The sequence below is a fragment of the Streptomyces sp. NPDC017676 genome, assembly GCF_044329325.1.
Lineage (GTDB): Bacteria > Actinomycetota > Actinomycetes > Streptomycetales > Streptomycetaceae > Streptomyces.
Genome location: NZ_JBIRJA010000017.1, coordinates 57,672 through 113,573 on the forward strand (window position 1 = coordinate 57,672; position 55,902 = coordinate 113,573).

General features: G+C 71.2%; 55 protein-coding genes and 1 pseudogene (1 of these 56 cut by a window edge). 26 read left to right on the plus strand and 30 right to left on the minus strand.

The annotated features are described in order from the left end of the window. From ACH4LD_RS31875 to ACH4LD_RS31900, 6 genes and pseudogenes are all read left to right on the plus strand, one after another. A protein-coding gene (locus ACH4LD_RS31875; RefSeq protein WP_398057704.1) for an FAD-binding oxidoreductase crosses the window boundary here: on the plus strand, positions 1-480 show its end. It extends 906 nt beyond the left edge of the window; the window shows 480 of its 1,386 coding nt (coding positions 907-1,386); the start codon falls outside the window, past its left edge; it ends in the stop codon at positions 478-480. Between the two features lie 63 nt (positions 481-543). Beyond that, on the plus strand, positions 544-1,914 hold the full coding sequence (locus ACH4LD_RS31880) for an MFS transporter (protein ID WP_398057703.1): 1,371 nt from the start codon (positions 544-546) through the stop codon (positions 1,912-1,914). Positions 1,915-2,144: 230 nt separating this feature from the next. Further along, positions 2,145-3,011 (plus strand): dimethylargininase, encoded by an 867-nt coding sequence (gene ddaH / locus ACH4LD_RS31885; RefSeq protein ID WP_398057702.1) that lies wholly within the window; start codon positions 2,145-2,147, stop codon positions 3,009-3,011. Between the two features lie 32 nt (positions 3,012-3,043). Further along, positions 3,044-3,547 (plus strand): YbaK/EbsC family protein, encoded by a 504-nt coding sequence (locus ACH4LD_RS31890; RefSeq protein WP_398057701.1) that lies wholly within the window; start codon positions 3,044-3,046, stop codon positions 3,545-3,547. Positions 3,548-3,629: 82 nt separating this feature from the next. Next, complete coding sequence (dnaN, locus tag ACH4LD_RS31895; RefSeq protein WP_398057750.1) at positions 3,630-4,763, plus strand: DNA polymerase III subunit beta; 1,134 nt, start codon at positions 3,630-3,632, stop codon at positions 4,761-4,763. A gap of 182 nt (positions 4,764-4,945) precedes the next feature. Then, positions 4,946-5,188: pseudogene (locus tag ACH4LD_RS31900) on the plus strand (Uma2 family endonuclease); the annotation flags it as partial. Positions 5,189-5,299: 111 nt separating this feature from the next. Here the strand turns inward: ACH4LD_RS31900 and ychF are convergent. Continuing rightward, positions 5,300-6,388: a redox-regulated ATPase YchF gene (gene ychF, locus ACH4LD_RS31905; RefSeq protein ID WP_398057700.1), complete on the minus strand. Its 1,089-nt coding sequence runs from the start codon at positions 6,386-6,388 to the stop codon at positions 5,300-5,302. A 184-nt stretch (positions 6,389-6,572) separates the two neighbouring features. Between ychF and ACH4LD_RS31910 the strand changes: the two genes are divergently transcribed. Continuing rightward, entirely contained in the window at positions 6,573-7,205 is a 633-nt protein-coding gene (locus tag ACH4LD_RS31910; protein WP_398057699.1) for a DUF6542 domain-containing protein, read from the plus strand. Between the two features lie 96 nt (positions 7,206-7,301). On the opposite strand, the gene ppgK is transcribed toward ACH4LD_RS31910, so the two are convergent. Beyond that, on the minus strand, positions 7,302-8,048 hold the full coding sequence (ppgK, locus tag ACH4LD_RS31915) for a polyphosphate--glucose phosphotransferase (protein ID WP_132790588.1): 747 nt from the start codon (positions 8,046-8,048) through the stop codon (positions 7,302-7,304). 29 nt (positions 8,049-8,077) lie between these two features. After that, the gene (locus ACH4LD_RS31920) at positions 8,078-9,094 is read right to left on the minus strand and encodes a 4-hydroxy-3-methylbut-2-enyl diphosphate reductase (protein WP_398057698.1); all 1,017 of its coding nucleotides are present in this window, start codon (positions 9,092-9,094) and stop codon (positions 8,078-8,080) included. Between the two features lie 65 nt (positions 9,095-9,159). Here ACH4LD_RS31920 and ACH4LD_RS31925 point away from each other — a divergent pair, with 65 nt between their 5' ends. The 4 genes from ACH4LD_RS31925 to ACH4LD_RS31940 all read left to right on the plus strand — a co-directional run bounded on the left by ACH4LD_RS31925 (position 9,160) and on the right by ACH4LD_RS31940 (position 12,868). After that, on the plus strand, positions 9,160-10,527 hold the full coding sequence (locus ACH4LD_RS31925; RefSeq protein ID WP_398057697.1) for an APC family permease: 1,368 nt from the start codon (positions 9,160-9,162) through the stop codon (positions 10,525-10,527). A gap of 178 nt (positions 10,528-10,705) precedes the next feature. Then, positions 10,706-11,914, plus strand: coding sequence for an exodeoxyribonuclease VII large subunit (xseA, locus tag ACH4LD_RS31930; RefSeq protein WP_132790582.1), 1,209 nt, complete (start codon positions 10,706-10,708; stop codon positions 11,912-11,914). Further along, positions 11,911-12,144, plus strand: a complete 234-nt coding sequence (locus tag ACH4LD_RS31935; RefSeq protein WP_132790580.1) for an exodeoxyribonuclease VII small subunit — start codon at positions 11,911-11,913, stop codon at positions 12,142-12,144. The genes xseA and ACH4LD_RS31935 overlap by 4 nt, the downstream gene beginning before the upstream one ends. Positions 12,145-12,277: 133 nt before the next feature. Further along, positions 12,278-12,868 carry a malonic semialdehyde reductase gene (locus ACH4LD_RS31940; RefSeq protein WP_398057696.1) on the plus strand — a complete coding sequence of 197 codons (591 nt, stop codon included), beginning with the start codon at positions 12,278-12,280 and terminating at the stop codon, positions 12,866-12,868. 139 nt (positions 12,869-13,007) lie between these two features. Here ACH4LD_RS31940 and ACH4LD_RS31945 read toward each other — a convergent pair whose 3' ends face one another. Then, positions 13,008-13,535 (minus strand): DUF4245 domain-containing protein, encoded by a 528-nt coding sequence (locus tag ACH4LD_RS31945; protein WP_398057695.1) that lies wholly within the window; start codon positions 13,533-13,535, stop codon positions 13,008-13,010. A gap of 127 nt (positions 13,536-13,662) precedes the next feature. Between ACH4LD_RS31945 and glpX the strand changes: the two genes are divergently transcribed. Further along, on the plus strand, positions 13,663-14,697 hold the full coding sequence (gene glpX / locus ACH4LD_RS31950) for a class II fructose-bisphosphatase (RefSeq protein ID WP_103815792.1): 1,035 nt from the start codon (positions 13,663-13,665) through the stop codon (positions 14,695-14,697). A gap of 163 nt (positions 14,698-14,860) precedes the next feature. Here glpX and ACH4LD_RS31955 read toward each other — a convergent pair whose 3' ends face one another. Then, entirely contained in the window at positions 14,861-15,235 is a 375-nt protein-coding gene (locus ACH4LD_RS31955; RefSeq protein WP_103815793.1) for a WhiB family transcriptional regulator, read from the minus strand. 124 nt (positions 15,236-15,359) lie between these two features. After that, the gene (locus ACH4LD_RS31960; RefSeq protein ID WP_398057694.1) at positions 15,360-16,049 is read right to left on the minus strand and encodes a DUF1707 domain-containing protein; all 690 of its coding nucleotides are present in this window, start codon (positions 16,047-16,049) and stop codon (positions 15,360-15,362) included. 144 nt (positions 16,050-16,193) lie between these two features. Between ACH4LD_RS31960 and ACH4LD_RS31965 the strand changes: the two genes are divergently transcribed. Then, a complete protein-coding gene (locus tag ACH4LD_RS31965; protein ID WP_398057693.1) occupies positions 16,194-17,894 on the plus strand; it encodes a fumarate hydratase in 1,701 nt (566 codons plus the stop codon). Between the two features lie 90 nt (positions 17,895-17,984). Here the strand turns inward: ACH4LD_RS31965 and ACH4LD_RS31970 are convergent, their stop codons facing one another. Then, entirely contained in the window at positions 17,985-18,830 is an 846-nt protein-coding gene (locus ACH4LD_RS31970) for a DUF5707 domain-containing protein (RefSeq protein ID WP_398057692.1), read from the minus strand. Between the two features lie 276 nt (positions 18,831-19,106). On the opposite strand from ACH4LD_RS31970, the gene ACH4LD_RS31975 reads away from it, so the two are divergent. The 3 genes from ACH4LD_RS31975 to ACH4LD_RS31985 all read left to right on the plus strand — a co-directional run bounded on the left by ACH4LD_RS31975 (position 19,107) and on the right by ACH4LD_RS31985 (position 23,736). Then, positions 19,107-20,513, plus strand: coding sequence for a class II fumarate hydratase (locus ACH4LD_RS31975; protein ID WP_398057691.1), 1,407 nt, complete (start codon positions 19,107-19,109; stop codon positions 20,511-20,513). A gap of 84 nt (positions 20,514-20,597) precedes the next feature. Next, complete coding sequence (locus ACH4LD_RS31980) at positions 20,598-21,287, plus strand: DUF402 domain-containing protein (RefSeq protein ID WP_398057690.1); 690 nt, start codon at positions 20,598-20,600, stop codon at positions 21,285-21,287. A gap of 325 nt (positions 21,288-21,612) precedes the next feature. Further along, the gene (locus ACH4LD_RS31985) at positions 21,613-23,736 is read left to right on the plus strand and encodes a SpoIIE family protein phosphatase (protein ID WP_398057689.1); all 2,124 of its coding nucleotides are present in this window, start codon (positions 21,613-21,615) and stop codon (positions 23,734-23,736) included. Positions 23,737-23,811: 75 nt separating this feature from the next. Here the strand turns inward: ACH4LD_RS31985 and ACH4LD_RS31990 are convergent, their stop codons facing one another. Further along, positions 23,812-26,169 (minus strand): transglycosylase domain-containing protein, encoded by a 2,358-nt coding sequence (locus ACH4LD_RS31990; protein ID WP_398057688.1) that lies wholly within the window; start codon positions 26,167-26,169, stop codon positions 23,812-23,814. A gap of 229 nt (positions 26,170-26,398) precedes the next feature. Between ACH4LD_RS31990 and ACH4LD_RS31995 the strand changes: the two genes are divergently transcribed. From ACH4LD_RS31995 to ACH4LD_RS32015, 5 genes are all read left to right on the plus strand, one after another. Then, a complete protein-coding gene (locus ACH4LD_RS31995; protein ID WP_398057687.1) occupies positions 26,399-27,334 on the plus strand; it encodes an SPFH domain-containing protein in 936 nt (311 codons plus the stop codon). Beyond that, a complete protein-coding gene (locus ACH4LD_RS32000; protein ID WP_132790565.1) occupies positions 27,331-27,576 on the plus strand; it encodes a hypothetical protein in 246 nt (81 codons plus the stop codon). Before ACH4LD_RS31995 ends, ACH4LD_RS32000 begins: the two co-directional genes overlap by 4 nt. 93 nt (positions 27,577-27,669) lie before the next feature. Next, positions 27,670-28,197, plus strand: coding sequence for a PadR family transcriptional regulator (locus ACH4LD_RS32005; protein ID WP_103815803.1), 528 nt, complete (start codon positions 27,670-27,672; stop codon positions 28,195-28,197). Next, entirely contained in the window at positions 28,194-28,883 is a 690-nt protein-coding gene (locus tag ACH4LD_RS32010; RefSeq protein ID WP_132790563.1) for an ABC transporter ATP-binding protein, read from the plus strand. The genes ACH4LD_RS32005 and ACH4LD_RS32010 overlap by 4 nt, the downstream gene beginning before the upstream one ends. Next, on the plus strand, positions 28,880-31,213 hold the full coding sequence (locus tag ACH4LD_RS32015) for an ABC transporter permease (protein ID WP_398057686.1): 2,334 nt from the start codon (positions 28,880-28,882) through the stop codon (positions 31,211-31,213). Before ACH4LD_RS32010 ends, ACH4LD_RS32015 begins: the two co-directional genes overlap by 4 nt. 68 nt (positions 31,214-31,281) lie before the next feature. Here the strand turns inward: ACH4LD_RS32015 and ACH4LD_RS32020 are convergent, their stop codons facing one another. After that, positions 31,282-32,229, minus strand: a complete 948-nt coding sequence (locus tag ACH4LD_RS32020; RefSeq protein ID WP_398057685.1) for a LysR substrate-binding domain-containing protein — start codon at positions 32,227-32,229, stop codon at positions 31,282-31,284. 132 nt (positions 32,230-32,361) lie between these two features. On the opposite strand from ACH4LD_RS32020, the gene ACH4LD_RS32025 reads away from it, so the two are divergent. Next, the gene (locus ACH4LD_RS32025; RefSeq protein ID WP_103815807.1) at positions 32,362-32,916 is read left to right on the plus strand and encodes a peroxiredoxin; all 555 of its coding nucleotides are present in this window, start codon (positions 32,362-32,364) and stop codon (positions 32,914-32,916) included. A 3-nt stretch (positions 32,917-32,919) separates the two neighbouring features. Next, on the plus strand, positions 32,920-33,453 hold the full coding sequence (locus tag ACH4LD_RS32030; protein ID WP_103815808.1) for an alkyl hydroperoxide reductase: 534 nt from the start codon (positions 32,920-32,922) through the stop codon (positions 33,451-33,453). A 22-nt stretch (positions 33,454-33,475) separates the two neighbouring features. Here the strand turns inward: ACH4LD_RS32030 and ACH4LD_RS32035 are convergent, their stop codons facing one another. The 7 genes from ACH4LD_RS32035 to ACH4LD_RS32065 form a co-directional block, all read right to left on the minus strand. After that, positions 33,476-34,807 carry an AI-2E family transporter gene (locus ACH4LD_RS32035; RefSeq protein ID WP_398057684.1) on the minus strand — a complete coding sequence of 444 codons (1,332 nt, stop codon included), beginning with the start codon at positions 34,805-34,807 and terminating at the stop codon, positions 33,476-33,478. Between the two features lie 161 nt (positions 34,808-34,968). Beyond that, positions 34,969-35,685: a transglycosylase SLT domain-containing protein gene (locus tag ACH4LD_RS32040; protein WP_181140626.1), complete on the minus strand. Its 717-nt coding sequence runs from the start codon at positions 35,683-35,685 to the stop codon at positions 34,969-34,971. 390 nt (positions 35,686-36,075) lie between these two features. Beyond that, entirely contained in the window at positions 36,076-37,401 is a 1,326-nt protein-coding gene (locus tag ACH4LD_RS32045; protein WP_014674686.1) for a PhoH family protein, read from the minus strand. A 348-nt stretch (positions 37,402-37,749) separates the two neighbouring features. Then, on the minus strand, positions 37,750-38,523 hold the full coding sequence (locus ACH4LD_RS32050; protein WP_103815811.1) for an isoprenyl transferase: 774 nt from the start codon (positions 38,521-38,523) through the stop codon (positions 37,750-37,752). A gap of 654 nt (positions 38,524-39,177) precedes the next feature. Beyond that, on the minus strand, positions 39,178-39,969 hold the full coding sequence (locus tag ACH4LD_RS32055) for a class I SAM-dependent methyltransferase (protein ID WP_398057683.1): 792 nt from the start codon (positions 39,967-39,969) through the stop codon (positions 39,178-39,180). Positions 39,970-40,036: 67 nt separating this feature from the next. Beyond that, positions 40,037-40,540, minus strand: coding sequence for a GNAT family N-acetyltransferase (locus ACH4LD_RS32060; protein ID WP_398057749.1), 504 nt, complete (start codon positions 40,538-40,540; stop codon positions 40,037-40,039). 95 nt (positions 40,541-40,635) lie between these two features. Continuing rightward, a complete protein-coding gene (locus tag ACH4LD_RS32065; RefSeq protein ID WP_398057682.1) occupies positions 40,636-41,508 on the minus strand; it encodes an LLM class flavin-dependent oxidoreductase in 873 nt (290 codons plus the stop codon). A gap of 95 nt (positions 41,509-41,603) precedes the next feature. On the opposite strand from ACH4LD_RS32065, the gene ACH4LD_RS32070 reads away from it, so the two are divergent. Next, positions 41,604-42,011 (plus strand): DUF192 domain-containing protein, encoded by a 408-nt coding sequence (locus ACH4LD_RS32070; RefSeq protein ID WP_398057681.1) that lies wholly within the window; start codon positions 41,604-41,606, stop codon positions 42,009-42,011. Positions 42,012-42,023: 12 nt separating this feature from the next. Here ACH4LD_RS32070 and ACH4LD_RS32075 read toward each other — a convergent pair whose 3' ends face one another. The 6 genes from ACH4LD_RS32075 to ACH4LD_RS32100 all read right to left on the minus strand — a co-directional run bounded on the left by ACH4LD_RS32075 (position 42,024) and on the right by ACH4LD_RS32100 (position 46,328). Then, positions 42,024-42,647, minus strand: coding sequence for an OmpA family protein (locus ACH4LD_RS32075; protein ID WP_398057680.1), 624 nt, complete (start codon positions 42,645-42,647; stop codon positions 42,024-42,026). Between the two features lie 7 nt (positions 42,648-42,654). Beyond that, positions 42,655-43,236, minus strand: a complete 582-nt coding sequence (locus ACH4LD_RS32080) for a hypothetical protein (protein WP_398057679.1) — start codon at positions 43,234-43,236, stop codon at positions 42,655-42,657. A 15-nt stretch (positions 43,237-43,251) separates the two neighbouring features. Continuing rightward, positions 43,252-43,863 carry a flp pilus-assembly TadE/G-like family protein gene (locus tag ACH4LD_RS32085; protein ID WP_398057678.1) on the minus strand — a complete coding sequence of 204 codons (612 nt, stop codon included), beginning with the start codon at positions 43,861-43,863 and terminating at the stop codon, positions 43,252-43,254. Then, positions 43,860-44,045 carry a hypothetical protein gene (locus ACH4LD_RS32090; RefSeq protein ID WP_398057677.1) on the minus strand — a complete coding sequence of 62 codons (186 nt, stop codon included), beginning with the start codon at positions 44,043-44,045 and terminating at the stop codon, positions 43,860-43,862. The genes ACH4LD_RS32085 and ACH4LD_RS32090 overlap by 4 nt, the downstream gene beginning before the upstream one ends. Before the next feature lie 125 nt (positions 44,046-44,170). Further along, a complete protein-coding gene (locus ACH4LD_RS32095; protein ID WP_398057676.1) occupies positions 44,171-44,929 on the minus strand; it encodes a response regulator in 759 nt (252 codons plus the stop codon). A 10-nt stretch (positions 44,930-44,939) separates the two neighbouring features. Further along, positions 44,940-46,328 (minus strand): sensor histidine kinase, encoded by a 1,389-nt coding sequence (locus tag ACH4LD_RS32100; protein WP_398057748.1) that lies wholly within the window; start codon positions 46,326-46,328, stop codon positions 44,940-44,942. On the opposite strand from ACH4LD_RS32100, the gene ACH4LD_RS32105 reads away from it, so the two are divergent. Next, a complete protein-coding gene (locus ACH4LD_RS32105; RefSeq protein ID WP_398057751.1) occupies positions 46,237-46,602 on the plus strand; it encodes a hypothetical protein in 366 nt (121 codons plus the stop codon). The genes ACH4LD_RS32100 and ACH4LD_RS32105 overlap by 92 nt on opposite strands. Here the strand turns inward: ACH4LD_RS32105 and ACH4LD_RS32110 are convergent. From ACH4LD_RS32110 to ACH4LD_RS32145, 8 genes are read right to left on the minus strand one after another with little or no spacing between them, the layout of a single operon-like run. Then, a complete protein-coding gene (locus ACH4LD_RS32110) occupies positions 46,589-47,476 on the minus strand; it encodes a DUF5936 domain-containing protein (protein ID WP_398057675.1) in 888 nt (295 codons plus the stop codon). The genes ACH4LD_RS32105 and ACH4LD_RS32110 overlap by 14 nt on opposite strands. A gap of 13 nt (positions 47,477-47,489) precedes the next feature. Further along, positions 47,490-48,434, minus strand: a complete 945-nt coding sequence (locus ACH4LD_RS32115) for a type II secretion system F family protein (RefSeq protein ID WP_103815821.1) — start codon at positions 48,432-48,434, stop codon at positions 47,490-47,492. 12 nt (positions 48,435-48,446) lie between these two features. Further along, positions 48,447-49,784 carry a CpaF family protein gene (locus ACH4LD_RS32120; RefSeq protein WP_398057674.1) on the minus strand — a complete coding sequence of 446 codons (1,338 nt, stop codon included), beginning with the start codon at positions 49,782-49,784 and terminating at the stop codon, positions 48,447-48,449. A gap of 18 nt (positions 49,785-49,802) precedes the next feature. Further along, positions 49,803-50,150 (minus strand): TadE/TadG family type IV pilus assembly protein, encoded by a 348-nt coding sequence (locus ACH4LD_RS32125; protein ID WP_103815823.1) that lies wholly within the window; start codon positions 50,148-50,150, stop codon positions 49,803-49,805. A gap of 1 nt (position 50,151) precedes the next feature. After that, positions 50,152-50,532, minus strand: coding sequence for a TadE family protein (locus tag ACH4LD_RS32130; protein ID WP_132790533.1), 381 nt, complete (start codon positions 50,530-50,532; stop codon positions 50,152-50,154). A 7-nt stretch (positions 50,533-50,539) separates the two neighbouring features. After that, positions 50,540-51,775, minus strand: coding sequence for a CpaE family protein (locus ACH4LD_RS32135; RefSeq protein ID WP_398057673.1), 1,236 nt, complete (start codon positions 51,773-51,775; stop codon positions 50,540-50,542). Between the two features lie 9 nt (positions 51,776-51,784). After that, positions 51,785-52,489, minus strand: a complete 705-nt coding sequence (cpaB, locus tag ACH4LD_RS32140) for a Flp pilus assembly protein CpaB (protein WP_014674668.1) — start codon at positions 52,487-52,489, stop codon at positions 51,785-51,787. 58 nt (positions 52,490-52,547) lie between these two features. Beyond that, positions 52,548-53,423, minus strand: coding sequence for a hypothetical protein (locus ACH4LD_RS32145; protein ID WP_398057672.1), 876 nt, complete (start codon positions 53,421-53,423; stop codon positions 52,548-52,550). A 285-nt stretch (positions 53,424-53,708) separates the two neighbouring features. Between ACH4LD_RS32145 and ACH4LD_RS32150 the strand changes: the two genes are divergently transcribed. After that, complete coding sequence (locus tag ACH4LD_RS32150; protein ID WP_398057671.1) at positions 53,709-55,427, plus strand: chitinase; 1,719 nt, start codon at positions 53,709-53,711, stop codon at positions 55,425-55,427. The last annotated feature ends 475 nt before the right edge of the window (positions 55,428-55,902 follow it).

Consider the following 55,902-nt stretch of genomic DNA (forward strand, 5'->3'; position numbering starts at 1 on the left):
AAGTACATGGTCCACGCCACCTCCGGGGACCAGTTCGCGCTCCGCTCCAACTACATCCGCGAGCCGCTGTCCGCCGACGGCGTCGGGACCATGCTGTCCTGGGTCGAGCGCTGGCCCGGCAGCCACAACGCCGACGGCGGCGGGGTCGGCCTGTTCTCCTGGGGCGGCGCCATCAACCGGGTGGCCCCGGACGCCACCGCCTTCGTCCACCGGGACACCCTGTTCCTGGTCTCCATGGACACCTCCTGGACGGACGACGACGGCCCCGACCGGATCGCCGCCAACCTCGACTGGCTGGACGGCCTGCACGCCGCCATGGCCCCGCACGTCACCGGGTCCGCCTACCAGAACTTCGTCGACCCCCAGCTCACGAACTGGCGCGAGGCCTACTACGGCGCCAACTACGGGCGCCTGGTCCAGGTGAAGCAGAAGTACGACCCCGACGGGGTCTTCTCCTTCGACCAGGCCGTCGGCTCCTGACCCGGCCCGCTCCGGGCTGCCGAAGGCCCGGGAGGGTCCCTCTCCCTCTACGAAGGTGAAGCGATGAGTGTGTCCAAGTCCAAGGAGAACGCCTCGCCCGGTGTCCTCGACGCCCTGCGGGCCACGCCCCGCTCGGTCCGCTACCTCCTCGGCGGTGTGCTGCTCAACCAGCTCGGCGCCTTCGTGCAGACCTTCCTGGTGCTGTACCTGACGCACCGCGGGTACGGCGTCGACAAGGCGGGCTTCCTGCTCGGCGCCTACGGCGTGGGCGCGGTGCTGGGCACCGTCCTCGGCGGCGAACTGACCTCCCGGCTCGGCAGCCGCAACACCATCACCACGGCCATGAGCTGCTCGGCCGTGCTGGTCTTCCTCATCCCCTGGCTGGCCGACCCCGGCGACTACCCCGTCCTGCTCGGTGTGGTCGTCGTCCTCGGCCTGATGACGCAGTCGTACCGCCCGGCCGCCTCCGCGCTGCTGAGCGACCTGATGCCGGACGAGTTCCGCGTCATGGGCTTCTCCATGCTGCGCATCGCCATGAACATCGGCGCCGCCGCCGGCCCGCTGCTCGCCGCGGGCCTCATCCAGATCGACTGGAACCTGCTGTTCTGGGTGGACGGTTCGACCGCGCTGGCCTACGCCCTGCTCGCCGCGTCCCTGCTGCCCCGCCCGGCACCGGCCACCGGTGAGCAGGACCCCGGCGCCGCGCAGGAGGCCCACCGTTCGGCGTACGGAACCATGGTGCGCGACCACCGCTTCCTGCTCTACCTGACCTCCATGCTGCTCAGCGCCCTGGTGTACGCCCAGTTCTTCGCGGTGCTGCCGGTCGACCTCGACGAAGCGGGTCACTCCACCGCCCTGTACAGCGGTGTGCTGACCCTGTCCTCGGCGCTGCTGATCAGCTTCGAACTCGCGGTCACCGCACGGATCAGCCGCTGGCGTGCGAGCACGGCCGCGACGGTGGGCACGTTCGTCTACTGCCTCGGCATCGCCGGCTACGGCCTGCCCGGCAGCGTGCCCGCGCTGGTCCTGCTGACCACCGCCGTCAGCGTGGGCGGTCTCATGGTCAGCGGACCGACCCTGTGGGCGCACCCGGCGAAGGCCGACGAGAAGGTCCGCGGCCGCTACATCGCCGCGTCCCAGACCGTGTTCGGCCTCGGCTCGGCGGTCGGCCCGGCCCTAGGCATGCTGATGTGGACCCACTACGGCGACGGTGTCTGGGCGACCTGCGCGGTCCTCGGCACGGTGGCGGCGGCCCTGGCCTTCGCCGGCCTGCGCTCGTCGGACGAACCACGGAACGCGGCCGAGGAGACGGACCCGGCCGAGCGGACGCTGACGGCCGAGGAGTCCGTCGGGGCGGAGGACACCGACGGGGCGAACGTGACCGTCGCAGCCGAGGAGGCCCCCGGCGAGACCGCGATCCCCAGCGGACGCTGAACGACCGACACCCCCGCGCCCACGCCGGCCCGCCCCTCCACCGCGAGCGGGCCGGACACCCACAGCACCGCGTGCGGGCCGGGCACCCGCACGACCGCATGCGGGCCGGAACCCACACCACCGACGAACCCGCGGCCCCCTCACCACCCGTGAGACCCGTCCGTACCTCACCACCCCTGAGACCCGCCCGTACCTCATCACCCATGAGAAGAGCCGAAGGAGCAACAACCGTGCCGGTCACCGACACCATCGCACCCAGCGTCTCGACGCACCCGGCGGAGCAGCCCGCCCGCACCGCCACCCGCCGCAGGCTGCTGATGTGCCGGCCCCGGCACTACGACGTGACGTACTCGATCAACCCCTGGATGAACCCCGGCCGCAACACCGACACCATGCTCGCGGTGCGCCAGTGGGAGCAGTTGCGCGACCTCTACCTCGAACTGGGCCACACCATCGAGGAGATCAAGCCGGTCGAGGGGCTGCCCGACATGGTGTTCGCGGCCAACGGCGCCACCGTCGTCGACGGCAGGGTCTTCGGCGCCCGCTTCCGGCACGCCGAGCGCACCGCCGAGGGGCCCGCCTACCTGCGCTGGTTCGAGGAGCACGGCTACCAGGACGTGCTGTGGCCCGAACACATCAACGAGGGCGAGGGTGATCTCCTCACCGTCGGCCGCCGGATACTGGCCGGGACCGGCTTCCGCACCGACATCCGCGCCCACGCCGAGGCGCAGGAGTTCTTCGGGCTGCCGGTCACCTCGCTGACGCTGGTCAACCCGAGGCACTACCACCTGGACACCGCCCTCGCGGTCCTGTCCGACGACGAGATCATGTACTACCCCGACGCCTTCACACCCGGCAGCCAGGCCGTACTGCGGGCCCTGTTCCCGCACGCGGTGATCGCCACGGCGGAGGACGCCGCCGTCTTCGGGCTCAACGCCTTCTCCGACGGACGCCATGTGCTGCTGCCGACCGCGGCGAAGGGACTCCAGGCCCAGTTGCGTGCCCGTGGGTTCGAGCCGATCGGGGTCGAGCTCACCGAACTGCTCAAGGCGGGCGGCAGCGTCAAGTGCTGCACGCTGGAGCTGCGCGACCGCTGAGCCGCCGCCACCTCTCCCAGAAAAGGATCGCCATGTCCTCCGCGCTCGCGACTGCGGACAGCCGTACCCGCCTGCTCGACCTGCTCGCCAGGGGCGGCGCCCGCTACCGCCTGCTGAACCACGCGCCGCAGGGACGCACCGACCTGGCCAGCGCACTGCGCGGCCACCGCCTGGACCAGGCCGCGAAGAGCCTGGTCATCAGGGTGGCGCTGAGCAGCAAGCGGCGCCGGTACGTGATCGCGGTGGTGCCCGGGGACCGCAGGGTCGACCTGCCCGCGCTCACCGCGCTGTACGCGGGCCGGGAGGCGTCCTTCGCGGCGCGGGAGGTCGCCGAGCGGCTGACGGGCTGCGTCAGCGGCTGCATCATGCCGTTGAGCTTCGACCCGGAACTGGAGGTGGTCGCCGACCCGGCCCTCCTCACGCACGAGGAGATCTTCTTCAACGCGGGGCGCCTCGACGAGTCGGTGGCGCTGCGCACGGCCTGCTACCGCACGCTGGTCGCGCCCCGCGTGGCCGCGATAACGAGCGCCCCCTGAAGGGCCGTTGGTCCGCGGGCGTTGTCAGTGGCGACCTGTAGCGTGCGCGGATCAACGGCTTCGACGTGTGGGGGACGTGCTGATGGAGTTCCGGATCGAGCGGGGTGCTCTCGCGGACGCCGTGGGGTGGGCAGCCAAGTCGCTGCCCACCCGTTCGCCCGTGCCCGTGCTGGGCGGGTTGATGCTGGACGCCCGGGAGGGGCGGCTGCGCATCTCCGGTTTCGACTACGAGGCTTCCGCCGACATCGAGGTGCCGGCGAAGACCCCGGTACCCGGTCAGGTGCTCGTGCCCGGGCGCCGGCTGCTCGACATCTGCCGGGTGCTGCCCGACGCGATGGTGCGGTGCGCGCTGGAGGGTGCGCGCTTCACGATGGACGGGGGCGGTACGCGCTTCGGGCTGTCGACGCTGCCCGCGCAGGAGTACCCGGCGCTGCCCGCGCTTCCGGCCTGTCGCGGAGTGGTGGACGCGGCCGAGCTCGCCGCCGCCGTCGGACAGGTCGTGATCGCGGCCGGCCGCGACGACACGCTCCCGGTGCTCACGGGGATCCAGGTGCGGCTGGACGGCGAGTCGATGACGCTGGCCGCCTCGGACCGGTACCGCTACGCCGTGCGCACGCTGTCCTGGCAACCCGGGGAGGCCGCCTCCGAGGCCGTGGAGGTGGTGGTACCCGGCCGCAGGCTGACCGAGATCTCCCGTTCGCTGGCGAAGTCCGGACCGATCCGTGTCGGACTGAACGGCTCGGGTGGCGGCCTGATCTCGTTCGAGGGAGCCGGGATGCGTACGACGCTGCGGCTGCTGGAAGGACGGCTGCCGCGCTACGACAAGCTGTTCACGCTGGACAGCCCGGCAGTCGCGGTCGCACGGCGTGAGCCGCTCGCCGACGCGGTCCGCCGTGTCGCGGTCGTCGCCGAGCCCGACAGCCCCATCCGGCTCGACTTCTCCGCCCAGGGCACCACCGTCCTGCTGCAGGCGGGGTACGAGGACGACATCGCTTCCCAGCGGCTCGCGGCCACGCTGCAGGGCGCCGACGACATGACGGTCGCCTTCAACCCGGCGTACCTGCTGGAAGCCCTCGCTTCCTTCAACGCCCCACAGATCCGCTTCGAGCTCCTGGGCCCCGGCCAGCGGGCAATGCTGAGCGGCGTGCCGGACACGGACCACGCGGCACAGGAGGACCACCGCCATCTGCTGATGTCGGTGCGCCAGTTGAGCTGACGCAAGAGGCTCGATGGTCATCCAGCGCCTGATCGGCGAAGGGGCCGGGCTCCGCAGGGCCCGGCCCCTTCAGACCGCACCCTCGATCAGCCATCCGACGCGCGGCCTGTCACGGAGGAGCCGCCCCACGCCGTACACGGGTACCCGGCCCACCGCCCCCACGGGCGCTACCGTGAAGCCTCGTGATGTCGCCCCGGCGGTCCTGGCACGGCCGTCTCGTCACTGGCCTGACCACCACGCTGATGGCGCAGGCGCCGGTCGGCGTAGAGGTCGAGCGGGAGATGACGATCGGCCTCGATGCGCGCAACCGTCCCGAGCCGGACCTCCTGCTGACGGACCTGCCGTACGACCCCGACCGTACCTGGTACGCCCCCGAACACGTGAGCCTCGTCGTCGAGATCGTCTCCCCCGAGTCGGCCCACCGTGTCGACCTCGACAAGCTCACACCTCCCCGGAGCGGCTGAACCCGCGGTGCGGACACGCAAAGGCCGCCCGACCCGCTCCCCGGCAGGTCGGACGGCCCCTCACCGCACGTGTCAGACGTTGAACCTGAACTCCACCACGTCCCCGTCCTGCATCACATAGTCCTTGCCCTCCATGCGGGCCTTGCCCTTGGCACGGGCCTCGGCTACCGAGCCGGTCTCGACCAGGTCGTCGAAGGAGATGACCTCGGCCTTGATGAAGCCCTTCTGGAAGTCGGTGTGGATGACACCGGCCGCCTCGGGGGCCGTCGCGCCCTTCTTGATGGTCCAGGCGCGGGACTCCTTGGGGCCGGCCGTCAGGTAGGTCTGGAGGCCGAGGGTGTCGAAGCCGACCCGGGCGAGGGTGGCGAGGCCGGGCTCGTCCTGGCCGACGGACTGGAGGAGCTCCAGGGCCTCCTCCTCGTCCAGCTCGGCGAGGTCGGCCTCCAGCTTGGCGTTGAGGAAGATCGCCTCGGCGGGGGCGACCAGGGCGCGCTGCTCGTTCTTGAACTCCTCGTCCACCAGCTCGTCCTCGTCCACGTTGAAGACGTAGAGGAAGGGCTTGGTGGTGAGCAGGTGCAGGTCATGCAGGAGCTCGGCCCGCTCGCTGCCCTGGACGATGCCGTGCGCGAAGAGCGTGTCACCCTTCTCCAGGATCTCCTTGGCCTCCTCGACGGCCTTGACCTTGGGCGCCATGTCCTTCTTGATCCGCGACTCCTTCTGCAGGCGCGGCAGGACCTTCTCGATGGTCTGGAGGTCGGCGAGGATCAGCTCGGTGTTGATCGTCTCGATGTCGTCCTTCGGCGAGACCTTGCCGTCGACGTGGACGACGTTCTCGTCCTTGAAGGCGCGGATGACCTGGCAGATCGCGTCGGACTCGCGGATGTTCGCGAGGAACTTGTTGCCCAGACCCTCGCCCTCGGAGGCACCGCGCACGATGCCGGCGATGTCGACGAAGTCGACCGTGGCCGGAAGGATGCGCTCCGACTTGAAGATCGAGGCGAGCTTGGCGAGGCGGCCGTCGGGCACGCCGACGACGCCGACGTTCGGCTCGATCGTGGCGAACGGGTAGTTGGCCGCCAGCACGTCGTTCTTGGTCAGGGCGTTGAACAGGGTCGACTTGCCGACATTGGGCAGGCCGACGATTCCGATCGTGAGCGACACGTTGCGACTTCCCGTAGTGAGTGGGCCAGGGGCTGCCAGGGGCCAGAGACCGACACTGGCCGATCCACCAGTTTACGGCGTCCCGCGCGCCCGCCTCACGACAGCGGTGATCGCCCGGCCAAGCTCTGGCCATCGGCGTGTCTCGCGGCCGATTCGGCACATAAACAGACCTAGGTTGGTCCCTGTGGAGCAATACGGATCGCGACCCCCGAACGACGGACCGCGACGTGGCACGCCCCCGTCGGCCCCGCTGCCGGCGCAGGGACGGCGCCGTGTGGACGGCGAGCGCGGACCCGGCGAGCGCGGACCCGACGGCGTCCGGCGTGGACCCGGCGGCGTCCGGCGTGGGCCCGGCGCTGTGCGTCGGCCCGCTGCCGGTGGCGGCCGGACCGCGCGGCCGGTGCCGGAAGCGCGGCCCGCTGCGGCCGGCGGACCGCTGCCCAACCCGCGGCTGACCGGGCTCGGCAGCGGCCTGTTCTGCCTCGCGGCCATGTTCCTGCTCGGCTGGCTGGACCAGCTGCTGTTCGGCGCCTCCCCGACGGCCTACGGCGTGCTGTTCCTGCCGGTGTGCGTGCTGACCGCGCTGTGGGTGCGCGAGGGGGACGTGCTGACCGCGCCCGTCGTCGTACCGATCGCGTTCGCCGTCGGGCTGCTGCCGGTCGCCGAGGACGGCGGGGGGCTGCTCGGCCGCCTGATGGGGCTGGTCACCGGGCTCGCCACCCAGGCGGGCTGGCTGTACGCGGGGACGCTCGCCGCCGGGGTGATCGTGCTCGTCCGCCGGGTGCGGTGGGTACGACGGCGCCGGCGCCGGAGCTGACGCCGGCACCGCCCCCGACGGCCAGGGCCTCTCGTTCGGATCATGCCGGGCTCGCGGGCCCTGCCACCTGATCCGGCCTGATCCAAAGGAAAGACCCTAGGCGCGCTGGGCCGCTCTCATCGCCGCGCCCACGATCCCCGCGTTGTTCTCCAGCTGGGCGGGGACGATCTCGGCCTTGACGCCCTCGATGAGGTGCAGGAACTTGTTCGCCTTGCGGCTGACCCCGCCGCCGATGATGAACAGCTCCGGCGAGAACAGCATCTCCACGTGGGCCAGGTACTTCTGGACGCGGTGCGCCCACTGCTCCCAGCTGAGGTCGTGGTCCTCCTTGGCCTTGCTGGAGGCGCGCTTCTCGGCGTCGTGGCCGTCCAGCTCCAGGTGGCCCAGCTCGGTGTTGGGGAGCAGGGCGCCGTCCACGAAGACGGCGCTGCCGATGCCCGTGCCGAAGGTGAGCAGGACGACCGTGCCCTTGCGGCCCCGGCCGGCGCCGAACTCCATCTCGGCGACGCCCGCCGCGTCCGCGTCGTTGACCACGGTCACCGGCAGGCCGCCGAGCCGGCCGCTGAACAACGCGCGCGCGTCCGTGTCGATCCAGCTCTTGTCGACGTTCGCCGCCGTACGGACCGTGGCGCCGCCGGTGACCACGCCGGGGAAGGTCAGGCCGACCGGGCCCGTCCATCCGAAGTGGTCCACCACCTGTTTCACCCCGTCCGCCACGCCCTCGGGCGTCGCCGGGTGCGGGGTGAGCACCTTGCAGCGCTCCTGGGCCAGGTCGCCCCGGTCCAGATCCACTGGGGCGCCCTTGATGCCGGATCCGCCGATGTCCACGCCGAAGATCTGCATGGCACCACGTTACGACGGACCACCGACGGTCACGCCACGGAGGTGCCGCTTCCGCCACGCTCGGCGACCAGGGCCGCAGCCTCCTCGCGCAGGTCGCGGCGGAGTTCCTTGGGCAGCGAGAAGGTGATCGACTCCTCGGCGGCCTTGACGATCTCCACGTCGCCGTAACCGCGCTCGGCGAGCCACTGGAGGACCTGCTCGACCAGCACGTCGGGCACGGAGGCGCCGGAGGTGACGCCGACGGTCGTCACGCCCTCCAGCCAGGCCTCGTCGATCTCGTCGGCGAAGTCCACCAGGTAGGCCTCGCGGGCGCCGGCGAGCTTGGCGACCTCGACCAGCCGCTTGGAGTTGGAGGAGTTGCGCGAGCCGACGACGATGACCAGCTCGGCCTCGGCGCCCATCTGCTTCACGGCGAGCTGGCGGTTCTGCGTGGCGTAGCAGATGTCGTCGCTGGGCGGGGAGACGAGACCGGGGAACTTCGTCTTCAGGGCGTCGACGGTCTCCATGGTCTCGTCCACGGAGAGGGTGGTCTGGGAGAGCCAGACGACCTTGGACGGGTCGCGGACCTCGACCTTGGCGACGTCCTCGGGGCCGTCGACGAGCTGGATGTGGTCGGGGGCCTCGCCGAAGGTGCCGATGACCTCCTCGTGGCCCTCGTGGCCGATCAGGAGGATGTCGTAGTCCTCCTTGGCGTACCGGACGGCTTCCTTGTGGACCTTGGTGACCAGGGGGCAGGTGGCGTCGATGGTGGCGAGCCGGCCCTGGCGGGCCTCCTCGTGCACCACGGGGGCGACGCCGTGCGCGGAGAACATGACGATGTTGCCGGGCGGCACCTCCTCCGTCCGCTCGACGAAGATCGCGCCCTTCTTCTCCAGGGTCTGCACGACGTACTTGTTGTGGACGATCTCGTGCCGGACGTAGATCGGGGCCCCGTACTGTTCCAGGGCCTTCTCGACGGCGATCACGGCGCGGTCCACGCCGGCGCAGTAGCCCCGGGGGGCGGCGAGCAGGACACGGCGGCCAGAGGAAGCGGTCATGGGTCCCATCGTAAGGCCGGGTCCGGGGGCGCCGGGATCGCGTGCCGACGGTCGCGCGGGGAAGACTTGGGCGTATGTCCGACACCGGAACGACAACCTCCACCGCTGACGCGCACCAGCGGTTGCGGCGCAGCCTCGGCCTGCGGGACCTCGTGGTCTACGGGCTGCTGTTCATCGCGCCGATGGCACCGGTCGGGGTGTTCGGCACGCTCGACGCGAAGTCGCACGGCGCGGTGGCGCTGGTGTACGTGGTGGCCACGGTCGCCATGGCGTTCACCGCTTTCAGCTACGCGCAGATGGTGCGGGTCGTACCGCAGGCCGGGTCGGTCTTCGCGTACGCGCGCGCGGGACTCGGGAACGGGGCCGGGTTCGTCGCGGGCTGGATGGCGATGCTCGACTATGTGCTCATCCCGGCGGTGGCCTACCTCTTCTCCGGCATCGCGATGAACGCGCTGGTCCCCGAGGTGTCCCGGTGGGTGTGGACGGCGCTGGCCGTGGTCGTCACCACGCTCCTCAACCTGTGGGGCGTACGGGCCGCCGCGCGCGTGGGCTTCCTCGTGCTGGTTCTGGAGATCGTGGTCCTGCTGGTGTTCGTGGTGTCGGCGGTCGTGGTGCTGGCACGGGACGGGGCGCAGCGGGGGGTGCTGTCGCCGCTGACCGGGGACGGCTCGCAGGGCGCGTTCGCGCTGTCGGCGGTGATCGGCGCGGTGTCCGTCGCGGTCCTGTCCTACCTGGGGTTCGACGCGATCGCCGCGTTCGCCGAGGAGGTCACCGGGGGCTCGGCGAAGGTGGCGCGGGCGCTGCTGTTCTGCCTGGCGCTGGCCGGGGTGCTGTTCGTCGCGCAGACCTACCTGGTCGCGCTGCTGGAGCCGACGACGTCCGCGCAGCTCGCGGACGATCCCGGGAGGCAGGGTTCGGCCTTCTACGACGCGGTGGACTCCGCCGTCGGGACGTGGCTGCACGATCTGGTGGCCGCGAGCAAGGCGATCGGGGCGGCGTTCGCGGCGCTGGCGGGGCAGGCGGCGGCCGGGCGGCTGCTGTTCGCGATGGGCCGCGACCGGAGGCTGCCGCGGGCCCTGTCCCGGACGGACGGCGGTGTGCCGCGGGTGGCCCTGCTGTGCGCGGCGGTGATCACGCTGGTCGCGGCCGGGTGGGCGGCGCGGCGGGACGACGGCCTGGACAAGCTGGTGTCGGTGGTGGACATCGGGGCCCTGTCCGCGTTCACGCTGCTGCACGCGAGCGTGGTGGGGTATTTCGTGGTGCGGCACGGGCCGTGGAGCTGGTGGCGGCACGTGCTGGTCCCGGTGCTCGGCGCGGCGATCACGGTGGCGGTGATCGTGGAGGCGGCGGGGGTCGCGCAGGTGGTGGGCACGGTGTGGCTGGTGACCGGCTTGCTGGTGCTGGTGGGCCAGCGGGGCCGTCGGGAAGCGTCGGCCGGCTGACCGGCGCCCGGAGGGGCGCGGGGAACCGCGCGGTCAGCCGCGCCGCGGACGGAAGGGTCAGCCGGGACGGCGCCGGCGGACGGGAACGGTCAGCCGCTACGGCGCCGGCGGACGGAAACGGTCCGCGGTCCTACGGTCCGTAGCCGGGCTGTCGGTGGTGACCACTACGCTCGGCGCCATGGCTGTGAACACGTCTCCCGAGACCCCGCTCCCCGTGGGCGAGGTCTCACGGCTGATCGGCGGCTGGATCGACCGGCTCGGCGCGGTGTGGGTCGAGGGGCAGATCACGCAGCTGTCCCGCCGCCCCGGCGCCGGCGTCGTGTTCCTGACGCTGCGCGACCCGTCGTACGACATCTCCGTGAGTGTCACCTGCTACCGCCAGGTCTTCGACGCGGTCGCGGACGTCGTCGGGGAGGGCGCCCGTGTCGTCGTCCTGGCGAAGCCCGAGTGGTACGCCCCCCGTGGCCAGCTGTCCCTGCGCGCCGCCGAGATGAGGCCGGTCGGCGTCGGCGAGCTGCTGGCCCGGCTGGAGCAGCTGAAGAAGGCCCTCGCCGCCGAGGGCCTGTTCGCGCCGGAGCGGAAGAAGCCGCTGCCGTTCCTGCCGCAGCTCATCGGGCTGGTGTGCGGCCGGGCCTCCGCCGCGGAGCGGGACGTGCTGGAGAACGCCCGGCACCGCTGGCCCGCCGTCCGGTTCGAGGTGCGCAACGTCCCGGTGCAGGGGGTGCACGCGGTGCCACAGGTCGTGCAGGCGGTGAAGGAGCTCGACGCCGTCGACGAGGTGGACGTGATCATCGTCGCGCGCGGCGGCGGCAGCGTGGAGGACCTGCTGCCCTTCTCCGACGAACAGCTGGTGCGGGCCGTGGCCGAGTGCCGTACGCCCGTGGTGTCCGCGATCGGGCACGAGCCGGACAATCCGCTGCTGGACCACGTCGCCGACCTGCGGGCCTCCACGCCGACCGACGCGGCGAAGAAGGTCGTCCCGGACGTCGGTGAGGAGCTGGAGCGGGTGCGGATGCTGCGGGACCGGGCGCGGCGCTGCGTGAACGCGTATGTGGAGCGGGAGGAGCGGGGGCTGGCGCATGCGCTGGCGCGGCCCTCGATAGAGGATCCGCACCGGATGATCGACGAGCGGGCCGACCATGTGGCCGCGCTCCTCGACCGGGGGCGGCGGACCCTGGGGCATCTGCTGGACCGCGCGGAATCGGAGCTGACGCACACGCACGCCCGGGTGGTGGCCCTCTCCCCCGCGGCGACGCTCCAGCGCGGTTACGCGGTGCTGCAACGGGCGGACGGGCACGTGGTGCGCGATCCGGCCGAGGTGACGGCGGGCGAGGCGCTGCGCGCCCGTGTCGCCGAGGGTGATTTCACAGTGAAGGTGAGCGAATGACGAGCAAGGTGGACGAGGCGCTGTCGTACGAGCAGGCGCGCGACGAGCTGATCGAGGTCGTACGGCGGCTGGAGGCGGGCGGTACGTCGCTGGAGGAGTCGCTGGCGCTGTGGGAGCGCGGCGAGGAGCTGGCCAAGGTGTGCCGGCGCTGGCTGGAGGGCGCCCGGGCCCGGCTGGACGCGGCGCTGGCCGAGGAGGAGGAAGGGGAGGCGGGGGAGGACGGCGAGTAGGGGCCGGCGCCGGGTTGTGAAGCGAGTCACCGCACCCCCGATTTAGTTGAAGATTAAACCTCACCTGTCGTAGGGTCGGTGACGTCAGCCGGTCCGGCACCCCGGGCCGGACGCGCCCCTGAGGAAAGTCACCATGTCTCTCGTTCTTGACCCCGCCGCCCAGGACCTGCTGTTCCGCGAGGCCCGTACCGCGAACACCTTCACCGACGAGCCGGTGACCGAGGAGCAGGTGCAGGCGATCTACGACCTGGTCAAGTACGGCCCCACCGCCTTCAACCAGACCCCGCTGCGCATCACCCTGGTCCGCTCGGCCGAGGCCCGTGAGCGCCTGGTGCAGCACATGGCCGAGGGCAACCGGGCCAAGACCGCCAGCGCGCCGCTGGTCGCGATCCTCTCCGCGGACAACGAGTTCCACGAGGAGCTGCCGGCCCTGTTCCCGGCCTTCCCGCAGGCCAAGGACGTCTTCTTCGCCGAGCGCGCGGCCCGTGAGGGCTCCGCCACGCTGAACGCCGCGCTCCAGGCCGCCTACTTCATCGTCGGCGTCCGCGCCGCCGGCCTCGCCGCCGGCCCGATGACCGGCTTCGACCACGAGGGCGTCCGCAAGGAGTTCCTGGACGACGACCACACCCCGCTGATGGTCGTCAACATCGGCAAGCCGGGCCCCGACGCCTGGTACCCGCGCTCCCCGCGCCTGGCCTACGAGGACGTCGTCACGACCGTCTGAGCCACACGGGCACGGACAAGAGCCCCGCGCGCACGCGAAGAGGCCCCCAGCACCGCCGGGGGCCTCTTCGCGTGTCCTCGTACGCGCGGGGAGTACGCGGGGGGAGTACGCGCGGGGAGTACGCGCGGGAACCGGGCGGTCACCCCATCTTCAGCGCCGCCGCCATCGTCCTCAGCTCCTCGGCGGAGCCGGTGCCGGCCACCACCGTCGTGGAGCCGGGGGTGTCCATGAGCACCAGGGCGTCGTACCGGCCGCCGCTGTAGCGGGTCCAGGTACGGCCGTCGATCTCCTCGGTCCGCTCGGTCGCCGACGCGCCCTGGCTGGCCTGGTCGATGAAGTCGGCGGGCTTCTGCGTGGACTGCTCGACCTGGACGTACTGGCCGTCCGGGGTCTGGAAGCCCAGGTGCCAGCGGTCGGACTTCTCGCCCTGGAAGCGTACGGAGGTCGCCTTCCAGGTACTCGGCAGACCCTCGGGCGCGGCCACCGGGTAGCTCGCCGCCCGGCGGGCCGTGACCAGTTCGACCCGGTAGTCGACCCGCTTGAGGTCGGGAGCGTGATCGTCGTGCGGGATGGCGATGAAGTAGACGACCAATCCCACGATGCTGATCACGACCAGGGAGAGAATCATGTCCCGGGCCGTCTTCTGCCTGCCGTTCGAACCTGCCACGCCCCCTATCGTCGCAGGTGCCGCAAGCGCTCATCCGTGGGGTCCCCTGCTCATTTTGTCTGCCTAACGATAGAGTCGGGTCGAAGACCCTCACCCGGCCGTCGTCGTATCAGAAAGGTGCGCTCCGATGACCGAAAGCCACCACCTGCCGTCCGAGCTGGACGTCCCTTCCGAGGCTCCCGACCGCAACCTCGCCCTGGAACTCGTCCGGGTGACCGAAGCCGCCGCGATGGCCGCGGGCCGCTGGGTCGGGCGCGGTGACAAGAACGGCGCCGACGGTGCCGCGGTGCGCGCCATGCGGACCCTGGTCTCCACCGTGTCGATGAACGGCGTGGTCGTCATCGGCGAGGGCGAGAAGGACGAGGCCCCGATGCTCTTCAACGGGGAGCACGTGGGCGACGGCACCGGTCCGGAGGTCGACATCGCCGTCGACCCGATCGACGGCACCACGCTGACGGCCAAGGGCATGCCGAACGCGATCGCCGTCCTCGCCGCCGCCGAGCGCGGCGCGATGTTCGACCCGTCCGCCGTGTTCTACATGGACAAGCTGGTCACCGGCCCCGACGCGGCGGACTTCGTCGACATCAACGCGCCCGTGGCGGTGAACATCCGGCGGATCGCCAAGGCCAAGCGCTCCTCGCCGGAGGACGTGACCGTCGTCATCCTGGACCGGCCGCGGCACGAGGGCCTGATCCGCGAGGTCCGTGACGCCGGCGCGCGCATCAAGCTCATCTCCGACGGCGACGTGGCCGGCTCGGTGTACGCGCTGCGCGAGGGCACCGGCGTCGACCTGCTGCTCGGCATCGGCGGCACCCCGGAGGGCATCATCTCGGCCTGTGCCGTGAAGTGCCTGGGCGGGACCATCCAGGGCAAGCTGTGGCCGAAGGACGACGAGGAGCGGCAGCGGGCGATCGACGCGGGGCACGATCTGGACCGGGTGCTCACGACGGACGACCTGGTGTCCGGGGAGAACGTGTTCTTCGTCGCCACCGGGATCACCGACGGGGAGCTGCTGCGGGGGGTGCGGTACCGGTCGGAGACCGCGCTGACCGAGTCGATCGTGATGCGGTCGAAGTCGGGGACGGTGCGGAGGATCTTCTCCGAGCACCGGCTGAGCAAGCTGCGGGCCTACAGCGCGATCGACTTCGACCGGGCGAAGTAAGGGCGCCTGCTCGCGGGGGGCGCGTGGAGCGCCGACGGCCGCGGGTCGCCCGTGGTCGCTCGCGCGGTTCCCCGCGCCCTTGGTGGGAAGCGCCCCCGGTGGGGAAGCTCCCTCGGTGGGGAAGCGCCCTCGGTGCGGAGAGGGCGCTCCTCACCTGTGTGTTTCAGCCCGCCATACGGTCGGCCGCCGCCCGCGCCGTCTTCTTCAGTTCCAGTTCCCTGCGACGGCGCCTCGCCAGGACCACCCGGCGTTCGGCCGCCGTGAGGCCGCCCCAGACGCCGTAGGGCTCGGGCTGGAGGAGTGCGTGTTCGCGGCACTCGACCATGACCGGGCAGCGGGAGCAGACCCGCTTGGCCGCCTCTTCGCGGGACAGCCGGGCGGCGGTCGGTTCCTTCGACGGGGCGAAGAACAGGCCGGCCTCGTCGCGCCGGCACACCGCCTCGGTGTGCCAGGGGGCGTCTTGGTCCCTGTCCCGCGTCGGCACCCGCTGGGCCGGAACGGCAGCGACCTGCAGGGACGAATGCGGCGGTTGCAGCACGGTCTACTCCTGACGACGGCTTCGCGAGCGAGAGACGATGCAGCAAGGCCTACCCGCTGTGCGCGCGCCTATGCACAGCGTTCCCGTCCGTCGGCGCGCGCTGCGGCCGTACACGCCCCCGGGGTCAGTGCCCCAGGTGTCTGCGCAGCTTGCGGTCCACCTTGTCCTGGACGCGTTCGAGGATGTCCGCCACGCGCCTGCCCCGCTTGGGCCGCGCCTCGACGTTGCCGAGGACGGCCCAGCCGTCGACGTAGACCACCGGCGCGTCGGAGTCGACCGAGTCCAGCGGGCTCACCTCGAAGTTGCCGAGCACGCCACCGCCGGTGCCGCGCAGCGAGATGTTCTCCGGGACGCGGATCTGGACGTCGCCGAAGACGGAGACCGCCTTGATGACCACCTGCTGGTACTCGAAGATCGCCTCGCTGAGGTCGATCTCGACGCTGCCGAAGACCGCGTACGCGTGCAGCCGGCGCCCGGCCCGCCAGCGGCCCCGGCGCATGGCGCTGCTGAACACCGCCACCACGTTCGCGTCGGCCTCCACCGGGATCGCGCCCGGGGTGGGCCGGGGCGGCACCGGCGTGTACGCGGGGGCGGCGGGGCGCTGGTGGGCGGCCGGCAGGTCCCGGATGAAGACCTCCAGCTCACCCACCGTCTTGGCGTGCAGCACCCCGTCCACGCGCTCGGCGTGCTCGTCGGCGGTCAGCCGGCCCTCGGCCAGGGCCTCGCGGAGGATGTCGGCGACCCGGTCGCGATCCGCGTCGGAGGCGCGCAGCTCGGTGGCGGGTGTGGGTGCGGTCTGCTTCTGAAGGTCCACGACGGCAGCGTACCCAAACACGATAGATCGCGACACCCCTGACTGAGCCTTACCTCACAGGTTCGCCGTCGGCGGCAGGTTCTACCCTGGACAGGCTCGCCAGCGTCGGCGGGCGCCGTCCGTCAGAGTGAGGAATGGGCTGAGATGCCGCGCACTTCCCCCCCGCCCCGCCCAGCGTTCGAGTACACCGATCTGCTCCCCCAGGGAGAGGACACCACGCCGTACCGCCTGGTGACGTCCGAGGGCGTCTCCACGGTCGAGGGGCCCGACGGGCGGACGTTCCTCAAGGTGGAGCCGGAGGCGCTGCGCAAGCTGGCCGAGGAGGCCATCCACGACATCCAGCACTACCTGCGCCCGGCCCACCTCGCCCAGCTCCGCCGGATCATCGACGACCCGGAGGCGTCGGCCAACGACAAGTTCGTCGCCCTGGACCTGCTGAGGAACGCGAACATCGCGGCGGCCGGCGTGCTCCCGATGTGCCAGGACACCGGCACCGCGATCGTCATGGGCAAGCGCGGCCAGAACGTGCTGACGGCCGGCGAGGACGAGAAGCACCTGTCCCACGGCATCCACGACGCCTACACCAGGCTGAACCTGCGCTACTCGCAGATGGCTCCGCTCACCATGTGGGAGGAGAGGAACACCGGCTCCAACCTGCCGGCCCAGATCGAGCTGTACGCCACCGACGGCGGCGCCTACAAGTTCCTGTTCATGGCGAAGGGCGGCGGCAGCGCCAACAAGTCCTTCCTGTACCAGGAGACCAAGGCCGTCCTGAACGAGTCCTCCATGATGAAGTTCCTGGAGGAGAAGATCCGCTCGCTGGGTACGGCCGCCTGCCCGCCGTACCACCTGGCGATCGTCGTCGGCGGCACCAGCGCCGAGTACGCGCTGAAGACCGCGAAGTACGCCTCCGCCCACTACCTGGACAACCTGCCCGCCGAGGGCTCGCCGCTCGGCCACGGCTTCCGGGACAAGGAGCTGGAGGAGAAGGTCTTCGAGCTGACCCAGAAGATCGGCATCGGCGCGCAGTTCGGCGGCAAGTACTTCTGCCACGACGTCCGCGTGGTCCGTCTGCCCCGGCACGGCGCGTCCTGCCCGGTCGCGATCGCCGTCTCCTGCTCCGCCGACCGCCAGGCGGTCGCGAAGATCACCGCCGAGGGCGTCTTCCTGGAGCAGCTGGAGACCGACCCGGCGCGCTTCCTGCCGGACACCACGGACGAGCACCTCGACGAGTCCTCCGACGTGGTGAAGATCGACCTCAACCAGCCGATGGACACGATCCTCGCCGAGCTGACCAAGTACCCGGTGAAGACCCGCCTGTCGCTGACCGGCCCGCTGGTCGTGGCCCGCGACATCGCGCACGTCAAGATCAAGGAGCGGCTGGACGCGGGCGAGGAGATGCCGCAGTACCTGAAGGACCACCCCGTGTACTACGCCGGCCCGGCGAAGACGCCCGAGGGCTACGCCTCCGGTTCCTTCGGCCCGACCACGGCCGGCCGCATGGACTCCTACGTGGAGCAGTTCCAGGCGGCGGGCGGCTCGAAGGTGATGCTCGCCAAGGGCAACCGCAGCAAGCAGGTCACCGACGCGTGCGCCGCCCACGGCGGTTTCTATCTCGGCTCCATCGGCGGCCCGGCCGCCCGTCTCGCCCAGGACTGCATCAAGAAGGTGGAGGTCCTGGAGTACGAGGAGCTGGGCATGGAGGCGGTCTGGAAGATCGAGGTCGAGGACTTCCCGGCGTTCATCGTGGTGGACGACAAGGGGAACGACTTCTTCACCGACCCGGCCCCGCAGCCGACGTTCACGTCGATCCCGGTCCGGGGGCCGGGCCTGTCCCTGGACTGAGCCACGACGAGGCCTGAACCCGCGTGAAGGGGCCCCGGATCTCCTCCGGGGCCCCCTTCACGTCAACGTGGGTCAGCTGGTGTACCTGCGTCAGCGGACGTCGACGTAGTCGTAGGCGTCCGCGACGGACGAGGTGCTGTTGCCCGCGTAGTGGAAGCGCCAGGTGCCGTCCGCGGAGGCGGTCACGGTGGTCTTCAGGTAGCCGCTGGACGAGCTGGTGATCGTCTTGACGGTGCTGTAGGTGCTGCTGCCGGCCTTCTTGAACTGGAGCTGGACGGCCTGGCTCCCGTAGCCGTAGTACTTCCCGTAGCTCCAGCTCGCGCGCTTCAGAGTGCCGGTGACCGTGATGGCCTTGCCCTTCGCGACGGGCTCCGGACCGGCGTTGAAGCCGCTGAAGCTGGCGGCCCGCTTCACCCAGTGGTTCTTGTAGGTGTCCTTCTGGATGTAGTCGGCGTCATTGCCGACCGCCCAGGCGGCGACGTTCCACTTGCCGTTGAGGGCGCTGTCGTAGAGGTCGTCCGACGTGGCGGTGATGGTGATCTTGCAGGTGGCGGAGGTGGCGCTCCAGTTGTCGCAGGTGGCGTCCGCGTCCGTGTAGAGCAGCCCGTCCGCGTCGGGGTTGTCCGGGTCGAGGCTGGTGCCGTGCCACAGGAAGGCGCCGGCGGAGTAGATGCCGGACGGGTCGGTGGCGGTCACGTAGATGTTGAAGGACTTCTGACCGGTGCCGACGACGACGTCCTTGTTGCCGTTGACGGTGACCTTGGTGATCGTGGTGTCACCCTCGGTGTCGTCCGCCGGCGCCTTGGCCGAGAAGGGCGTCATCTTCGCGGCGGTACCCGCCGGGTCGTCCGCCGCCTGTGCCGCCGGTGCGACGAGGGCGGTGAGCGCCACGGCCCCGGAGATGGTCGCGGCGGTCAAACTGGCACGAATGCGCATGTGTCTTCCCCATATGAAGAGCCACGGCAGTGGTGGGGGCACTGCCGGGCCCGTGAGAGTCCGAGGAGTCTGTTGACTCTCCCGTGAGGACTCGCGACTTCCGGGAACGGTTGTACGGATGAGGAAAAAGTTTTTGAACGGGTCATGACCTCGGTGTGAACCGGGCGCGCCGGGCACCTGGCGACCAGCGCGTCGACCCCAGCCCGTGCCCGCGCGCCGCGTCGCGCCGGGAACATCACGCCGCCGCGCGATGCTGTCCACCAAGGAGGTGTCCCAATGACAGACGGTCAGACAGAAGGCCGGCAGTACCGCACCGAGCACGACTCCATGGGTGAGGTCCGGGTCCCGGTCCACGCCAAGTGGCGGGCGCAGACGCAGCGTGCCGTGGAGAACTTCCCCATCTCCGGACAGCGCATCGAGCGGGCGCACATCGAGGCGCTGGCCCGCATCAAGGCGGCGGCGGCGAAGGTGAACGCCGAGCTGGGCGTGCTGGACAAGGAGGTCGCGGAGGCGATCCAGGACGCGGCCGGCGAGGTCGCCGCGGGGAAGTGGGACGAGCACTTCCCGGTGGACGTGTTCCAGACGGGCTCGGGGACCTCGTCCAACATGAACACCAACGAGGTCATCGCGACGCTGGCGACCGAGCGGCTCGGCCGGGACGTGCACCCCAACGACCACGTGAACGCCTCGCAGTCGTCCAACGACGTCTTCCCGTCGTCCATCCACATCGCGGCCACCGCGGCCGTCACCCATGACCTGATCCCGGCCCTGGAGCACCTGGCCGCCTCCCTGGAGCGCAAGTCCGAGGAGTTCGCGGAGGTGGTCAAGTCGGGGCGGACGCATCTGATGGACGCGACGCCGGTGACGCTCGGGCAGGAGTTCGGCGGGTACGCGGCCCAGGTGCGGTACGGCGTCGAGCGGCTCAGGGCCTCCCTCCCGCGCCTCGCCGAGCTCCCGCTGGGCGGCACGGCCGTCGGCACCGGCATCAACACCCCGCCCGGCTTCTCCGCCGCCGTCATCGAGGAGGTCGCCCGGGTGACCGGGCTGCCGCTGACCGAGGCCCGGGACCACTTCGAGGCGCAGGGCGCCCGGGACGGCATCGTGGAGACCAGCGGGCAACTGCGGACCATCGCGGTCGGCCTGACGAAGATCGCCAACGATCTGCGCTGGATGTCCTCCGGACCGCGCACCGGTCTCGCCGAGATCCGGCTGCCCGACCTCCAGCCCGGCTCCTCGATCATGCCGGGCAAGGTCAACCCGGTGGTCCCGGAGGCAGTGCTGATGGTCGCCGCGCAGGTCGTCGGGAACGACGCCACCATCGCCACCGCGGGCGCCGCCGGAAACTTCGAACTGAACGTCATGCTCCCGGTCATCGCCAAGAACGTCCTGGAGTCGGTCCGGTTGCTCGCCAACGTCTCACGGCTGCTGGCCGACCGGACCGTCGACGGCATCACCGCCGACCGCGAACGCGCCCGCGAGTACGCCGAGTCGTCCCCGTCGGTGGTGACCCCGCTGAACAAGTACATCGGGTACGAGGAGGCCGCGAAGGTCGCCAAGAAGTCCCTCGCCGAGCGCAAGACGATCCGCCAAGTCGTCCTGGAGAACGGGTACGTGGAGCGCGGCGACCTGACACTGGAACAGCTCGACGAGGCGCTGGACGTCCTGCGGATGACGCGCCCGTAACCGGGAGCGGACCATTCGGGCCACCGGGGTACCGCCGTGACCCGCGCCGCAGCGTCGTGTGCCCGTGGCACCTAATATCTGTGCATGACGGACGACGGAGCGATGACACGAGTGGCGGCGGGACCGGCGACCTACTGGACCCCGGGGACGCACATCCTGTGGCGCTACCGGGCGAACGGCGGCGAGCGGTACCACATCGCCCGGCCGGTCACCGTCGTACGCGACGACGCGGACCTGCTGGCGGTGTGGCTGGCCCCCGGCACCGAGTGCGTGAAGCCGGTCCTGGCCGACGGCACGCCCGTGCACCTGGAGCCGCTGGAGTCCCGGTACACCAAGCCGCGGACGGTCCAGCGGGACCGCTGGTTCGGCACGGGCGTGCTGAAGCTGGCGCAGCCCGGCCGGCCCTGGTCGGTGTGGCTGTTCTGGGAGCCGGGCTGGCGGTTCAAGAACTGGTACGTGAACCTGGAGGAGCCGCTGGCCCGGTGGGCGGGCGGGGTGGACTCCGAGGACCACTTCCTGGACATCTCCGTGCACCCGGACCGGAGTTGGCACTGGCGCGACGAGGACGAGTTCGCGCAGGCCCAGCGGGACGGGCTGATGGACGCGGCGACCGCCGAGCAGGTGCGGGCCGCCGGCCGGGAGGCGGTGGAGGTGATCCGCGCGTGGGGCCCGCCGTTCGGCGACGACTGGCCGCGCTGGCGCCCGGACCCGTCCTGGACGGTACCTTCCCTCCCCGAGGACTGGGACCGCGCACCCGCGCGCGTATCCTCATGAGACCCTTGATGCGCCCCCAGGCAAGAAACGTAGGATCGTCCTCCGCAAGGGCGTAGCAGAGCAACTTCCGGGGCATGCGCCGGGCTTGACCGATCGTCACCGAGGGGCAGCAGGACGTGAGCGAGGGGTACCAGGGCACCACCACGAAGGCGTGCGGCGACCGGGCCGCCGGCCGCGCGGAACTCGCCACCGGCACAGCGTCCGTCTGCGACCCGGCGGCAATTCCGTTCCTGGGGCACGTATTGCGGGTATCGGGATGTCGGCGGGACCAACTGCGCGCCCGGCGCACCCGGCGCGCAGCCCCGGACGGATGGATGCGACACGCGTGACGGAGCAGCCCACCTCCTTCGGACGCCCCCAGCCGGGCGTGGACCCCGCGGATGCCCGCGGGGCGCTCCTGCGTACCCAGCAGCAGTCCCAGAAGCCTCCGGCGCAGCTCGGCGATCCGGCCTTACCCGCACAGGCCCGGGCCGACGCGGCGCCGTCCGGACCGGGCACCGCCACCCCCTGTGGCAAGGGGAAGCAGCCCGCAGCCGGCCAGGGGAAGGAGCCCTCCGTCAACGGCCCCGAGCACGCCCAGCCCTCCGGCACCGAACCCGACGCCCACCGCCCGCGCCCCGCGCCGGAGGCCATCCCGGCGCAGCCCGGCGCCGAGCAGCAGCGGTCGCCGGGCGGTCAGGAACGCCGTACCGGACAGGCTCCGCCGCCGGGGCGGCCGATGCCCATGCGGCGCGACGGGGACCGGCTCAGGTTCGTGGGCGCGGCCACCCGGCGGATCGCCCGCGGGCTCGACCTCGACGAGATCGTCATGGGGCTGTGCCGGGCCACCGTGCCGACGTTCTCCGACGCGATCCTGGTCTATCTGCGCGAGCCGCTGCCCGTCGGTGACGAGCGGCCCAGCGGTCCGGTGGTGCTGCGGCTGCGCCGCACCGACCGGATACCCCAGGAGCGGGACACCGACGGGGTGCTGCTGCCGCCGGCGTTCGAGCCGGAGCCGGAGCCGTCCGTGCTGTCGGACCTGTCGGCGCTCACCGCCGAGCTGTGCGAGGTGCGGCCGGGCGGCGCGCTGAACGAGGTGCTGCGCGGGGTGCGCCCGGTGTTCGCCGACGCGCCCGCGGCCCGGGACGCGCTGCCCGAGCTGCTCGGCGAGGGCGGTGAGGCGGTCGTACCCGGCGAGCGGCACGCGATCCTCGCGCCGTTGCGCGGCCGGCGCCGGGTGATCGGCGCGGCCCTGTTCCTGCGCCGCCCGGACCGGCTCGCCTTCGAGGCGGACGACCTGCTGGTGGCCGCGCAACTGGCCACGCACAGCGCGCTCGGCATCGACAAGGCGGTGCTGTACGGCCGCGAGGCGTACATCGCCGACGAGTTGCAGCGCACCATGCTGCCCGAGACCCTGCCCCGGCCGACCGGCGTCCGGCTGGCCTCCCGCTACCTGCCGGCGGCGGAGACCGCTCGGGTCGGCGGCGACTGGTACGACGCGATCCCGCTGCCCGGCAGCCGGGTGGCGCTGGTCGTCGGTGACGTGATGGGCCACTCGATGACCTCGGCGGCGATCATGGGCCAGCTGCGCACCACCGCGCAGACGCTGGCCGGTCTCGATCTGCCGCCGCAGGAGGTGCTGCACCACCTGGACGAGCAGGCGCAGCGCCTGGGCACCGACCGCATGGCGACCTGCCTGTACGCGGTCTACGACCCGGTGACGCACCGCATCACGATCGCCAACGCCGGCCATCCGCCGCCCGTGCTGCTGCACCTGGGCGGGCGGGCCGAGGTGCTGCGGGTGCCGTCGGGCGCGCCGATCGGGGTCGGCGGGGTCGACTTCGAGGCGGTGGAGCTGGAGGCGCCCGCCGGGGGGACCCTGCTGCTCTACACCGACGGCCTGGTGGAGTCCCGGCTGCGGGACGTGTGGACCGGCATAGAGCAGTTGCGGGAGAAGCTGGCCGCGACCGCGCGGCTGACCGGCCCGGACCATCCGCCGCCGCTGGAAGCGCTGTGCGACGAGGTGCTGGACATGCTCGGCCCGGGCGACCGGGACGACGACATCGCGCTGCTCGCCGCCCGCTTCGACGGGATCGCGCCGAGCGATGTCGCCTACTGGACGCTGGAGCCGGAGGACTCCGCTCCGGGCCAGGCCCGCCGGCTGGCCCGGCGCGCGCTCGCCCGCTGGGACCTGGAGGAGCTGACGGACTCGGTGGAGCTGCTGGTCAGCGAGGTCGTGACGAACGCCGTGCGGTACGCGTCGCGGCCGGTGACGCTGCGGCTGCTGCGCACGGACGTGCTGCGCTGCGAGGTCGGCGACGACGTGCCGCAGCTTCCGCGCCTGCGGCAGGCGCGGGCCACGGACGAGGGCGGGCGCGGCCTGTACCTGGTCAACCGGCTGGCCCGGCGCTGGGGCGCCACCCGGCTGAGCACCGGCAAGGTGGTGTGGTTCGAGCTGAACCGCGGCTGAGCGGCTGCGCGACCCCGTGACATGCGACAGGGCGCCCGGTGTGACCGGGCGCCCTTCGCTGTGTCCTGTCTGGGGCTACGGGACGTTCTCCGGGTCGAGCGGGTTCTCCGGGCTGATCGACGTCGTCGGCGGCCCGCTCGTCGGGGTCTGGGTCGGGGTCTGGGTGGGCGTCTGGCTGGGGGTCTGGGTCGGCGTCCGCGAGGGCGTCTCGGTCGGCGACTGCGACGTCTGCGAGGGCGTCTCGGTCGGCGTCCGGCTGGGGGTCTGGGTCGGGGTGTGCGTCCAGGTCGGCGTCTCGGTCGGCTCGACGGCCGCGCCCTGCGTGGTGTTCAGGTCGAACTTCGCCTTGTCGGTGACGCCGAAGGTGTACGTGGCCCAGATCTGCGCCGGGTAGCCGCCGCCGTTGATCCGGCCGGGCGGCGGGAGCAGGCCGGTCGCGCCCTTCATGGACACGTGGGCCTTGGTCTTCGGGTCCTCGCCGAACAGGCCGACGGAGGTGACCAGGTCGGGGGTGTAGCCGGTGAACCAGGCCGACTTGTTCTCGTCGGAGGTACCGGTCTTGCCCGCCACCTGCTGGCCGTCGCGCAGCGGGTTGTTCGCCACGGACTGCTTGGCCGTACCGTCGTCGACCACGCCGGTGAGCACCGAGGTGACCGTGTCGGCGGCCGTACGGCTGATCACCGAGCCGCCGACCGGGTTCGGCATGTCGACCGTACGGCCCCTGTTCTCGGCCGACTTGATGATCGTCGGGGTCACCTTGTAGCCGTGGTTGGCGAAGGTGGCGTAGATCCCGGCCATCTCCAGGGGGCTGGCGCCCATGGAGCCGAGGGTCTGGGCGGGCACGGCCTGCATGCCCTTGGTGTTCATGCCGAGCTTGCCCGCCGTGCTCATGACCTTGTCCATGCCGACGTCCACGCCCATCTGCGCGAAGACGGAGTTGACGGACTTGTTCATCGCCTGCTGCACGGTGATCTTGTCGTAGTCGACGTCGTCCTCGTTCGGCGGGGCGAAGCCGACCTTGGTGCCGTGGTCCACGACCTGGCGGCGGCTGGTGCCGTCGTAGACGGTGCTCGCGGTGATCGGCTTGCCGTCCTGGGTGGTGGCGTTCTGCTCCAGGGCGGCGGCGAGGATGACCGGCTTGAACGTGGACGCCGGCTGGTAGTCCTGGCGGGTGGCGTTGTCGTAGTAGTGCTTGTAGTAGTCCTGGCCGCCGTACAGCGCGACGATCCGGCCCGTCTTGGGGTCGACGGAGACGGCGCCGGCCTGGATGGCGCCGTCGACCTTGCGCTTCTTCGGGTCGAGCTTGCCGGTCAGCTGCGTCCTGACGGCCTTCTCCAGCGCGGCCTGCTTCTTCCGGTCGATGTTGAGGGTGATGGTCCAGCCCTTGTCGACGACGGCGTTCTCCGCCTGGGACTGGGTCAGGCCCTCCCGCGCCATGAGCTGCTGCTCCAGCTGCTGGTTGGCGAGTTCGACCAGGTAGCCCTTCTGCCCGCCGAGGCCGGGGGCACCCTTGGGCTCCTTGGGGTAGGGGAAGTGCAGGCCGTCCCGCTCGGTCTTGGAGAGCCAGCCCTCCTCGACCATGTTGTCCAGCACGTAGTTCCAGCGCTGCTGGACGAGCCGCTTGCCGGTCTTGGTGGCCACGGCCCAGTCGTACTGGCTGGGGGCCTGGAGCAGGGCGGCGAGGTAGGCGCCCTGCTCGACCTTCAGGTCCTCGGCGTCGACGTGGTAGTAGGCCTGGGCGGCGGCCTGGATGCCGTAGGCGTTGCGGCCGTAGTAGCTGGTGTTGATGTAGCCGGCGAGGATGTCGTCCTTGGACTTCTCGCGGTCCACCTTGAGTGAGATGACCAGCTCCTTCAGCTTGCGCGTGACGGTCTGGTCCTGGTTCAGGTAGTAGTTCTTGACGTACTGCTGGGTGATCGTGGAGCCGCCCTGCTTGCCCTTGCCGGACAGCGTGTTGAGCAGACCGCGGGCGGTCCCGCGCAGGTCGACGCCGGAGTCGTGGTAGAAGCTCTTGTTCTCGGCGGCGACGAAGGTGAGCTGGACCTTGCGGGGCACCTTCGACAGGTCGACGATCTCGCGGTTGACCTCGCCCTTGCGGGCCAGAATCGTTCCGTCACTGAACTTGTAGACGTTGCTCTGCTGCTGGGCGGCGGCGTTTCCCTCGGGGATGTCCACGTACAGGTACAGGCCGATGAAGCCCAGGATGCCGAGCAGGCACACGCCGAAGAAGGTGCCGAGGATCTTCTTCCAGCCGAAGATCCGGCGTATGAGGCTCTTGGCGGGTTTGCCGGACGCGGGCTTGCCGGACGCGGACCCCCCGCCGGAGGCGCCGGACGCGGTGGCCGCCGGGGGCGTGGGCGCGGAGCGGCGGCGCTTGGGTGCCGCGCGGTGGCCGCCGCGCTGTCGCGCTCGTCTCTCTTCCGCTCGTCCCATGGGTCCCTACGCTCGCTTCCGTCTCGGGGTCAGCTCCGAAAGCTAACACCCCTCTATATGACAAAGGGCGTCCGATCCGTTCTTTTACGGACGTGACAATCAGCACCTGCCCCATCGGAACCGACGGCTGTGACTGGTCCGAGGTTGCTCGGCGGGGTAAAGTGATATCAGTTAGCTAGAACTGCGCTAGGCAGACAGAGCCAGGCGACACCAGAACCGGGGGTCCCCTATGTCCATATCCGAGCCGGCCGCCACCGCCGACGTCCCCGAGATGCCCGCGCCACGGGTGCGGGAGTTCACCGCCCACAGCATCGGCGGCGGACTCGCCCTGCTGCTCGGCCTGATCGGGCTCGGCGCCGCGGTCGCGCTGTTCGCGGCCTCCGGGGCGGCCTCCTCCGGCGCGGCCCGGGGCGGGCTCGTCGCCGCCGGCGTCCTCGTCCTGCTGGCGTCCGTCATCGCGATGCGCGGCCTGAACACGGTCGCGCCGGGCGAGGCCCGGGTCGTCCAGCTCTTCGGACGCTACCGGGGCACGATCCGGCAGGACGGTCTGCGCTGGGTGAACCCCTTCACCTCCCGGACCCGGATCTCCACCCGGGTGCGCAACCACGAGACCGCCGTACTGAAGGTCAACGACGCCTACGGCAACCCGATCGAGCTCGCCGCGGTCGTGGTGTGGAAGGTCCAGGACACCGCCCAGGCCACCTTCGAGGTCGACGACTTCGCCGAGTTCGTCGCCACGCAGACCGAGACGGCCGTGCGGCACATCGCCATCGAGTACCCGTACGACGCCCACGAGGAGGACGGCCTGTCGCTGCGCGGCAACGCCGAGGAGATCACCGAGAAGCTGGCCGTGGAACTCCAGGCGCGGGTGGAGGCGGCCGGGGTGCGGGTCATCGAGTCCCGCTTCACGCACCTCGCGTACGCTCCCGAGATCGCCTCGGCGATGCTCCAGCGGCAGCAGGCGGGTGCGGTCGTCGCGGCCCGCCGGCAGATCGTGGACGGCGCGGTCGGCATGGTCGAGGCGGCGCTGGCCCGCATCGCGGACGCGGACATCGTGGAGCTGGACGAGGAACGGAAGGCGGCGATGGTGTCGAACCTGATGGTGGTGCTGTGCGGGGACCGGGCCCCCCAGCCGGTCCTCAACACGGGGACGCTCTACCAGTGACGGATCCGGTGACGGACCCCTCGGGGACCCCGAAGCGCCGGCCGCAGCAGCGCAAGCAGGTGCTGCTGCGGCTGGACCCGCTGGTGTACGAGGCGCTGGCCCGGTGGGCCGGGGACGAGCTGCGCTCGGCGAACGCGCAGATCGAGTTCCTGCTGCGGCGCGCCCTGGCGGAGGCGGGGCGTCTGCCGAAGGAGGCCGGACCGCTGCCGCGGCGGGGCCGGCCGCCTGTGTCAGAACCGTGACAATCGGCCCCCACCTGCGGGGCCGTACCGCCCGCCACGCTCACCGCACGGCGTGTATACATCCCGCGTATACACCGTGTGTAGAGTGCTGCCATGTCCATCGGTCACACCCTTCTAGGGCTCCTGGAGTCCGGCCCGCGCCACGGCTACGACCTCAAGCGGGCCTTCGACGAGAAGTTCGGTCACGACCGGCCGCTGCACTACGGCCAGGTCTACTCCACGATGTCCCGGCTGCTGAAGCACGGCCTCGTGGAGGTCGACGGGATCGAGGCCGGCGGCGGCCCCGAGCGCAAGCGGTACGCCATCACCGACGCCGGCGTCACCGACGTCGAGCGCTGGCTCGCCACCCCGGAGAAGCCGGAGGAGTACCTCCAGTCGACCCTCTACACCAAGGTCGTCCTGGCCCTGCTCACCCACCGCGACGCCACCGACATCCTCGACACCCAGCGGGCCGAACACCTGCGCAGCATGCGCATCCTGACCGACCGCAAGCGCAAGGGCGACCTCGCGGACCAGCTGATCTGCGACCACGCCCTGTTCCACCTGGAGGCCGACCTGCGCTGGCTGGAACTGACCGCCGCGCGCCTCGACAAGCTCCGCGCGGAGGTGGTGGCCAAGTGACTCCCCCGCCCGGCACCCTGCTCGCCGCCGAGAACCTGCGCAAGTCCTACGGCCCCACGGTCGCGCTCGACGGCGCGGAGTTCTCCATCCACCCCGGCGAGGTCGTCGCCGTCATGGGCCCCTCCGGCTCCGGCAAGTCCACGCTGCTGCACTGTCTGGCCGGCATCGTGCCGCCCGACTCCGGCTCCATCACCTACGACGGCCGCGAACTGGCCGGCATGAACGACGCCGGGCGCAGCGCCCTGCGCCGCAGCGAGTTCGGCTTCGTCTTCCAGTTCGGGCAGCTCGTCCCGGAGCTGACCTGCGTGGAGAACGTGGCGCTGCCGCTGCGCCTGAACGGCACCTCCCGCAGGGAGGCCGAGCGGGCCGCGCTGAGCTGGATGGAACGCCTGGAGGTGGACGACCTCAAGGGCAAGCGGCCCGGCGAGGTCTCCGGCGGCCAGGGCCAGCGGGTCGCGGTGGCGCGGGCGCTGGTCACCGGACCCCGGGTGCTGTTCGCCGACGAGCCGACCGGCGCGCTCGACTCCCTCAACGGCGAACGCGTGATGGAGCTGCTGACCGACGCGGCCCGCTCCACCAACGCCGCCGTCGTCCTGGTCACGCACGAGGCCCGGGTGGCCGCCTACTCCGACCGCGAGATCGTCGTACGCGACGGCAGGTCCCGCGACATGGAGCGCGCCATATGAACGTCCGGCAGTGGTGCAGAGACCTGGGCATGGGGGCCCGGTTCGCCGTCACCGGCGGACGCGAGGGCTGGGTCCGGATGCTGCTGACGGCGGTCGGCGTCGGCCTGGGCGTGGCCCTGCTGCTGCTGACGACGGCGCTGCCGAACGTGCTGACGGCACGGCACCAGCGCGGACAGGCCCGCCAGGACCTCACCTTCAGCGCGGCCGTGCCGCCCAAGGGCGAGAACACCGTGCTGGTCGGCACGACCGACACCGAGTGGCACTCCAGGGACATCCGGGGCCGGCTGCTGGAGCCGGAGGGTGCGCGGGCGCCGCTGCCGCCCGGTCTCGACCGCTTCCCGGCACAGGGCGCGATGGTGGTCTCGCCCGCGCTGAAGGAGCTGCTCTCCTCGGAGGGCGGGAAGCTGCTGCGGGAGCGGCTGCCGTACCGGATCACCGGCACGATCGGCGAACCCGGACTGGTCGGCTCGCGCGAACTGACCTACTACGCGGGTGCCGAGGGTCTGAAGGTGACCAAGAGCAGCTCGCGGGTGGTGCGGCTGACCGCGTTCGGCGATCCGCACCCCACGACCGAGCGGACCGACCCGGTGCTCATCCTGATGACGCTGGTCGTGTTCGTCGTTCTGCTGACACCGGTCGCCGTCTTCATCGCCGCGGCCGTACGGTTCGGCGGCGAGCGGCGCGACCGCAGGCTGGCCGCGCTGCGGCTGGTGGGCTCCGACAGCCGGATGACCCACCGGATCGCGGCGGGCGAGGCACTGGCCGGGTCGCTGCTCGGGCTGGCCGTCGGCGCGGTGTTCTTCCTGATCGGACGCCAGGCGGCGGGCTCGGTGGAGGTCATGGGGGAGAGCTTCTTCCCCAGCTACCTCGACCCCTCCCCCGCGCTGGTCGCGCTGGTCGCGGTGGCGGTCCCGGCGGCCGCGGTGCTGGTGACGCTCCTCGCGATGCGCGGGGTGGTGGTGGAACCGCTCGGCGTGGTGCGTACGGCCAAGCAGCCCCGGCGGCGCCTGTGGTGGCGGCTGCTGCTGCCGCTGGCGGGCCTCGCGATGCTGTATCCGATGATCGGCGACGGCCGCACCCACGGCGACTTCAACCAGTACCTCGTCATCGGTGGCGTGCTGCTGCTCCTGGTCGGCGTCACCGCGCTGCTGCCCTGGCTGGTGGAGGCGTTCGTCGCCCGGCTCGGCGCGGGTGCGGTCTCCTGGCAACTGGCCGTACGACGACTCCAGTTGAGCAGCGGCACGGCCGCCCGCATGGTCAACGGCATCGCGGTGGCGGTGGCCGGGGCGATCGCACTGCAGATGCTGTTCGCGGGCGTGGAGGGCCAGTACACCAAGGACACCGGCCGCGATCCGCACCGGGCCTCGATGGAGGTCGACCTCACGGACCGGTCCCGGCTGCCGGTCGCCGCCCGCGAGTTGGCCCGCACCCGGGGCGTCAAGGCGTCCATGGCCATCTCCTCCGGCGGACTCTCCGACAAGCGCCGCGATCCCGGCACCACCGCGAGCCTCACCGTCGGCGACTGTGCCGCGCTGCGCGAACTGGTGCGCCTGCCGTCCTGCCGGGACGGGGACGTGTTCGTCCTCCCCCGCGCGGACGACGACGCGGCCGTGCGAGCCCTCATGCGGCCGGGCCGGCGCGGTTTCATCGACGCCACCTACACGGACAGCGAGCGCGGGCGGGAGATCCCCTGGACGGTGCCGTCCGGTCTGCGGCAGGTGACCGCCCGCAAGGACACGCTCCGGCCGGACATCACCGGCCTGCTGCTGACCCCGTCCGCGCTGCCCGCCGGGGCCGCGTCGACGCTGTACCACCAGGTCTACGTCCGCCTCGACCTGTCGGTGCCGTACGCGGACGAGTACGTGCGCAACACGGCCGCACGGGTGGACCGCCTCGCCAGCGCCTGGCGCTGGGCGGCGACCGAGCAGTCCAACCGGTACACCTCCCTGCGCACCGGCCTGTTCATCGGCGCGGTCTGCGTACTGGCGCTGATCGGGGCGAGCCTGCTGGTCTCCCAGCTGGAGCAGTTGCGCGAGCGGCGCAAGCTGCTGTCGTCACTGCTCGCCTTCGGCACCCGGCGCCGCACGCTCGGCCTGTCGGTGCTGTGGCAGACGGCCGTACCGATCACGCTCGGGCTGCTGCTGGCCTCGGCGGTGGGCCTGACCCTCGGCACGGTCCTGCTGAAGATGACGGCGACCCCGGTCTCCGTCGACTGGGCGAGCGTGCTGTCCCTGACCGGCGCCGGCGCGGCGGTGGTCCTCGCGGTCACGCTGCTGAGCCTGCCGCCGCTGGTCAGGATGATGCGGCCGGAGGGCCTGCGTACGGAGTGAGTCCGCCGTCGACGGGCTGCGGTGCCGTCGTGGCCGGTCGAGCGGTGCCCCGCGCCCCTGCGGGGCGCTCACGCCTCCAGCACCCTTACGGGCAACGCCCGCAGCGCCTCCCGCAAGGCGCCCGCCAACTCCTCGTACTCCGCGGCGCGCGCCGCCCCCGCGCGCATCGCGAACGCGACCCGGCGGCTCGGGGCGGGCTCGGCGAAGTATCCGGTCAGCAGCCGGCTGCTGCGGGTGGTCTCCAGCTTGAGCGCGGTGCGCGGGAGCAGCGTGCAGCCGAGGCCGCCGGCCACCAGCTGGACCAGCGTGGACAGGCCGGCCGCCGTGGTGGTGACCGGGGCGTCCTCGCGGCCGGCCTCCCGGCAGATGTCCAGCGCCTGGTCGCGCAGGCAGTGCCCCTCGTCGAGGAGGAGCAGGTTCAGCTCCTTCAACGCCTCGCGCGGGATGCCCTCCCGGCCGCCGAGCCAGTGGTCGAGCGGGGTGACGAGCACGAAGTCCTCGTCGAAGAGGGGGAGTTCCAGGACTCCGGGGACGCCCAGCGGCACGGCCAGCAGCAGCAGGTCGAGCCGCCCGGAGTTCAGGCCCTCGACCAGGTTGGCGGTCTGCTCCTCGTGCACCTGGAGGTCGAGGTGCGGGTAGCGGTCGTGGACGAGCCGCAGCACGGTCGGCAGCAGGTACGGCGCGACCGTGGGGATCACCCCGAGGCGCAGCACGCCCGTGAAGGGCGCCCGGACCGCCTCGGCCTCCTCCAGCAGCGCGCCCACCGCGTCCAGCACCGCCTTGGCCCGCACGGCCAGCCGCTCCCCCGCGGGCGAGAGCAGCACCTTGCGGGTCGTACGCTCAAGGAGGGTGACGCCGAGAGTCTCCTCCAGGGTCGAGACCGCGCCCGAGAGGGCGGGCTGGCTCATCCCGATGGCCGCCGCCGCGTCCCGGAAGTGCAGGTGCTCGGCCACGGCGGCGAACGCCCGTAGCTGCGCCAGGCTCGGCTGCCTGCGTTTGCCGTTGCTCACGGTCACTGATAACTACCTCCGATCAACACGACCGAGTGTAGCTATTTCACTAATCAATGCACCCTGTGCCAACATCGACCACGTCCAACCCATGGGAAACACCCCAAAAGGGAAGTTTCTTCGCTGCAAGGAGAGCGCGTGCTCACTGTCGGTGACAAGTTCCCCGAGTTCGAACTGACCGCCTGCGTCTCGCTGGAGAAGGGCAAGGAGTTCGAGCAGATCCACCACAAGTCCTACGAGGGCAAGTGGCTGGTGGTCTTCGCCTGGCCCAAGGACTTCACGTTCGTGTGCCCGACCGAGATCGCCGCGTTCGGGAAGCTGAACGACGAGTTCGCCGACCGCGACGCCCAGATCCTCGGCTTCTCGGGTGACTCCGAGTTCGTCCACCACGCCTGGCGCAAGGACCACCCGGACCTGACCGACCTGCCGTTCCCGATGATGGCGGACCCCAAGCACGAGCTGATGCGCGACCTCGGCATCGAGGGCGAGGACGGCTACGCCCAGCGCGCCGTCTTCGTCGTGGACCCGAACCACGAGATCCAGTTCACGATGGTCACCGCCGGTTCCGTGGGCCGCAACCCCAAGGAGGTCCTGCGGGTCCTGGACGCCCTGCAGACCGACGAGCTGTGCCCCTGCAACTGGACCAAGGGCGAGCAGACCCTCGACCCGGTCGCGCTGCTGGCTGGTGAGTGACCCGTGTCGCTCGACTCCCTGAAGTCCCGTATCCCGGACTACGCCAAGGACCTGAAGCTCAACCTGGGCTCGGTCATCGGCAACTCGGACCTGCCCGCGCAGCAGCTGTGGGGCACGGTGCTGGCGACCGCCATCGCCTCCCGTTCCCCGATCGTGCTGCGTGAGCTGGAGCCGGAGGCGAAGGCGAACCTCTCGCCGGAGGCGTACCAGGCCGCGAAGTCGGCCGCCGCCATCATGGCGATGAACAACGTCTTCTACCGCACCCGGCACCTGCTGTCCGACCACGAGTACGGCACCCTGCGCGCGGGCCTGCGGATGAACGTCATCGGCAACCCGGGCGTGGAGAAGGTCGACTTCGAGCTGTGGTCGTTCGCGGTCTCCGCGATCAACGGCTGTGGCATGTGCCTGGACTCGCACGAGCAGGTGCTGCGCAAGGCCGGCGTGGAGCGCGAGACCGTCCAGGAGGCGTTCAAGATCGCCTCCGTGGTGCAGGCGGTCGGCGTCACCCTCGACGCCGAGGCCGTACTGGCCGAATAAAGCCGTACGCCGAGGACCCCGCTCACCCCTGGTGGGCGGGGTCCTGCGCGTCCGGGGCCTCGGTCTCCTCCACGGGCTCGGCGGAGGCGTGCTGCTGGACCTCCTGCGAATACTGCCGCAGGTACCCCACCACCGTGTTCGTCACCGCCACCAGCGGTACGGCCACCACCGCGCCGCCGATGCCGGCCACCATGCCGCCGGCGGCCACGGTCAGGACGACCGCCAGCGGGTGGACCCGGACCGCGCGGCCCAGGATGAACGGCTGCAGGACGTGCCCCTCGATCTGCTGGACCGCGAGGACGACGACGAGGGTCATCACGGCGGTGAAGACGCCCTGGGTGACCAGGGCCACGATCACCGCGAGCGCGCCGGAGGCGACCGCGCCGACCAGCGGGATGAACGAGAACAGGAAGATGAAGACAGCCAGCGGGACGGCCATCGGCACGTCCAGGAAGTAGATGCCGATGCCGATGAAGATGGCGTCGATGAGGGCGACCAGGACCGTGCCGCGCACATAGGCGGTCAGGGTGCGCCAGGCGCGCGGACCGGCGCCGGCCACGCCCGGACGGGCGGCGGCGGGCACCAGCTTCAGGAACCACTGCCAGATGCGCTTGCCGTCGTAGAGCAGGAACAGCGTCGAGAAGAACACCAGCAGGATGCCGGTGAGGGCCTCCACGATGACCTGGACGCCCTCCAGACCGGCCGACGTTATCTGGTCGGCGTTGGCGCCGATCGCCTCGCGGAGGTTCTTGGCGATCTGGTTGATCTGCTTGTCGGTGACGTGGAACGGGCTCTTCAGCAGCCAGTTGCGCAGGTCGTCGATGCCGCTCTGGATCTGGTTGGAGAGCGTGTCGATGTTCTCCATGACCTGCCAGGTCACGAACCAGCCCATCAGGCCGATGACGACGAAGCCGCTGATGGCGGTGAGCGCGGTGGCCGGGCCGCGCGGCACCCCGCGCCGGGTGAGCCGGGCGACCGTCGGCTGGAGCAGCGCGGTGACCAGCAGCGCGATGACGAAGGCGAACACCACCAGTTGGATGGCGCTGATGACCCGCATCAGCACCCAGACCGTGCCGGCCAGCACCAGCAGCCGCCAGCCCGCCTCGGCCGCGACCCGGACGCCCCACGGCACGGCCTCGGCCGGATCGGGGCGGGGACCGGACGGCGCTGCGGGCCGGCGGACGGGCGCGGCCGTGACGGCAGGCGCGTCGGCCGGCCCCGGATCGGCGGACGCGGCGGGCTCGACGGCTTCGCCGTGCTCCTTCTCCACCTCGGCGCGGCGCTCGTCCAGGCGCTCGCTCATCTCGGTGAGACCGGCTCCCAGCCGGCCGAGCCAGCCTGGCACTCGCGACATGATCCGTCCTCTTCCCCCGCGTCCCCGGGTGCTCGCCACCACTCCCCCCTGGAGTCGTTCGGATACGACCGTACAGGGCGAAAGCCCCTCCCCTAAGGACGGGGAGGGGCTGCGCGAGGTTGAGAGAGCACCGGCGTGAGGCGCCGGTACCGGCAGAGCGTCTAGTACCAGTGGTTGGCCTGCCAGAACGACCAGGCCTGGCACGGGCTGCCGTACCGGCCGTTCATGTAGTTGAGGCCCCACTTGATCTGGGTGGCCGGGTTGGTCTGCCAGTCGGCGCCGGCCGAGGCCATCTTGGAGCCGGGCAGGGCCTGGAAGAGGCCGTAGGCGCCGGAGGAGGCGTTCACCGCGCGGTAGTTCCAGCTGGACTCGTGGTTCACGATGTTGCTGAAGCACCCGTACTGGTCGCCGGCCACCATCTGACGCGCCATCGCCTGGATCTGCGCCACGGAGTAGCTGCCCTGGACCGGGAAGCTGGAGGAGTCGCGGACGTCGGTCCCACGGCTGGCCGCGGCCTTCGCCTCGGCGCGCTCCTTGGCCTCCTTGGCCGCCTTCTCGGCGAGCTCCTTCTTGGCGATCGCGGTCTCGGCGGCAGCCTTGCGGGCCGCTTCCTCGGCGTCCTTCTTGGCGCTCACGTCCGCGGCGATGGCCTGGGCGTCGGCCTGCTGCGTCAGGGACGCGGTCTGCACCTGCGCCTGCTGACCCGCGGGTATGTCGGCGAGGAGCGTGGTGTCGGCTGCCGTCGCCTCGGCGTCGTTGGTCTGCGCGGTGCTGCCCGAGGCAACGCCGACGACGCTTCCGACAGCGGTGACCGCGGTGGCGGAGGCCACTGCGAATCCCCGGACCGAAATCCGGCTCACACGGTTTCCTTCCAGCATCGCCCGCTTCGGTGACCCTGGCGGACGCGATCGTGCCCCTGACACTGGCCTCCCAACTGCGGGGTCACGGGAGGCGCGGGCCCGGTGGGCAACTCCCCCGGAGGGAGCGCCGCGTGGTGCTCGGGCGGCATACGACGAACTCTATGGAGTTGGTGGTGCTCAGGTGGCGTCGTACCGCTGGGGGTACAGCTGTGTCGTATGCGGGGCCTGACAGGAACGAGACTCTGCCGTAACCGGACGCCGCGTGGCAATTCTGTGTTGCGTGTGAAAGCTCACATCCCGTTTGGCCCTGGGGATTTCAGGAAAGCTCCACGCACGAAGGCGCCGCCCGGCTAGGCTCGTGGCCTTTGCCGGACGGCGCCAACAGCCGTCACCTGCACGCGAGATACGTCAGATGTGACCGTCCTCCAGCATTTCGGTCACAAGCGCCGCAATCTGGGACCTCTCGGAACGCGTCAGCGTGACGTGGGCGAAGAGCGGGTGCCCCTTCAGTTTCTCCACCACGGCGACAACGCCGTCGTAGCGTCCTACGCGCAGATTGTCCCGCTGTGCCACGTCATGCGTGAGAACGACACGCGAATTCGCGCCGATCCGGGACAGAACAGTCAGCAGGACGTTCTTCTCCAGGGACTGCGCCTCGTCCACGATGACGAACGCGTCGTGCAGCGAGCGCCCGCGGATGTGGGTGAGCGGGAGCACCTCCAGCATCCCGCGCGCGGTGACCTCCTCGATGACCTCCCGGCTGGTGACCGCCGACAGGGTGTCGAAGACGGCCTGGGCCCACGGGCTCATCTTCTCCGCCTCGGTACCCGGCAGATAGCCCAGCTCCTGCCCGCCGACCGCGTACAGCGGCCGGAAGACCATCACCTTCTGGTGCTGGCGGCGCTCCAGGACCGCCTCCAGGCCCGCGCACAGCGCCAGCGCCGACTTGCCGGTGCCGGCCCGCCCGCCCATCGAGACGATGCCGACGTCCGGGTCGAGCAGCAGGTCGAGCGCGATGCGCTGCTCGGCGCTGCGGCCCTTGATGCCGAACGCCTCCCGGTCGCCGCGCACCAGCCGGACATTGCCCTCGGCGGTGACCCGGCCGAGCGCCTTGCCGCGCTCGGACTGGATGGTCAGGCCGGTGTGCACGGGGAGGTCGGCCGCCTCCGGTACGTACACGTGCCCTTCCTCGAAGAGGACGTCCACCTGCTCACCCGGCAGGGTGAGTTCGGTCATCCCGGTCCAGCCGGAGTTCTCCGTGATGGCCAGTTCGGCCCGGTACTCCTCGGCGAGGAGGCCGACCGAGGACGCCTTGATCCTGAGCGGCAGGTCCTTCGACACGACGGTGACGTCGAACCCCTCGGCCTGCAGGTTGCGGGCCACCGCGAGGATGCGCGAGTCGTTGTCCCCCAGGCGGTAGCCGGTGGGCAGCACGCTGGGATCCGAGTGGTTGAGCTCGACCCGGACCGTCCCGCCCAGTTCCCCGATCGGGATGGGGGCATCGAGGCGACCGTGCTTCACCCGGTAGTCGTCCAGCAGGCGCAGTGCCTGGCGGGCGAAGTAGCCGAGCTCCGGATGGTGCCGCTTGGCCTCCAGCTCCGTGACCACCACGATCGGGAGCACGACCTCGTGCTCGTCGAAGCGGGCCAGGGCGTTCGGGTCGGCCAGCAGGACGCTGGTGTCGAGAACATACGTGCGCCGGTCGGGCTTGTGGCGCTTTGTGCTGGTCACCACGGAAAGACGTACCCCCTCGGATGAGGTCGGGGAGCGACGAAGTGATGCTGGACCGGTGTCCGGCCCCCGCGCACGGCGGGCCGTGAACCGGCCCTCCGCGGCTGCTTCCGTGCGGTGACCGCACGGTCGGGCTGGTGCAAAGGGCCTCCCGGGCGGGCGACCCCGTGCCGCCCGCTGAGATCCGACGCCCGTGGTTCGGGCGTCGACCTGCTTGGCTTATGCCCTCGATGATGCGCGGCCATGCAAATGCGGCCACCAGCGCGCCGGTGAACTCCTCGTTACATCCCCGCCAATCGGGGTAAACGACGACGCCCCGTCACCGAGCGGCGACGGGGCGAGGCCGGCGGGTCAGCCTCCGTACCGGCGGTGACGTGCGGCGTAGTCGCGCAGGGCGCGCAGGAAGTCGACCTTCCGGAAGGCCGGCCAGAAGACCTCGCAGAAGTAGTACTCCGAGTGAGCGGTCTGCCAGAGCATGAATCCGGACAACCGCTGTTCCCCGCTGGTGCGGATCACCAGGTCGGGATCGGGCTGGGCGCCGGTGTACAGGTGACGGCCGATCATGTCGATGTCGACGGACTCGGCGAGTTCCTCCATGGACACGCCCTTGTCCTGCGCGTCCAGCAGCATGGAGCGCACGGCGTCGGCGATCTCCTGCCGGCCGCCGTAGCCGATGGCCACGTTGACGAGTATCCCGTCGATGTGGGCGGTGGCCTCCTCGGCCTCCTTGAGGGCCGTCTGCATCTGCGCGGGCAGCAGGTCCATCGTGCCGACGTGGTGCACCCGCCAGCGGCCGTCGGCGGCGAGGGTGCGGACGACGTCCTCGATGATGCCGAGCAGGGGGACGAGCTCCTCCTGCGGCCGGTCGAAGTTGTCGGTGGACAGCAGCCACAGGGTGACGACCTCGACGTCGGTCTCGGTGCACCAGCCGAGGAACTCCTCGATCTTCTCGGCACCGGCCCGGTGCCCGTGGACGGTGCTGGAGCCGGACGCCTTAGCCCAGCGGCGGTTGCCGTCCATGATGACGCCGATGTGCTTGGGCACCTGAGCGTGGTCCAGGTGGCCTTCCACCCGGCGTGCGTAGAGCCTGACGAGCAGGCCGCGCAGCTTGTCGCGCAGGTTCACGTGACCCTCCGGGGGTTGGGCGCGGGGGTTGGGCGCGGGGGACGGGGTGCCGGAGCCGTTGAGCCTACCGCTGCTCGGGGGTTGGTCATGGCCCGCCCCTTCAGTGGGGACGGCGGACCGGGGACGGGAGGTTCCCGGATCGGGTTCCCGGAGCGGGGAAGAAAAACGGGCCGGTCCGTGGGGGGGAGACGGACCGGCCCGAGGGGGGGTTTCCACCATAACCCTTCGTAAGGGATGGTGGGTGCATCGGCGGGCCACAACTACTCTCCGGAATCATCCGGCGACGCCCCGCTGGCCGCGGAATGCGGGATTCATGGGGGCTTCATGGCCGGTTCACAGCGGAATTCCAGGGAAATCCGGCCGGATACGAACGGATTCGCAAGGATTAGGCCATCTTGGGGTTCATCGGCGAGTTGCCCCGAGTCCCCCCGGACGGGCGACGCCGTCAGTGAAGGGTGGACTTGACGCCTCCGCTACGCCACCGGGGCGAAGACCGCGCGGTTCCACGGCACCGCGCAGCCCCCTCCACTGCGCGGTACCGCCCGCGCAGCTTTGCTCACGCGAATAACCTTGGTCTGAACTTACGTGATCGAGGAGACCGGTGTGAACCGCGCTCGATAACAATGTGGAAACCCCGGGTGAACTCCGGTCGGACTACGGTCGACGACCCGGCTTGCGTACGTCGAAAAGCTGCCGGGCGCTGTACGCGACGAACGGCCCCTCCTTCTCGATCCGTTCGTGCAGCGCGCGCAGTCGGGGCTCGTACGCCTCGACCGTGAAGTCCGGGACCATCCACACCACCTTGCGCAGGAAGTGGACGACGGCGCCGATGTCGTGGAACTCCATCCGCAGCCGCTCCGCCCGCACCCCGGCCACCTCCAGGCCCGCCGCCTCGGCGCCGGCCCGCTCCCGCTCGGGGTCACGGCCGGCGCGCACCTCCTCCGGCTGCGGCCCGAGGAAGTACTCGACCAGCTCGAAGGCGCTGCTCGGCCCCACGTGCTGGGCGAAGTACGTCCCGCCGGGTCGCAGCACCCGGGCGATCTCCGTCCAGTACGGCCGCACCGGGTGCCGGCTGAGCACCAGGTCGAACACCCCGTCCGCGAACGGCAGCGGCGCGTCGTCCGGGGCGGCGACCACCACGACGCCCTGGGACCGCAGCAGGGCGGTGGCCTTCGCCACGTTGGGCGGCCACCCCTCGGTGGCAGCGACCAGCACCGGCCGGGCGGGCTCCGCCCGGCCCAGCGCGAAGTCCAGCACCTCCCCGCCGCCGGTCTGGATGTCCAGCACGGCCTCCGCGCCGGCCAGCCGCTCCCCCGCCGACCGGGCATAGCCCCACGACGGCCGCTCCTCGGTGGCCCGGCCCTCGAACCACGAGAAGTCCCAGCCCTCGGTCGGTACGGCGGCACCCTCGGCCACGAGGTCCTCGAAGGAACGCTGTTGACTCATACGGCCATGGTCCCAGCGGGGCCCCCGCGGGTCCTCCGGTTTTTCCGCCCCCCGGCCGGGACCGCTCTCAGCCCTCCCCGTGCGGCGCCGCGAGAACCAGCATGATGTGCTCGTCCGCCCCGTGGCGGACCGTGCCGGTCCGCTCGAAGCCGTGTCTCTCCAGGAGCCGCACGGAGGCGGTGTTGCCGGCGAAGGGGTCCGCGTACAGCGGTCGCACCGGCTCCAGCTCCAGGAACCGGGCGAGCGCCCGCGTGCCGACCCCGCGGCCCCAGTACGGCCGCCCGAGCCAGTAACCGATGAACCGCCGACCGTCCTGTGTCCAGGACACGACGCTCCCGGCGGCCTCCCCGCCGACGGTGACCGTCCGCACCAGGCAGTCGGGGTCACCGAGCACCCGCTCCCGCCAGTGCCGGAAGAAGACCTCCCGCGGCCGGGGGGCGAACCTCGACCGCCGGACGGCCTCGGGGTCGTGCTCGTAGGCGAAGAGGGCCTCCAGATCCTGCTCCGTGACGGCCCGCAGCCGCACGGGGAGATCCGAGTCGGGCGCACCGGGGTCGCGGTCACCGGCCATGTTCTGCTCGTGTCGGTCAGCCATGAGGGAGAGCGTGACACCCGCCACTGACAATGCCCCTGACCTGCGGCGACTCATCTCCCCGCCGCGTCCGCTCAGGACACCAGCGGGCGGACCTCCCGCGCGGCGAAGCGCACGAAGCCCTCCGGGTCGGGCTCGTCCGCCGTCGGCTGCAGCACGACGGTGTCCGCACCGGCCTCGGCCAGCCGCCGTACCGCCTCGGCGACCGCGCCCGCGTCCCCGGCGACCCCCACGTCCGCCGCCGGCTCCAGCCCCTCGGCGGCCAGTTCCGCGCGCAGCCGGGCGTCGGCTCCGGTGCCGGTGGCGGCCAGCAGATAGACCACGATCCGGTGCGCACCGTCACGTTCGGCCGCCCGCCGCCCCTCGTCCACGAGCTTCCTGGCCCGCCGTACGCCGTCCGCCGAGGTGGCGGCGGTGAGCAGGGTGCCGTCGGCCTTCTCACCGGAGAGCCGGAGCGTACGGGGTCCGGTGGCGCCAGCGAGGACGTCGACCGGGCGCTCCGGGGGCCAGTCGAGGGCGACGTCCTCCAACTGGACGTACCGCCCGCGCACGCTGAGCCGTTCCCCGCGCAGCAGGGCGCGCAGGGCGTCCAGGTGCTCCCCGAGGAGACCCAGCGGGGAGGCGGCCCGGGCGCCGACCTGGCCCATCCAGTCCTGCACCCCGTGCCCCACGGTCAGGATGGCCCGGCCGGGGAACATGCGCTCCAGCGAGGCGGCCTCCATGGCGGTGACGGCCACGTTCCTGAGCGGCACGGGCAGCAGTCCGATGCCGACCCGCACCCGTTCGGTCCAGGCGAGCGCGGCGGCGGCCGTGGACACCCCGCCCTCCAGGAAGCAGTCCTCCCACAGCCACAGTTCTTCGAGCCCCGCGTCATCCGCGAGGCGGGCGACGGCCCGCAGCCGCTCGGGAGGAAGCTGGGGGCGGAATACAACACCGAGTGCGGTCATGGAGCCCTTCCTAGTGGGGAGGACAGGAAAGGACAACGGGTTTGCGCATCCGGGCGAGTTGGCGACACGGGTGGCTGGACGTGGGAGGTCGGGGCATGGGGCGGCGCTGGCGGGACGGGCGGGGACGGCTGATCGTGCGGGCGGGCTCGGCCTCCGCCTCCGCCTCCGGCGCGGGACGGGCCGCCGTCCCCGTGCCCCTGGAGATCGCGGCCTCCTACCGGGCGCGGACGAAGGGGCTCCTGGGCCGGGACGCGGTCGACGGGGCGCTGCTGCTGTCGCCGGCCAGTGGGGTGCACACCTTCGGGATGCGGATCCCGATCGATGTCGCCTACCTGGACCGCCGTCTGACCGTCATCGCTGTCCGCACGATGCGCCCCGGCCGCCTGGGCCTGCCGCGCCCTCGGGCGCGGCACGTGCTGGAGGCGGAGGCGGGGGCGATGGCGGGGTGGGGGCTGCGGCCGGGAGTACGGGTGGAGGTGGAGCCGGGGGTGTCCCCGGGGTAGCCGGCAGCTGTCTCACTGCTGGGTACGCGGAAAGGACACCTCCACCCGGCGGTTCTTCTTCCGGCCGGCCTCGGTGGAGTTGTCGGCGATCGGGTACTGCTCGCCGTAGCCGCGGACGTCGAAGGTGATGGACGGGGTGTTCAGGTCCTGGTCCAGTACGGCCTGTACGGCGTTGGCGCGCTGTTTGGAGAGGGTGTCGCCGTGGGCGGAGGAGCCGAGGTTGTCGGTGAAGCCGAAGACGCGGACCTGGGTCGCGTGCTGCTTCCTGATCTCCTCGGCGATGCCGGCGATACGGGCCTTCGCCTCCGCGCCGAGCTTGGCGCTGTCCTTGCCGAACAGCACCTCGGCCTGGAGGGCGAAGGTCACGTCGGCGTTGGTGTCCTCGCGCCGTTCGTCCCCGCTCTGGTCCTCCACGACCGACTTGATGTCCAACACCTTGGCCTCGGCCAGCGTGGCCCCTTCCGGCAACTTCAGATCCGGATCCGTGGGGTCCACCTTCACCGGGGCGGTGGCGGAGGGTTCGGTACCGGGGGGTTCACTGGGACCGGTGTCGTCGGCGGACGCGGGGGTGGCGGACAGGTTCACGACGAACAGCAGGACAACGGCCGTGAGGGCGATCCGGGGTGTGGTGATCACTTGGGCCTCACCCGGAGATCTTGACGGACGCACTGGCGAAGGTGGGCAGTTGGAGGGTCACCTCGGTGGTGTTCGCGGGTGGGGAAGGGAATTGCATGAACACTGGGATGGTCTGACCTGACTGGATCGTTGAGAGACCGGTCGTGGTGAGGGGCCGCCCGTCGGTGTCCCGCAGCACGTAGTAGCGCTTCTTTCCGTTTGCGTCCACGAGGGTGGCACCGCCGAGAGATGTCCCATGCTGAACGATCTCAGTCTCGTCGCCGCGTAGGGCAGACGGAATGACCACCGACTGCGCCCCGTCATTCTTCAGGTTGCCATTCACGGTGACGAATCCACCGGAATCCCGCTGTGCGGAGGTCACCTGGAGGAGAAGACCGTCCTGTCCCTTGAGCTCTGCCAAAGGTGCCTCTGACTGCCCCTCTTGAGCACTCGGCTGGGAGCCATCGGTCTTGGATGCCGACGCAGAGTTCTCCGGCTTCTTGTCGTCATTCCCTCCGCCGCCACAACCGGCAACGGTAACGGCCAGCCCAGCAGCAACGGTCAGCGCGACCATCCCCCTGCGGGCCTTCGCAGTGAACCGCATGCTCATCGCTCCGCTTCCTCATCAATCGTCGTGGGGTTGTCCATCGGCCAGGTGTACGTCGAACAGATCCTCCGGCGCGGGCAGAGTGGCTTCATCGTCCGGGTCCAGAGTCCAGGTCTTGCCGTCACAGTCGAGTTGGGGCAGTTCATCGCCGCCGGCTGCCTCCTCGGGAGGGTCGAACGAGCAGCGTGGCTCGATCACGGCCGTGGCAGAGGCATGGGAGTGGATGTCCTCCGTGCCGGGGACAACGGAATCTCCGACTGACTTGTTCGTTTCGACATCGACCGTGTACCGCAGAAGCTGCCAGTTGCAGTCATTCAGCGTGGCATCGTTCTGCGCCGCGAGTTGCTCTGCACGCGCGCAGGGGTTGTCGACCGGCGTCTCGCCGTGGAAGATGTCCTCCCACTTGTCCGGGTCGAGCAGATCGGCGACCCATGCGGCCGCGAGTTGGTCACGCCCGTTTTGGGCAGCAGCCAGCACAGCTGCGTCAGCTGCTGTCTGCGCGCCGCCGCGGTTCACCGCAGCCTGACCTACCGCCAGGTAGGCGAACGCAAGAAAGAGCAGGCCCGCCACCACCGTGATGTAGATGGGGAAGGCCTGCCCGGCATCGCCGTAATGGCGGAGGCGCCTCACACGATTTTGTTGATCTGCGCCATGATCTTGTCGAGGATCGCCGATCCGATGCTGGTACCCGTAACCGCCAGCACGATCGCCACCACCACCGCGATGATCCCGAGGTACTCGACGGCGGTCTGTCCCTTGTCGTCGGTGCGGCGCTGCATCGCCACCATGAACTTCAGCATCCAGTCGCTCATGACGCTCCCCTCCGGCTTCGCTTCGGATTCCGGAAACGTAAAGCTCCCAGCAGCACCTGTCGGAGGGCCCCAGGGCCCAACCCCAGGCCCATTCCGGGTGTGGGGTTTCTGCCCGGTGTGTCATGTCAGGCCACCCCCAGCCACTTCGCCGTCGCCTGGGACCTCGTCGTGCTGTGGAGCTTGGCGAAGATGCGGTTGATGTGGTTCTTGACCGTCTTCTCGCTGATGAAGCAGGCGGCGGCGATCTGCTGGTTGGTCATGCCGGACGCGATGAGGTCCATGATCTCCGCCTCCCTGCTGCTCAGCCGGAACCGTGACCGGAAGGACTGTCCCACAGATGGTTGCAGTTGCGAAAGAGGGTGGGGGGCGGAATCTGGTGAATCAGCGGCAGGTTGGGGATCGTCGTGTGCAACTGCATCACCCCGTAGCTCCGCCAGCAACGCCCTCGCCGCCCCCGGCGTCACATGCGGTCGACCCTCCCGTACGTCCCGCACCGCCCTCACCAACTGCTCCGTCGTGAACTCGCCGTGCACCAGGTATCCCCCCGCCCCCAGCCGCAGCGCCTCCCGTACGGTCTCCGTCTCGTGGCTGTAGGTGAGCATCATGACGGGGGCCAGCCCCACCAGGTGGGGCAACGCCGAGATTCCGTCGACGCCGGGCATGCGGACGTCGAGGAGGATGACGTCCGGCCGGTGCCGGACCGCCGCCTCGTACGCCTCCCGCCCGTCCCTCGCCTCCGCCACCACCGTGGTGTCCGGGTGACCCGAGAGCAGGGCCGTCAGACCGGCGCGGACGACGGGGTTGTCGTCGGCGACCAGCAGCCGCAGCGGCGGGGACGCCTGCGACGGCGGTGGGAACGGTTGTGATGGTCGTCGGGGACGCATGTGCCTCCTCTCAGGCATTCCGGGACCCCGGTGGCGGGGGCGGTGGCGGTGGCGGTGGCGGTGGCGGGACCTCCAGGCGGACCTCCGTGCCTCGTTCGTGGGTGCCCCTCCCGATGCGGATCCGGGCGCCGGCCTGTGCCGCCCGCTCGACCATGCCGAGCAGGCCGAAGTGGCCGGAACCACGCAGTTCTTCGAGTGTGGTGCCCGGCGGGAGGCCTCTGCCGTCGTCGTGGACCGTGACGCGGAGCAGGTGCCCTACGACCGCCGCCCGTATGTCCACGCGGGTCGCGGACGCGTGCCGGTGGGCGTTCTCCAGTGCCTCCATGACGATGGAGAGGACATGGCGGGCCAGGGGGGCCGGGAGTGCGGGCAGGGCGGTTCCCGTTCCCTCGCCCGCCTCACCGCCGACCTCCCCCGCCTCGCCGGCCCTCTCGCCCGCCTCACCGTCCCCCTCCTGCCCTCCCCAGCCGCACGTGACCCGTAAGCCCGTGCGGCTCGTGAAGTCCGCCGCCCGGAGTTCCAGTTCCCGCCACAGCGGGGTCCGGTCCGGCGCGTCCGGCTGGTCCCGGCGCAGGTCCGTCAGCAGTTCCCGGGACTCCGCCGCCGCCCTGCGCGCCGAGCGGGACACCAGTTCCGCCTGTTCCCTGATGCGGGACGGGTCGGGGGTCGCGGCCGACGCCGTGGCCGCCAGGCCGTCCGCCGCCAGGGCCACGCCGTACAGGGTCTTGGCCACGGAGTCGTGCATCTCGCGGGCCAGCCGGGCGCGTTCGGCGCTCACCGCCTCCGCCGCCGCGAGGCGGGCCTGGACCGTCGTCAGGGCCTGGGTCGCGGCGCCGAAGCGGAGCATCAGGTTGCGCAGGGTCGAGCCCATGGCACCGGCGATGACGCAGAGGCCGGGGAGGAGGAGGGCCTCCGCCACCGGCGCGTGCCGGTCGGCCTTCAGGGTCGCGTGCACCAGGAGCAGGATCAGGGACTGGAGCGAGGCGAAGCAGGCGGCGCCGCGCCAGCCGTAGACCAGGCCGGCCAGGAGCGGGGTGCAGACGCTGACGTAGGCGAGCGTGGTGTCCGGGCCGGCCGAGATGAGGAGGAAGGAGCCGAAGAGGGTGTCGGCGGCCAGCAGGGTGGGGTGGCGCAGGAGGAGGGGGCCGAAGCGTTCCCAGTCGCGGAAGAGGACGTAGGACACCATGAAGGTGACGACCACGGCCGCGCCGACCAGGCGGGCGCCCAGGCCGGGGGCCGCGTTGAGGAGGGCGGCGGGAGCCGACAGGACGATCATCGCCAGGCGGAAGCCGAAGACCTGGCGGCACATGGCCTGGAGGGCACGGATCTGGAGCTTCTCGGAGGGCTCGTCCGGTGGCGCCGCCGTCACCGTCACCGTCCCCGTCCCCGACGGAGCCACCGACGGCCTCGCCGACGGCGTGGGGTGCGGTGGGACCTCCGTCCCGGCACCGGCCGCCCCTGGATCCCGCTTCAGCCCGACCGCCGCCGGGTCCCGCTCCAACCCAGCCGCTCCCGGCTCCCGCTTCAACCCGGCCGACCCCGGCTCCCGCTTCACCCCGGCCGCCCGCAGCCACGCCCCCGCCCGCGCCACCCCCGCCTGCACGCCCCGGCCCGTACGCCCCCTCAGCACCGTCGAACCCGTCACCGTCACGGCCGTCCTCACTCCCCCGTGAGGGAGCCGAAGTCCACGCCGGAGCCGAGGAGCAGGCCCGCGCCCAGCAGGAGCATCGTCGCCGGGACCATGAACGTGGTGATCATCAGCGTGGCCTTCGGCACCGCACGCGCGGCCTTGCGGCGGGCGTTCTGGGCGTCGGTGCGGCGCATGTCCTTGGCCAGGGACACCAGGGTGTCCACGATGGGCGCGCCCAGCTCCTCGCCCTGCTGCAACGCCGTCACGAACATGGCCACCTGCTCGGAGTCGTTGCGCCGGCGCAGCTCCGCGAAGGCCTCGCGGCGGCTCATGCCGAGGTCCATCTGGCGCAGGGTGATGCGCAGTTCGTCGGCCCACGGGCCCTCGTAGCGGGAGGCGACCCGGTCCAGGGCCTGCCGGAAGCCGAGCCCCGCGCTGACCACCACCGCGAGGACGTCCAGGAAGTCCGGCAGGGTGCGCTCGATGACGTCCTTGCGGACCCGGATCGCCGACCAGAGGCCGACCTCCGTCCAGAACGCGCCGAACAGCAGCAGGAGTACGGCCACGAACCACTGGCCGCGGAGGAGGAAGACCAGGAAGCCGACGGCGCCCAGTGCGCCGTAGACGGCGCGGCGGGCCGCGTAGCGGTCGATGGTCAGGCCGCCGGGGTTGCCCGCGAGGTCGATCTTCCGGCGGTACTTGGCCACGCGGCGCGGGCCCATCAGGCGCAGCACGGCCGGGGCGTAGCGCATGCCCATGCGGTCGATGACCGAGCCGACCGCGCCGGTGCGGGTGGCGCCGACCTCCAGGGCGACGGCGAGGTCGCCGGGGAGCCTGGCGTCCGCGCGGTACATGCGGATGCCGGCGAAGACGCCCCAGACGCCGAGGCCCATCAGCAGGGCGAGCAGGTATGCCACCGGGTCACCTCCCTCAGACGTCGATCCGGCTCATCCGGCGGATGAGGACGAAGCCGACGGCGTACATGGCGAACGCGATGATCACGCACGCCTGGCCGACCGGTGAGCCGGTCATGCGGTCGAGCGCGCCGTCCTTGACGCCGTTCATCAGGAACAACGCGCCGATCCCGAGGACGGGCACGGCGTACGACGTCATGGTCACCTGGGAGAGCTGGGTACGGATCTCGCGCCGGGTCTCCTTGCGCTCCTCCAGGGTCTCGGTCAGGTTCCGCAGGGCGGAGACCACCTGGCCGCCCGCCCGGTTCGACAGGACCAGCGTGGTGACCAGGACGACCAGTTCGCGGGAGGGGAGGCGGTCGGCCAGCTCGCCGAGGGCGTCGTCCAGGGAGTGGCCGACGGCGAGCTGGTCGGCGACCTTGGCCAGTTCCTCGCCGGCCGGGGCCTCCAGTTCCTCCGCCGCCATGCCGATCGCGGTGCGCAGGGCGAGGCCGGCCTGGGTGGCGTTGGCCAGGATGCGGGCCAGCTCGGGGAGTTGGTTGATGAACCGTTCGATGCGCTTCTGCCGCTGCCAGTTGAGGAACTGGACCGCCGCCCAGACGCCGAGCAGGCCCGCGATCGGGCCGAAGAAGGGGGCCAGGGTCGCCTGGCCGATCAGCCAGAGCGCGGCGACCGTCCCGAGCATGGCGGCGAAGAACTCCCCCGGCGTGACGTCCAGGCCGGTGGCCGCCAGGCGCCGCTCCAGCCAGCGGCCGAGGCGGGTGCGGCGCAGCCGCCGGTCCAGGTCGCGGAAGCGGCGTCTGCGGCCGGTCGCGGGCGGCGGGCCGGTGTGTGCGAGGCGGTCCACGAGGGCGGCGCGCCGGGCCCGGCCGGAGGCGTAGGCGTGCACGCCGGCCACCGCCAGGACGCAGGTCAGCAGCGTCACGCCGGTGGTGAGCTGGACGAGGGTGTGCAGTTCCATGGTCCTCAAGTCCTACCTGGCTTCTCGGGTGGCGAGCTGGTCGGCGGAGCGGGCGACGCCGAAGGCCTGGGGGATGGGCTGGCTCGCCATGTAGAGGCGGTCGGCGGTGCGGCGGGGCAGCGGGAAGTAGCGGAAGTCGCCGTACACGCGGCCGTCCGGGGTCATGGGCCGCGCGTCGAAGCGCGCCACGGTCGCCAGCCGGTACGGCTCCCCGCCGTGGCTGTCGAGCACCGCGATCTCGGTGATCCGGCGCGCGCCGTCGGCGAACCGGGTGAGCTGGACGATGACGTCGACCGCGCTGTTGATCTGGTCGTGCAGGGCGACGAAGGGCACCTCGACGTCGGACATGGAGGCCAGGGTCTGCAACCGGGTCAGCGCGTCCTCGGCGCTGTTCGCGTGCACGGTCGCCAGCGAGCCGTCGTGGCCCGTGGACATCGCCTGGAGCATGTCGAGGGACTCGCCGCCGCGGACCTCGCCGACCACGATCCGGTCGGGGCGCATCCGCAGGGAGTTGCGGACCAGGTCGCGGATGGTGACCTGGCCCTTGCCCTCCACGTTCGGCGGGCGGGACTCCAGGCGGACCACATGGGTCTGCTGGAGCTGGAGTTCGGCGGAGTCCTCGATGGTGATGATGCGCTCGTGCGACGGGATCAGCCCGGACAGGGCGTTGAGCAGGGTGGTCTTCCCGGTGCCGGTCGCGCCGGAGACGATGATGTTGAACTTCGCCTGCACCAGGCCCGCCAGCAGGTACACCATGTGCTCGTCCAGCGAGCCGAAGCCGATCAGTTCCTGGAGGGTGAAGGAGCGCGGGAAGCGGCGGATGGTGAGGATGGGGCCGGTCAGGGACAGCGGCGGGATGATGACGTTGACCCGCTCGCCGGACGGCAGGCGGGCGTCCACCATCGGGTTCGACTCGTCCACGCGGCGGTTGACGGTCGACACGATCCGCTCGATGGTCTGCATGAGCTGGTCGGCGGAGACGAACCGGAGGGGAAGCTGTTCGACCCGGCCGCCGCGTTCCACGAAGACGGCGTCCGGGCCGTTGACCATGATCTCCGTGATCGAGGCGTCCTCCAGCAGCGGTTCCAGGATGCCGAGGCCCAGCGCCTCGTCCACGACCCGGCGGATCAGCTGGGAGCGCTCGACCGTCGACAGCACCGGGCCCTCCCGGCTGATGATGTGCCCGAGCACCCGCTCCAGCCGCGCCCGGCGTTCGGCGGCGGCGAGCGAACTCATCTCCGCGAGGTCGATCTCCTCCAGCAGCTTGGCCCGGTAGGAGGCGACCAGGTGTCCGTCCTCGCCCCGGCTGCCGTGCTCCTCCGGGGTGCTGATGCGTGCCCGCAGACTCATGGGGTCGCCTCTCCTCGGTCAGTGGTCGAGCGGCATGGTGGCGGACTTGGTGGCGGAGCCGAGGTCCCAGACGATGGTGGGGATGTGGACGGTCGCGGTGACGGTGACCGAGTCGTCCCCTCCGCCGGTCTCGCCGCACTGCACGGAGAGGCCGCCGCTGACCGCGTCGGCGCACGCCTGCCCCACGTCCTGCCGCAGCGACGCGGCCCGCGCCCCCGCCCGGGCCGCCGTACCGGCCTGCTCGGCGGCGTAGGCGACGGCCCCGATCTGGAAGCCGGCCAGGCCGACGATCAGCAGGACGGGGACGAACCCCAGGTACTCGACGGCCACTTGGCCCCGGTCGCGTCTCGGGCGGCGGTACGGCATCTCAGTCCTTCACCTCCTCGACGGCGCCGGCGTGGCCGTGCACGGTGGCGGGGAAGGAGATCACGCCCGGGAAGAGGACCGGGACCTTGAGGGAGACGTCGGCCGTGACGTAGCCGGACGGGCTGCACTGCACCGACGCGTCCCCCTTCCACGCTCCCGACAGGTGCTTCAGCCCCGCCTCCGCGCACGCTGCCTGACGCGCGCCTCCCCGTGGCGCGGCCGTCCCCGCCCGCACCGCCTCGTCGGCAGCATTCCCGGCGAGCGTGAAGGTGTATCCCACGAGTACGGCCTGCCACATGAGCACCAGCGTCAGGACGATCAGCGGGGTCATGCCCAGGAACTCGATGCTCACCTGTCCCCGGTCCCCGTCCGGCCTTCTCATCAGGGACTCACTCCTTCCGGCGCCGCAGGCTCACGGAACCGCGTCCGTTCCCGCGGTGGGAGGCTCCCTCCGCGGCCTTCACCAGCCCCAGCTCCCCCGCGAGTCCCCACAGCGCCTGCTTGACCGTGCTCCTGGCGTCGAGCTCGTGTACCCGCCCGGCGTCCACGACGCCTTGCAGCTCCTTGAAGTTGGCGGGTACGGCCGTGCGCGCCAGGGCCGTCCCGGTGATGCGCTGCACGAGCGCCGGCTGGATCTCCGTACTGCGCGTGTGCCGGTTGACGACCACGGTCGTCTCCTCGGCCTTGCGGATCTGCAGCCGGTCCCACATCCGTACGGTCCGTTTGGCGGCGCGTACGGCGATGACGTCCGGGGTGGTGACCAGCAGCGCGGTGTCGGCCATCTCGACGGCCGCCGCGCCGGCCCCGCTGAGCTGGGCGCCGCAGTCGACGACGACGACCTCGTAGCGGGAGCGCAGGGCGCTGACGAGCTGGCGGGTGGCGCGGTCGGTGACCTCCTCGCCGCGTTCGCCCTCGCCGGGCGCGAGGAGCAGGGCGAGCCCGGTGTCGTGGCGGAAGACGGCGTCGGCGAGGACGCGGGGCGAGATGTCGGTGATGGCGGCCAGGTCGGCCACCGACCGGCGGAACTGGATGTCCAGGTAGGAGGCGATGTCGCCGGTCTGGAGGTCGAGGTCGACCAGGGCGGTGGCGCGGCCGGAGGCCTGGGCGGCGAGGGCGAGCTGGATGGCGGTCAGTGTCGCGCCCACGCCTCCCTTGGCGCCGCTGACCGTGACGACGGTGCCGCCGGCCCCAACGAGCGTCTCGGCGCCGTGCCCGAGGTGCCGTCGTACCCCCGTCGACCACTGGGCGACGGCCTGCACGCGGTTGGCGAGCTCCTCGTACGACAGCGGGAGCGCGACCAGGCCGCGGGCGCCGGAGTCCATGGCGGCGGCGAACAGGCCGGGGCTCGTGTCGGTGGTGACGAGGATGACGCCGACGGCCGGGAAGCGCAGGGCGACCTCGCGGATCAGTTCCAGGGCCGGGACCGGGCCGATCCGTTCGTGGACGACCACGACCTCGGGCAGTTCGTCGACCGACTCGGCGGCGAGCCGGGCGAGGGCGTCGACCAGTTGGGTGGAGTCGGTCACCGGGGGCTGCGGCTCGGCGTCAGGGAGCTGGCTGAGCAGGGTGGTGAGGGAGCGGACGGCGTCCGGGTCCGCGCCGGCCGGGAGGATCCTGGTGGGCATGGCCGCCTCTCACTTGTCCGTCGCGAGTTCGTAGGTGCGGTCCTTGTCGGGGACGCTGGTCTCGCTGCCGGGGGCCACGAGCGCGAGCCGGACGCGCTGGGCGAAGGACTCGGCGTAGGTGACGCGCTGGGCGTCGATGGTGGACAGCGCGAAGGTGATGGGGACGGCCTCGGTGGGCTGCCGGTCCTTGTCGCGGTCGGGTTCGAGGGCGGTGATCCGGCCGACGTCGATGACGCGGGCGTTGGTCACGATGATCTTCGACTGGTCCGGGTCGCCCTCCTTCTTTCCCTCGAAGGTGGCATAGACGTTGACCCGCGACCCCGGGGTGATCTTGCCCGCCACGCCGGTCGCCGCGTCGATCATGATGGCGACCTCCTGCTGGCCGGGCTGGAGGGCGGGCCGGTCCACGATCATGTCGGTCTGGAGCAGGGAGCCGGCGCGCAGGGTGGTCACGGCGATCTTGCCGCGGATCTGCCGGAGGTCGGTGACGGCGTTGCCGGACAGCCACCGCTTCGGCATCTCGATCTTCTCGAACTGGCCCGTGTCCAGTGCGGTGTACGGCTTCACCTCGGACCTGACCCGGTAGGCGGCGACCTCGGGCCCGACCTTGGAGTTCGCGTCGTGGATGACGGAGAGCACGCCGGCGAACGCGCCCAGCGCGCACAGGACCGACAGGATCAGGAGTATCACGCCGCGGCGCTGACGGGAGTTCATGAACCGTGCAACCTCATTGGGGGAATCGGTCGAGCGGGACGGGTCAGGTTCGCGCAGGTCAGGCGGGCGTTCGCTGTTCCAGGGCGCGGGGTGTCTCGTACGCGGGCGAGGTGGCGGAGCAGAAGACGCAGCGGTCGCCGATGACGTCCAGGCCGCACCAGTGACAGCTGGTCTGCCGTACGGAGGTGACCAGTTGGTAGAGGACGGACAGGTCGGCGAGGTAGCCGCAGAACTCGACCATGCGGCCGGTCCCCCACCACACCGGTGACTCGGCGGGCAGCGGGGTCTCGCGCAGTCCGTGCACACCCCACCGGGTGCCGAGCCCGGCGGCCCAGTCGCTCTGCAACTGCCCCTTCGCGACCAGCATCCAGGTGCTGAACTCGGGCCCCTTGAGCGTGGCGTCGGGGGTCACCTTGACGAGCTGGGGCTCGGGGTGGGCGAGGACGGCGAACTGGCTGCCCGGCATCCAGCTCCTGGCGTGCGCCTTGAGGCCGACCGGGACCCGGTCCAGCTTGGCGACGGAGCCGAGGACGGCGCCGGCGTGGATGTAGTGGGTGAGCAGCCGGCCTGCGGAGGCGAGTACGCCCGGACTCAGGTCGCAGGAGGCGAGCTGGCGCAGCTGCCGGGCCAGGACGGCGATGCCGAGCGGCGGTAACTCCGGCCGGAACAGGGCGATGCGGTCGCTCTCCAGCAGCGAGCGCAGGGTGTACAGCCGCCGTACGACGGGCTCCGGGGTGGCCTGTGAGCAGACGACGACCACATAGCCGTACTGCTCGGTGAGGGTGTGGAGTTCGGTGAGGGCCTGGTCCAGCGGCTTGCGGTCGAGGCCGGCCAGCACGACGGCGGGCACGGTCCGCTCGTCCTGCGCCGGCAGCGCCATGTCGGCACTGGTCACGGCAATGGCAGTTGGCACGCGCAGCTCCCCGCTCTTCACACCCGCCGGCCCACCGGTGTAACTCCAGTGCGCCAGGACGACTTCATTGCGTGACTACCTGAGCACTGTATCCACGGGCGTATGACCGGAGAACAGCGTTTGTGAAGCCGGTGTGGAACTCTCCCGGAGCAAGTCCCGCCAAACCCGGACAGGTTGAGTCACCCGCGGGAAGCGATTTTGGTCTGGACCTCTTGACACCCGGATTGGTCTGGACCAACTTAAGGGCGCAAGCGATGGCCACCGCCCCTCTCCTCCCCTCCCCGCCCACTCCCCACGGAGGCTCCAGTGGACCGCGCACCAGGCATACCCAGACCCCGCGCACGGCGGCTCGCGGCATGGTCCGCCGCCACCGCCCTGGCCCTCTCGGTCGCGGGCCTCGCCACGGCCGGCCCCGCGTCCGCCGCGGACGTCAACAACGTGAAGAACGCGGGCTTCGAGTCGGGCCTGGCCAACTGGACGTGCACGGCCGGCAGCGGCACGACGGTGACGTCCCCGGTGCACGGGGGCACCGGGGCCCTGAAGGCGACCCCGGCCGGCCAGGACAACGCCCAGTGCACCCAGGCGGTCGCGGTCAAGCCCAACTCGACGTACACCCTGAGCGCGTGGGTCCAGGGCGGCTACTCCTACCTGGGCGTGACGGGCACCGGCACGACGGACGTCTCGACCTGGACCCCCGACTCGGCCTCCTGGAAGCAGTTGTCGACGACGTTCACGACGGGCTCGTCCACGACCTCGGTCACGGTCTACACCCACGGCTGGTACGGCCAGGCGGCCTACTACGCCGACGACATCTCGGTCTACGGCCCCGACGGCGGCGGAGGCGGCGACCCGGCCCCGACGGTCCCGGCGGCCCCGGCCGGCCTCTCCGTGACCGGTACGACGTCCTCCGCGGTCTCCCTGTCCTGGTCGGCGGTGTCGGGCGCGACGGGCTACAACGTCTACCGGAACGGCACGAAGGTCACCGCCGTGACCGGCACGTCCGCGACGGTGACCGGCCTCACGGCGGCCACGTCGTACTCCTTCCAGGTCACGGCGACCAACGCGGTCGGCGAGTCGGCCAGGTCGGCGACGGTGACGGGCACGACGGCCTCCGGCACGGGCGGCGGAGGCGGCGGCTCCCTGCCCAAGCACGCGGTGACCGGCTACTGGCAGAACTTCAACAACGGCGCCACGGTCCAGAAGCTCTCGGACGTCCCGTCGTCCTACGACATCATCGCGGTGGCCTTCGCCGACGCCACGTCGACCCCGGGAGCCGTCTCCTTCACCCTGGACTCCGCCGGCCTGAACGGCTACACCGTCGACCAGTTCAAGGCCGACATCAAGGCCAAGCAGGCGGCCGGCAAGAAGGTCATCATCTCGGTCGGCGGCGAGAAGGGCTCGGTGTCCGTCAACGACGCGTCGTCGGCCGCCAACTTCGCCAACTCGGTCTACTCCCTCATGCAGACGTACGGCTTCGACGGCGTCGACATCGACCTGGAGAACGGCCTGAACGCGACGTACATGACGCAGGCGCTGCGCGCGCTGTCGTCGAAGGCGGGCTCCTCGCTGATCATCACGATGGCCCCCCAGACGATCGACATGCAGTCCACGTCGAACACGTACTTCCAGACGGCCCTGAACATCAAGGACATCCTGACGGTCGTCAACACGCAGTACTACAACAGCGGTTCCATGCTGGGCTGCGACGGCAAGGTCTACAGCCAGGGCACGGTCGACTTCCTGACGGCCCTCGCCTGCATCCAGCTGGAGGGCGGCCTCTCCCCGTCCCAGGTCGGCCTCGGCGTCCCCGCCTCCACCCGCGCGGCGGGCAGCGGCTACGTCTCCCCGACGGTGGTCGACAACGCCCTGGACTGCCTGACGGCGGCCACGAACTGCGGCACCTTCAAGCCGTCCAAGACCTACCCGGCCCTGCGGGGCGCGATGACCTGGTCCACGAACTGGGACGCGGCCTCGGGCAACGCATGGTCGAACACGGTCGGCCCCCACGTCCACGCACTCCCGTGACGTGACCTTCGGCCACCCCCAGCGCCCGGGCCTTTCGGTCCGGGCGCTGTGCTGTGCGGCAAGAACGGCCTGACTTGTTCCGCCGGCCGGCTGTCGGCCTGTACGCGGGTCGCGGTTGTACGACTACGCGCAGGCGGCGGCATCCGACGCGTCGGAGACCGCGGACGACCCCGGGCGCGGGCGGCTTGCGTGCGCGGTCTTGCTGGGTGAGTTCGGGCGCACCCCCGTACTGGTAGCCCTCGACCCGGTGACAGGTGGCCCCGTGGTGGCTGATTCCGGTGGTGTCCGCTGGTTGTACGCCTTCTCGAAACCCGCCGCTTCGACCTCGACGCAACCGGCCGGGTGACGGCGGCCACGCGGCCGGCTGGACGGAGCGGTACGCCCGCGCACCTACGCCGGCTCTCGCATCACCCGGGCAGGATCCTCGTCCGGACCCGCGCGCCCAGACGCCGCCGACCCACCCGCAAGCCGCTGA

Bases quoted from the DNA above. Each gene is read 5' to 3' on its own strand.
- ACH4LD_RS31880 (WP_398057703.1), top strand. From the start codon at position 544: ATGAGTGTGTCCAAGTCCAAGGAGAACGCCTCGCCCGGTGTCCTCGAC.
- ACH4LD_RS31890 (WP_398057701.1), top strand. From the start codon at position 3,044: ATGTCCTCCGCGCTCGCGACTGCGGACAGCCGTACCCGCCTGCTCGAC.
- dnaN (WP_398057750.1), top strand. From the start codon at position 3,630: ATGGAGTTCCGGATCGAGCGGGGTGCTCTCGCGGACGCCGTGGGGTGG.
- ppgK (WP_132790588.1), bottom strand. From the start codon at position 8,048: ATGCAGATCTTCGGCGTGGACATCGGCGGATCCGGCATCAAGGGCGCC.
- ACH4LD_RS31920 (WP_398057698.1), bottom strand. From the start codon at position 9,094: ATGGGACCCATGACCGCTTCCTCTGGCCGCCGTGTCCTGCTCGCCGCC.
- ACH4LD_RS31925 (WP_398057697.1), top strand. From the start codon at position 9,160: ATGTCCGACACCGGAACGACAACCTCCACCGCTGACGCGCACCAGCGG.
- xseA (WP_132790582.1), top strand. From the start codon at position 10,706: ATGGCTGTGAACACGTCTCCCGAGACCCCGCTCCCCGTGGGCGAGGTC.
- ACH4LD_RS31935 (WP_132790580.1), top strand. From the start codon at position 11,911: ATGACGAGCAAGGTGGACGAGGCGCTGTCGTACGAGCAGGCGCGCGAC.
- ACH4LD_RS31940 (WP_398057696.1), top strand. From the start codon at position 12,278: ATGTCTCTCGTTCTTGACCCCGCCGCCCAGGACCTGCTGTTCCGCGAG.
- glpX (WP_103815792.1), top strand. From the start codon at position 13,663: ATGACCGAAAGCCACCACCTGCCGTCCGAGCTGGACGTCCCTTCCGAG.
- ACH4LD_RS31965 (WP_398057693.1), top strand. From the start codon at position 16,194: ATGCCGCGCACTTCCCCCCCGCCCCGCCCAGCGTTCGAGTACACCGAT.
- ACH4LD_RS31970 (WP_398057692.1), bottom strand. From the start codon at position 18,830: ATGCGCATTCGTGCCAGTTTGACCGCCGCGACCATCTCCGGGGCCGTG.
- ACH4LD_RS31975 (WP_398057691.1), top strand. From the start codon at position 19,107: ATGACAGACGGTCAGACAGAAGGCCGGCAGTACCGCACCGAGCACGAC.
- ACH4LD_RS31980 (WP_398057690.1), top strand. From the start codon at position 20,598: ATGACGGACGACGGAGCGATGACACGAGTGGCGGCGGGACCGGCGACC.
- ACH4LD_RS31990 (WP_398057688.1), bottom strand. From the start codon at position 26,169: ATGGGACGAGCGGAAGAGAGACGAGCGCGACAGCGCGGCGGCCACCGC.
- ACH4LD_RS31995 (WP_398057687.1), top strand. From the start codon at position 26,399: ATGTCCATATCCGAGCCGGCCGCCACCGCCGACGTCCCCGAGATGCCC.
- ACH4LD_RS32005 (WP_103815803.1), top strand. From the start codon at position 27,670: ATGTCCATCGGTCACACCCTTCTAGGGCTCCTGGAGTCCGGCCCGCGC.
- ACH4LD_RS32015 (WP_398057686.1), top strand. From the start codon at position 28,880: ATGAACGTCCGGCAGTGGTGCAGAGACCTGGGCATGGGGGCCCGGTTC.
- ACH4LD_RS32035 (WP_398057684.1), bottom strand. From the start codon at position 34,807: ATGTCGCGAGTGCCAGGCTGGCTCGGCCGGCTGGGAGCCGGTCTCACC.
- ACH4LD_RS32040 (WP_181140626.1), bottom strand. From the start codon at position 35,685: ATGCTGGAAGGAAACCGTGTGAGCCGGATTTCGGTCCGGGGATTCGCA.
- ACH4LD_RS32055 (WP_398057683.1), bottom strand. From the start codon at position 39,969: ATGAGTCAACAGCGTTCCTTCGAGGACCTCGTGGCCGAGGGTGCCGCC.
- ACH4LD_RS32060 (WP_398057749.1), bottom strand. From the start codon at position 40,540: ATGGCCGGTGACCGCGACCCCGGTGCGCCCGACTCGGATCTCCCCGTG.
- ACH4LD_RS32065 (WP_398057682.1), bottom strand. From the start codon at position 41,508: ATGACCGCACTCGGTGTTGTATTCCGCCCCCAGCTTCCTCCCGAGCGG.
- ACH4LD_RS32070 (WP_398057681.1), top strand. From the start codon at position 41,604: ATGGGGCGGCGCTGGCGGGACGGGCGGGGACGGCTGATCGTGCGGGCG.
- ACH4LD_RS32080 (WP_398057679.1), bottom strand. From the start codon at position 43,236: ATGAGCATGCGGTTCACTGCGAAGGCCCGCAGGGGGATGGTCGCGCTG.
- ACH4LD_RS32090 (WP_398057677.1), bottom strand. From the start codon at position 44,045: ATGAGCGACTGGATGCTGAAGTTCATGGTGGCGATGCAGCGCCGCACC.
- ACH4LD_RS32095 (WP_398057676.1), bottom strand. From the start codon at position 44,929: ATGCGTCCCCGACGACCATCACAACCGTTCCCACCGCCGTCGCAGGCG.
- ACH4LD_RS32105 (WP_398057751.1), top strand. From the start codon at position 46,237: ATGGCCTGGAGGGCACGGATCTGGAGCTTCTCGGAGGGCTCGTCCGGT.
- ACH4LD_RS32115 (WP_103815821.1), bottom strand. From the start codon at position 48,434: ATGGAACTGCACACCCTCGTCCAGCTCACCACCGGCGTGACGCTGCTG.
- ACH4LD_RS32120 (WP_398057674.1), bottom strand. From the start codon at position 49,784: ATGAGTCTGCGGGCACGCATCAGCACCCCGGAGGAGCACGGCAGCCGG.
- ACH4LD_RS32125 (WP_103815823.1), bottom strand. From the start codon at position 50,150: ATGCCGTACCGCCGCCCGAGACGCGACCGGGGCCAAGTGGCCGTCGAG.
- ACH4LD_RS32130 (WP_132790533.1), bottom strand. From the start codon at position 50,532: ATGAGAAGGCCGGACGGGGACCGGGGACAGGTGAGCATCGAGTTCCTG.
- ACH4LD_RS32135 (WP_398057673.1), bottom strand. From the start codon at position 51,775: ATGCCCACCAGGATCCTCCCGGCCGGCGCGGACCCGGACGCCGTCCGC.
- cpaB (WP_014674668.1), bottom strand. From the start codon at position 52,489: ATGAACTCCCGTCAGCGCCGCGGCGTGATACTCCTGATCCTGTCGGTC.